The 57,671-nt window shown below is 32.8% G+C and carries 56 protein-coding genes and 1 other annotated feature (1 of these 57 running past the window's edge); of the genes, 25 read left to right on the forward strand and 31 right to left on the reverse strand.

Annotation, left to right across the window (positions count from 1 at the left end):
- Positions 1-128: 128 nt before the first annotated feature.
- Positions 129-1,061 carry a bifunctional biotin--[acetyl-CoA-carboxylase] ligase/biotin operon repressor BirA gene (gene birA / locus EV697_RS04775; protein WP_132023205.1) on the reverse strand — a complete coding sequence of 311 codons (933 nt, stop codon included), beginning with the start codon at positions 1,059-1,061 and terminating at the stop codon, positions 129-131.
- A gap of 164 nt (positions 1,062-1,225) precedes the next feature.
- Here birA and guaB point away from each other — a divergent pair, with 164 nt between their 5' ends.
- From guaB to EV697_RS04820, 9 genes are all read left to right on the forward strand, one after another.
- A complete protein-coding gene (gene guaB, locus EV697_RS04780) occupies positions 1,226-2,689 on the forward strand; it encodes an IMP dehydrogenase (protein WP_132023206.1) in 1,464 nt (487 codons plus the stop codon).
- 12 nt (positions 2,690-2,701) lie between these two features.
- The gene (locus tag EV697_RS04785) at positions 2,702-3,034 is read left to right on the forward strand and encodes a hypothetical protein (RefSeq protein WP_132023208.1); all 333 of its coding nucleotides are present in this window, start codon (positions 2,702-2,704) and stop codon (positions 3,032-3,034) included.
- Positions 3,035-3,145: 111 nt separating this feature from the next.
- Complete coding sequence (gene guaA / locus EV697_RS04790) at positions 3,146-4,717, forward strand: glutamine-hydrolyzing GMP synthase (protein WP_132023210.1); 1,572 nt, start codon at positions 3,146-3,148, stop codon at positions 4,715-4,717.
- Positions 4,718-4,887: 170 nt separating this feature from the next.
- Positions 4,888-5,697 carry an ORF6N domain-containing protein gene (locus EV697_RS04795; RefSeq protein ID WP_165906471.1) on the forward strand — a complete coding sequence of 270 codons (810 nt, stop codon included), beginning with the start codon at positions 4,888-4,890 and terminating at the stop codon, positions 5,695-5,697.
- Positions 5,698-5,788: 91 nt separating this feature from the next.
- Complete coding sequence (locus EV697_RS04800; RefSeq protein WP_132023212.1) at positions 5,789-7,372, forward strand: type I restriction-modification system subunit M; 1,584 nt, start codon at positions 5,789-5,791, stop codon at positions 7,370-7,372.
- Positions 7,365-8,369 (forward strand): virulence RhuM family protein, encoded by a 1,005-nt coding sequence (locus EV697_RS04805; protein ID WP_132023214.1) that lies wholly within the window; start codon positions 7,365-7,367, stop codon positions 8,367-8,369. The genes EV697_RS04800 and EV697_RS04805 overlap by 8 nt, the downstream gene beginning before the upstream one ends.
- On the forward strand, positions 8,362-9,654 hold the full coding sequence (locus tag EV697_RS04810; RefSeq protein WP_207904092.1) for a restriction endonuclease subunit S: 1,293 nt from the start codon (positions 8,362-8,364) through the stop codon (positions 9,652-9,654). Before EV697_RS04805 ends, EV697_RS04810 begins: the two co-directional genes overlap by 8 nt.
- A gap of 50 nt (positions 9,655-9,704) precedes the next feature.
- Positions 9,705-10,295 carry a restriction endonuclease subunit S gene (locus EV697_RS04815; protein ID WP_207904093.1) on the forward strand — a complete coding sequence of 197 codons (591 nt, stop codon included), beginning with the start codon at positions 9,705-9,707 and terminating at the stop codon, positions 10,293-10,295.
- 25 nt (positions 10,296-10,320) lie between these two features.
- Entirely contained in the window at positions 10,321-13,341 is a 3,021-nt protein-coding gene (locus EV697_RS04820) for a type I restriction endonuclease subunit R (protein WP_132023218.1), read from the forward strand.
- 117 nt (positions 13,342-13,458) lie between these two features.
- Here the strand turns inward: EV697_RS04820 and EV697_RS04825 are convergent, their stop codons facing one another.
- The 3 genes from EV697_RS04825 to EV697_RS04835 form a co-directional block, all read right to left on the reverse strand.
- Complete coding sequence (locus EV697_RS04825) at positions 13,459-14,532, reverse strand: Fic family protein (protein WP_176672797.1); 1,074 nt, start codon at positions 14,530-14,532, stop codon at positions 13,459-13,461.
- Positions 14,533-14,760: 228 nt separating this feature from the next.
- On the reverse strand, positions 14,761-15,498 hold the full coding sequence (locus EV697_RS04830) for an ATP-binding cassette domain-containing protein (protein WP_132023220.1): 738 nt from the start codon (positions 15,496-15,498) through the stop codon (positions 14,761-14,763).
- Positions 15,491-17,314, reverse strand: coding sequence for a glycine betaine ABC transporter substrate-binding protein (locus EV697_RS04835; RefSeq protein WP_132023222.1), 1,824 nt, complete (start codon positions 17,312-17,314; stop codon positions 15,491-15,493). Before EV697_RS04835 ends, EV697_RS04830 begins: the two co-directional genes overlap by 8 nt.
- 248 nt (positions 17,315-17,562) lie before the next feature.
- On the opposite strand from EV697_RS04835, the gene EV697_RS04840 reads away from it, so the two are divergent.
- The 6 genes from EV697_RS04840 to EV697_RS04865 all read left to right on the forward strand — a co-directional run bounded on the left by EV697_RS04840 (position 17,563) and on the right by EV697_RS04865 (position 22,992).
- Entirely contained in the window at positions 17,563-17,754 is a 192-nt protein-coding gene (locus EV697_RS04840) for a hypothetical protein (RefSeq protein ID WP_132023224.1), read from the forward strand.
- A gap of 265 nt (positions 17,755-18,019) precedes the next feature.
- Positions 18,020-18,454, forward strand: coding sequence for a MarR family winged helix-turn-helix transcriptional regulator (locus EV697_RS04845; RefSeq protein WP_132023226.1), 435 nt, complete (start codon positions 18,020-18,022; stop codon positions 18,452-18,454).
- Between the two features lie 111 nt (positions 18,455-18,565).
- On the forward strand, positions 18,566-19,192 hold the full coding sequence (locus EV697_RS04850) for a nitroreductase family protein (protein ID WP_132023228.1): 627 nt from the start codon (positions 18,566-18,568) through the stop codon (positions 19,190-19,192).
- Positions 19,193-19,744: 552 nt separating this feature from the next.
- Complete coding sequence (gene rbsK / locus EV697_RS04855) at positions 19,745-20,668, forward strand: ribokinase (protein ID WP_132023230.1); 924 nt, start codon at positions 19,745-19,747, stop codon at positions 20,666-20,668.
- A 12-nt stretch (positions 20,669-20,680) separates the two neighbouring features.
- On the forward strand, positions 20,681-21,967 hold the full coding sequence (fucP, locus tag EV697_RS04860; protein WP_132023231.1) for an L-fucose:H+ symporter permease: 1,287 nt from the start codon (positions 20,681-20,683) through the stop codon (positions 21,965-21,967).
- Between the two features lie 11 nt (positions 21,968-21,978).
- Complete coding sequence (locus EV697_RS04865; RefSeq protein WP_132023233.1) at positions 21,979-22,992, forward strand: aldose 1-epimerase family protein; 1,014 nt, start codon at positions 21,979-21,981, stop codon at positions 22,990-22,992.
- A 115-nt stretch (positions 22,993-23,107) separates the two neighbouring features.
- Here EV697_RS04865 and EV697_RS04870 read toward each other — a convergent pair whose 3' ends face one another.
- The 7 genes from EV697_RS04870 to EV697_RS04900 form a co-directional block, all read right to left on the reverse strand.
- On the reverse strand, positions 23,108-24,133 hold the full coding sequence (locus EV697_RS04870; protein ID WP_132023235.1) for a S1 family peptidase: 1,026 nt from the start codon (positions 24,131-24,133) through the stop codon (positions 23,108-23,110).
- Between the two features lie 131 nt (positions 24,134-24,264).
- Positions 24,265-26,094, reverse strand: a complete 1,830-nt coding sequence (gene uvrC, locus EV697_RS04875; protein WP_132023237.1) for an excinuclease ABC subunit UvrC — start codon at positions 26,092-26,094, stop codon at positions 24,265-24,267.
- A 27-nt stretch (positions 26,095-26,121) separates the two neighbouring features.
- Complete coding sequence (kdsB, locus tag EV697_RS04880; protein WP_132023239.1) at positions 26,122-26,907, reverse strand: 3-deoxy-manno-octulosonate cytidylyltransferase; 786 nt, start codon at positions 26,905-26,907, stop codon at positions 26,122-26,124.
- 7 nt (positions 26,908-26,914) lie between these two features.
- Complete coding sequence (locus EV697_RS04885) at positions 26,915-27,094, reverse strand: Trm112 family protein (protein ID WP_132023241.1); 180 nt, start codon at positions 27,092-27,094, stop codon at positions 26,915-26,917.
- Positions 27,087-28,079: a tetraacyldisaccharide 4'-kinase gene (gene lpxK, locus EV697_RS04890; protein WP_132023243.1), complete on the reverse strand. Its 993-nt coding sequence runs from the start codon at positions 28,077-28,079 to the stop codon at positions 27,087-27,089. Before lpxK ends, EV697_RS04885 begins: the two co-directional genes overlap by 8 nt.
- Before the next feature lie 13 nt (positions 28,080-28,092).
- On the reverse strand, positions 28,093-29,841 hold the full coding sequence (msbA, locus tag EV697_RS04895; RefSeq protein ID WP_132023245.1) for a lipid A ABC transporter ATP-binding protein/permease MsbA: 1,749 nt from the start codon (positions 29,839-29,841) through the stop codon (positions 28,093-28,095).
- Positions 29,842-29,873: 32 nt separating this feature from the next.
- The gene (locus EV697_RS04900) at positions 29,874-32,327 is read right to left on the reverse strand and encodes a DNA internalization-related competence protein ComEC/Rec2 (RefSeq protein ID WP_132023247.1); all 2,454 of its coding nucleotides are present in this window, start codon (positions 32,325-32,327) and stop codon (positions 29,874-29,876) included.
- A 260-nt stretch (positions 32,328-32,587) separates the two neighbouring features.
- On the opposite strand from EV697_RS04900, the gene dksA reads away from it, so the two are divergent.
- From dksA to folK, 3 genes are all read left to right on the forward strand, one after another.
- Positions 32,588-33,025, forward strand: a complete 438-nt coding sequence (gene dksA / locus EV697_RS04905) for an RNA polymerase-binding protein DksA (protein ID WP_132023249.1) — start codon at positions 32,588-32,590, stop codon at positions 33,023-33,025.
- Between the two features lie 256 nt (positions 33,026-33,281).
- Positions 33,282-34,640, forward strand: coding sequence for a polynucleotide adenylyltransferase PcnB (gene pcnB / locus EV697_RS04910; protein ID WP_418883959.1), 1,359 nt, complete (start codon positions 33,282-33,284; stop codon positions 34,638-34,640).
- Positions 34,640-35,119 (forward strand): 2-amino-4-hydroxy-6-hydroxymethyldihydropteridine diphosphokinase, encoded by a 480-nt coding sequence (gene folK / locus EV697_RS04915; RefSeq protein ID WP_132023251.1) that lies wholly within the window; start codon positions 34,640-34,642, stop codon positions 35,117-35,119. Before pcnB ends, folK begins: the two co-directional genes overlap by 1 nt.
- Before the next feature lie 54 nt (positions 35,120-35,173).
- Here folK and metX read toward each other — a convergent pair whose 3' ends face one another.
- Positions 35,174-36,247 (reverse strand): homoserine O-acetyltransferase MetX, encoded by a 1,074-nt coding sequence (gene metX / locus EV697_RS04920; RefSeq protein ID WP_132023253.1) that lies wholly within the window; start codon positions 36,245-36,247, stop codon positions 35,174-35,176.
- Positions 36,248-36,434: 187 nt separating this feature from the next.
- On the opposite strand from metX, the gene EV697_RS04925 reads away from it, so the two are divergent.
- Positions 36,435-37,148 carry a SanA/YdcF family protein gene (locus EV697_RS04925; RefSeq protein WP_132023255.1) on the forward strand — a complete coding sequence of 238 codons (714 nt, stop codon included), beginning with the start codon at positions 36,435-36,437 and terminating at the stop codon, positions 37,146-37,148.
- 27 nt (positions 37,149-37,175) lie between these two features.
- Here the strand turns inward: EV697_RS04925 and cpdA are convergent, their stop codons facing one another.
- The 8 genes from cpdA to thrA all read right to left on the reverse strand — a co-directional run bounded on the left by cpdA (position 37,176) and on the right by thrA (position 45,905).
- On the reverse strand, positions 37,176-38,006 hold the full coding sequence (gene cpdA, locus EV697_RS04930; RefSeq protein ID WP_132023257.1) for a 3',5'-cyclic-AMP phosphodiesterase: 831 nt from the start codon (positions 38,004-38,006) through the stop codon (positions 37,176-37,178).
- Positions 38,007-38,142: 136 nt separating this feature from the next.
- Positions 38,143-38,766, reverse strand: a complete 624-nt coding sequence (gene nudF / locus EV697_RS04935; protein ID WP_132023259.1) for an ADP-ribose diphosphatase — start codon at positions 38,764-38,766, stop codon at positions 38,143-38,145.
- Positions 38,767-38,823: 57 nt separating this feature from the next.
- Positions 38,824-39,513 carry a M15 family metallopeptidase gene (locus tag EV697_RS04940; RefSeq protein ID WP_132023261.1) on the reverse strand — a complete coding sequence of 230 codons (690 nt, stop codon included), beginning with the start codon at positions 39,511-39,513 and terminating at the stop codon, positions 38,824-38,826.
- 1 nt (position 39,514) lies between these two features.
- Positions 39,515-40,648 carry a succinyl-diaminopimelate desuccinylase gene (dapE, locus tag EV697_RS04945; RefSeq protein ID WP_132023686.1) on the reverse strand — a complete coding sequence of 378 codons (1,134 nt, stop codon included), beginning with the start codon at positions 40,646-40,648 and terminating at the stop codon, positions 39,515-39,517.
- A 27-nt stretch (positions 40,649-40,675) separates the two neighbouring features.
- Complete coding sequence (locus tag EV697_RS04950) at positions 40,676-41,029, reverse strand: Spx/MgsR family RNA polymerase-binding regulatory protein (protein ID WP_132023263.1); 354 nt, start codon at positions 41,027-41,029, stop codon at positions 40,676-40,678.
- Positions 41,030-41,206: 177 nt separating this feature from the next.
- Positions 41,207-42,481, reverse strand: coding sequence for a threonine synthase (gene thrC / locus EV697_RS04955; protein ID WP_132023265.1), 1,275 nt, complete (start codon positions 42,479-42,481; stop codon positions 41,207-41,209).
- Between the two features lie 23 nt (positions 42,482-42,504).
- Positions 42,505-43,449, reverse strand: a complete 945-nt coding sequence (thrB, locus tag EV697_RS04960; RefSeq protein ID WP_132023267.1) for a homoserine kinase — start codon at positions 43,447-43,449, stop codon at positions 42,505-42,507.
- A gap of 11 nt (positions 43,450-43,460) precedes the next feature.
- Complete coding sequence (gene thrA, locus EV697_RS04965; protein WP_132023269.1) at positions 43,461-45,905, reverse strand: bifunctional aspartate kinase/homoserine dehydrogenase I; 2,445 nt, start codon at positions 45,903-45,905, stop codon at positions 43,461-43,463.
- A 45-nt stretch (positions 45,906-45,950) separates the two neighbouring features.
- Positions 45,951-46,067, reverse strand: a sequence feature (Thr leader region).
- Between the two features lie 160 nt (positions 46,068-46,227).
- Between thrA and EV697_RS04970 the strand changes: the two genes are divergently transcribed.
- Positions 46,228-46,920 (forward strand): YggS family pyridoxal phosphate-dependent enzyme, encoded by a 693-nt coding sequence (locus tag EV697_RS04970; protein ID WP_132023271.1) that lies wholly within the window; start codon positions 46,228-46,230, stop codon positions 46,918-46,920.
- Between the two features lie 60 nt (positions 46,921-46,980).
- Here the strand turns inward: EV697_RS04970 and murA are convergent, their stop codons facing one another.
- From murA to EV697_RS05005, 7 genes are read right to left on the reverse strand one after another with little or no spacing between them, the layout of a single operon-like run.
- Complete coding sequence (murA, locus tag EV697_RS04975; protein WP_132023273.1) at positions 46,981-48,258, reverse strand: UDP-N-acetylglucosamine 1-carboxyvinyltransferase; 1,278 nt, start codon at positions 48,256-48,258, stop codon at positions 46,981-46,983.
- Between the two features lie 16 nt (positions 48,259-48,274).
- The gene (locus EV697_RS04980) at positions 48,275-48,532 is read right to left on the reverse strand and encodes a BolA family protein (RefSeq protein WP_132023275.1); all 258 of its coding nucleotides are present in this window, start codon (positions 48,530-48,532) and stop codon (positions 48,275-48,277) included.
- Positions 48,513-48,881 carry an STAS domain-containing protein gene (locus EV697_RS04985; RefSeq protein WP_132023277.1) on the reverse strand — a complete coding sequence of 123 codons (369 nt, stop codon included), beginning with the start codon at positions 48,879-48,881 and terminating at the stop codon, positions 48,513-48,515. Before EV697_RS04985 ends, EV697_RS04980 begins: the two co-directional genes overlap by 20 nt.
- Before the next feature lie 14 nt (positions 48,882-48,895).
- A complete protein-coding gene (mlaC, locus tag EV697_RS04990; RefSeq protein WP_132023279.1) occupies positions 48,896-49,534 on the reverse strand; it encodes a phospholipid-binding protein MlaC in 639 nt (212 codons plus the stop codon).
- 37 nt (positions 49,535-49,571) lie between these two features.
- Positions 49,572-50,069, reverse strand: a complete 498-nt coding sequence (gene mlaD, locus EV697_RS04995; protein WP_132023290.1) for an outer membrane lipid asymmetry maintenance protein MlaD — start codon at positions 50,067-50,069, stop codon at positions 49,572-49,574.
- Between the two features lie 33 nt (positions 50,070-50,102).
- The gene (gene mlaE, locus EV697_RS05000) at positions 50,103-50,888 is read right to left on the reverse strand and encodes a lipid asymmetry maintenance ABC transporter permease subunit MlaE (RefSeq protein ID WP_132023292.1); all 786 of its coding nucleotides are present in this window, start codon (positions 50,886-50,888) and stop codon (positions 50,103-50,105) included.
- On the reverse strand, positions 50,885-51,679 hold the full coding sequence (locus tag EV697_RS05005; protein WP_132023294.1) for an ATP-binding cassette domain-containing protein: 795 nt from the start codon (positions 51,677-51,679) through the stop codon (positions 50,885-50,887). Before EV697_RS05005 ends, mlaE begins: the two co-directional genes overlap by 4 nt.
- Before the next feature lie 178 nt (positions 51,680-51,857).
- On the opposite strand from EV697_RS05005, the gene lptC reads away from it, so the two are divergent.
- Genes lptC through rapZ form a run of 5 tightly spaced genes read left to right on the forward strand, consistent with a single transcriptional unit; the run spans position 51,858 to position 55,063 of the window.
- Entirely contained in the window at positions 51,858-52,433 is a 576-nt protein-coding gene (gene lptC / locus EV697_RS05010; RefSeq protein WP_132023296.1) for an LPS export ABC transporter periplasmic protein LptC, read from the forward strand.
- Positions 52,414-52,935 (forward strand): lipopolysaccharide transport periplasmic protein LptA, encoded by a 522-nt coding sequence (lptA, locus tag EV697_RS05015; RefSeq protein ID WP_132023298.1) that lies wholly within the window; start codon positions 52,414-52,416, stop codon positions 52,933-52,935. Before lptC ends, lptA begins: the two co-directional genes overlap by 20 nt.
- A 9-nt stretch (positions 52,936-52,944) precedes the next feature.
- A complete protein-coding gene (lptB, locus tag EV697_RS05020; RefSeq protein WP_132023300.1) occupies positions 52,945-53,670 on the forward strand; it encodes an LPS export ABC transporter ATP-binding protein in 726 nt (241 codons plus the stop codon).
- Positions 53,671-53,675: 5 nt separating this feature from the next.
- Entirely contained in the window at positions 53,676-54,194 is a 519-nt protein-coding gene (gene ptsN, locus EV697_RS05025) for a PTS IIA-like nitrogen regulatory protein PtsN (protein WP_132023302.1), read from the forward strand.
- A gap of 17 nt (positions 54,195-54,211) precedes the next feature.
- Positions 54,212-55,063: an RNase adapter RapZ gene (gene rapZ, locus EV697_RS05030; protein WP_132023304.1), complete on the forward strand. Its 852-nt coding sequence runs from the start codon at positions 54,212-54,214 to the stop codon at positions 55,061-55,063.
- Between the two features lies 1 nt (position 55,064).
- On the opposite strand, the gene ruvB is transcribed toward rapZ, so the two are convergent.
- The 4 genes from ruvB to EV697_RS05050 all read right to left on the reverse strand — a co-directional run.
- Entirely contained in the window at positions 55,065-56,072 is a 1,008-nt protein-coding gene (gene ruvB / locus EV697_RS05035; protein WP_132023306.1) for a Holliday junction branch migration DNA helicase RuvB, read from the reverse strand.
- Positions 56,073-56,083: 11 nt separating this feature from the next.
- Positions 56,084-56,698: a Holliday junction branch migration protein RuvA gene (gene ruvA, locus EV697_RS05040; protein ID WP_132023308.1), complete on the reverse strand. Its 615-nt coding sequence runs from the start codon at positions 56,696-56,698 to the stop codon at positions 56,084-56,086.
- A gap of 75 nt (positions 56,699-56,773) precedes the next feature.
- Positions 56,774-57,346, reverse strand: a complete 573-nt coding sequence (gene ruvC, locus EV697_RS05045) for a crossover junction endodeoxyribonuclease RuvC (RefSeq protein WP_132023310.1) — start codon at positions 57,344-57,346, stop codon at positions 56,774-56,776.
- A gap of 73 nt (positions 57,347-57,419) precedes the next feature.
- Positions 57,420-57,671: the 3' portion of a hypothetical protein gene (locus EV697_RS05050; protein ID WP_132023312.1), read on the reverse strand. It continues 219 nt past the right edge of the window; the window shows 252 of its 471 coding nt (coding positions 220-471); the start codon falls outside the window, past its right edge; its stop codon occupies positions 57,420-57,422.

Below are 57,671 nucleotides of genomic sequence, written 5' to 3' on the forward strand. Positions count from 1 at the left end.
CCACAACATGCTTTTTAAAAGATTGAGTATATTTAGTCATAAAAATCTGCTCCTTAATTTGTTGGTTAGAGTCCAACTTTTGGGGAGCAGATCAATTTAACCGCACTTTTTAATTATGTTATGATGATTTAAACTTTACGCAAAGACACTTCCCCTGCATTGAATTCTAGTTGACTATTATCTGCTTTTTCTAAAATAAGAAAGCCTTCATTATTGATACCTTTTTCAATCCCCATAATCACTTCTTTTTCACTAATAATTTTTACTTCTTGCCCTAAGAAATGATCTAATTCAAACCAGCGTTCCCTAAAAAAAGCTATACCATCTTGTTCAAAAATAAGTAAATATTGATACAGTTTGTTGACTAATTGAATTGTTAATTCTGTTCTATCTATTTTCGGTAATACTTCGATTAATTCCGCCCAAGGTTGATCAATTTTACTATTCTGTTTTGGTATAGATAAATTAATCCCTAAACCAACCACGAGATTAATTAAACCATTTTTATGATTGCTTAATTCAATTAAAATACCAGCTAATTTTCGACCTTTTAATAACACATCATTTGGCCATTTTAATTCAATATCCGATGCTCCAAGTTCGATTAACGTATCCGCTATTGCTAAACCAATAACTAAACTCAATCCATTTATTGAAATAGTAGGCGACAATGTCCAATAAAAACTTAAAATCGCTTGCCCTGCAAAAGGTGAATGCCATTGACGACCTCTACGTCCTCTACCTGAATATTGATATTCTGTTAAACACACATCACCTTTATTTAAGTTTTCGATATTTTCTAAAAGAAATTGATTAGTTGAATTAATAATTGGTTTAAAAATAATTTGATAAGGTAATTTCTGCTTTACACTTTTAATATCAAGCAAGGAAAGTTGTGGAATGAGTTGGCAATATGTTGAAGTAACTCGGATAGCAATACCTTGTGCTTGCAATGTAATTATTTTTTGTTGTATTTCTTTTTCGGTATTATTTAATAAAGACACCAAGGTTGAAATTTGATACTTATTTCCATCGGCTAAAGCTGCTAATAATGCTAACATATTCCAATATACCTAATCTGTGTTAAATTGATTCACATACTACAAGAAAATACTATTTTTTCAAAAAAATAATTCCCTATTTTTAATCTTGCCTGTATAATGCCGTCGCAATATTTTTTATCGTTTTTTTCAATTTTAACCTATAATAAAGAGAGAATATTGCTATGTTAAGAGTAATAAAAGAAGCACTCACCTTTGATGATGTTTTACTTGTTCCAGCTCATTCAACAGTACTACCTAATACAGCCGATCTATCCACTCAATTAACCAAAACTATCCGCTTAAATATCCCTATGTTATCCGCTGCTATGGATACAGTAACCGAAGCCAAACTGGCAATCTCATTAGCTCAAGAAGGCGGTATTGGTTTTATTCATAAAAATATGTCTATCGAACGCCAAGCAGATCGCGTTCGTAAAGTAAAAAAATTCGAAAGTGGTATTGTTACTGATCCGATTACAGTTACGCCTGATTTATCTTTAGGTGAATTGTCTGAATTAGTGAAGAAAAATGGCTTTGCTAGTTTTCCTGTTGTGGATAAAACAGGAACGTTAGTTGGTATTATTACTGGTCGTGATACCCGTTTTATGAAAGATATGAAAAAAACAGTATCAGAATTGATGACACCACAAGACAGATTAGTTACCGTAAAAGAAGGGGCAACTAGCGAAGAAATCTTTAATTTAATGCATATTCACCGTGTTGAAAAAGTATTAGTTGTTGGCGATAACTTCAAACTTGAAGGAATGATTACCTTAAAAGATTTCCAAAAAACTGAACAAAAACCAAATGCTTGTAAAGATGAATTTGGTCGTTTACGTGTCGGTGCAGCCGTTGGTGCTGGTGCTGGCAATGAAGAACGTATTGATGCTCTCGTTAAAGCGGGTGTTGATGTACTATTAATTGATTCATCACACGGCCATTCAGAAGGCGTATTACAGCGTGTTCGTGAAACACGTAAAAAATACCCTGATCTACCAATTATTGCAGGTAATGTTGCGACAGCCGAAGGGGCTATTGCTTTAGCTGACGCTGGTGCAAGTGCGGTCAAAATTGGTATTGGACCAGGTTCAATTTGTACCACTCGTATCGTAACAGGCGTAGGTGTACCACAAATTACTGCCATTTCCGATGCGGCAGAAGCACTTGCTGAACGTGGTATTCCTGTTATTGCTGACGGCGGTATCCGTTATTCTGGTGATATTGCAAAAGCAATCGCCGCTGGTGCCTCTTGCGTAATGGTAGGATCGATGTTTGCGGGAACAGAAGAAGCTCCGGGTGAAATTGAATTATATCAAGGTCGCTCTTTCAAATCTTATCGTGGAATGGGATCATTAGGAGCAATGGCAAAAGGCTCATCAGATCGTTACTTCCAATCAGATAATGCCGCGGATAAACTGGTTCCTGAAGGTATCGAAGGACGTATTCCATACAAAGGTTATTTAAAAGAAATTATCCATCAACAAATGGGGGGGTTACGTTCTTGTATGGGATTAACGGGCTGTGCAACAATTGACGAATTACGTACAAAAGCACAATTCGTAAAAATTAGTGGTGCAGGTATCAAAGAAAGCCACGTGCACGATGTAGCAATCACAAAAGAAGCACCGAATTATCGTATGAGTTAATAAATTAATAAAATGAAAAGATTACTATTTATATCTCTATTTTCATTGACATCTTGCTCTATTTTAGGACCAACTTACACTGGAAAAACCATTACAGATGGAATATTGAAATCTGATGTGGAAAACTCTGTTCGTTTATTTTTTAGGAGTAAAACATCCTGTAATCCTGAAAAAATACATACTGAAATAGTAAATGTAAAAATGACACCTGATCGTTCAAAAATAATTATAGCTGATGAGATTTGGACAACTAGTGGTTGTAACAAAACATTAAAACTCAAAGTAAGAATGAGAGCGAATGAAATGAATGATGGAACAGATTTTGGTATTCTAGAATTGAAATAACACATTTATCATAATTCACTAATATTAAAAACCCCTCCTAGTTTATTCAGTTAGGAGAGGTTTTATTAATATTATTGTAATATTTTCCTTAACTCACCTATAAGGTAACAAATGAACAATATTCATAATCATAAAATTTTAATCTTAGATTTTGGTTCACAATATACTCAACTTATCGCTCGTCGTGTGCGTGAAATTGGAGTTTACTGCGAACTTTGGGCTTGGGACGTTACAGAAGCACAAATCAAAGAATTTAACCCAACAGGGATTATCTTATCTGGCGGACCTGAAAGTACCACTGAAGACAATAGTCCACGAGCCCCCGAATATGTATTTAATGCAGGCGTACCTGTATTAGGAATTTGCTATGGAATGCAAACAATGGCAATGCAATTAGGTGGATTAACAGAGTCTTCCGATCACCGAGAGTTTGGTTATGCTTCCGTTGAATTAACATCAACTGATACACTTTTCGCACAGCTAAATGATGATATTAATGCCTCATCGCCAAAACTTGATGTATGGATGAGTCATGGGGACAAAGTAACACGTTTACCTGAAAATTTTCAAATTACAGGAATAACCCCAACCTGCCCTATCGCAGCAATGTCAGATGAAAAACGCCATTTCTACGGTGTTCAATTCCACCCAGAAGTAACTCATACTAAAAGTGGCTTACAGTTACTAACTAATTTCGTCGTCAATATCTGTGGTTGTGAAACTAAATGGACAGCAGAAAATATTATTGAAGATGCCGTTGCTCGCATCAAAGAACAAGTAGGTGATGATGAAGTAATTTTAGGTTTATCTGGTGGTGTTGACTCTTCCGTTACTGCCCTACTCCTTCATCGTGCAATCGGTAAAAACTTGCACTGTGTTTTTGTAGATAATGGTTTACTACGATTAAATGAAGGCGATCAAGTAATGGAAATGTTTGGCGATAAATTCGGTTTAAATATTATCCGAGTAAATGCCGAAGATCGTTTCTTATCTGCCCTTGCTGGAATTCAAGATCCTGAAGCCAAACGTAAAATGATTGGTAAAGTTTTCGTTGATGTATTTGATGAAGAATCTCACAAACAAACCAACGTAAAATGGTTAGCACAAGGTACGATTTATCCTGATGTGATCGAATCTGCGGCAAGCAAAACAGGCAAAGCCCACGTTATCAAATCACACCACAATGTAGGTGGATTACCTGATTATATGAAACTTGGCTTAGTAGAGCCTTTGCGTGAATTATTTAAAGATGAAGTACGTAAAATTGGTTTAGCCTTAGGTTTACCTGCTGAAATGCTTAACCGCCACCCATTCCCTGGACCAGGTTTAGGCGTACGTGTTTTAGGTGAAATCAAAAAAGAATACTGTGATTTACTACGTAAAGCCGATGCAATCTTTATCGAAGAGTTATACAACTCAGACTGGTACTACAAAGTGAGCCAAGCATTTACGGTATTCTTACCTGTAAAATCCGTTGGTGTAATGGGCGATGGTCGCAAATACGACTGGGTTGTTTCACTCCGTGCCGTAGAAACTATTGATTTTATGACCGCACATTGGGCTCATCTACCTTACGACCTACTCGGTAAAATCTCAAACCGTATTATTAATGAAGTAGATGGAATATCGAGAGTGGTTTATGACGTAAGCGGAAAACCACCAGCGACGATTGAGTGGGAGTAAGATAAATAAAATTAATCTAAAAGACTGATAAAAGAAAATTATCAGTCTTTTTTATGAAAACAACGCTATTTCTAAAGAAAAGGAAAAGAATGATAGGAAATAAAAATCTTGTTATTGCTGAAAATAACGATATAAAACATATGATTTATACTTTATGAGACAAACAAGTAATGCTTGATAGCGATCTAGCAAAACTATATCAAGTCACTACAGGTAATTTGAATAAAGCAATGAAAAGAAATGCAGCTAGATTTCCCGAACGTTTTTGTTTTCAACTAACAGAGGATGAATATAACAACTTGAGATTCCAAAATGGAACCTCAAGTTTAACTAATTATGGTGGCAGACGATATATGCCATACGCCTTTACAGAACAAGGTATTGCAATGCTTTCTGCTGTACTTAAAAGTGATGTTGCAATAGCCGTCAGCATAAAAATTATGGATACTTTTGTTGAAATGCGTAATTTCTTACTTTCTAATAAAGAAATGTTTTCCCGTCTAGATAGAGTAGAGATTAAACAATTAGAAATGGATAAAAAGTTAGAAGCAGTGTTTAACTATATAGGGACAAATACAGAAGTAAAACAGAATATTTTCTTTGATGGTCAAATCTATGATGCTTTTAGCTTTATTATTGGGCTTATTGCTAAGGCTAAAAGAGAGATAATTTTAATTGATAACTATGTTGACATAAATACACTTAATATTTTATGTAAGAAAAATAAAGACGTAGATATTGTTATCGCAACGGCTGGTAAAGGAAGCTTATCAACAAAAGATATAAATAAATTTAATGCTCAATACCCTAAATTATCAGTAAAAACTACTACAGATTTTCACGATAGATTCCTAATTATAGACAAAGCTGAAGTTTATCATATAGGTGCATCGATCAAAGATGCAGGGAAAAAGAGTTTTGGAATCACTAAGATAGAAGATATAAGATTGTGTCAAAGTCTTATAAATAAAATAATGTAATCCCAAGAAAAGTTTTTTACCTACCCTCCTATCTAATATACAATAATCCAATAAAAATATAATAATTTCATAAAACAAGGTAGATAAAAAAATGGATAATACATCGTTAAAAACCACCAATGAAGCAACACAGCGTTCCGAATTACATCGAAAAATCTGGGCGATTGCTGATGATGTACGTGGTGCGGTAGATGGTTGGGATTTTAAACAGTATATATTAGGTATCTTATTCTATCGTTTTATTTCAGAAAATATGACAGAGTTTTTCAATTCTGCAGAACGTGAAGCTGGGGATTTAGAGTTTGATTATACACAGATCAGCGATGAAGAAGCGGAACAAGATTTTCGACCAAATACCGTAGAAGATAAAGGATTTTTTATTCTACCTAGCCAGCTATTCGCTAACGTAGTAAAAACAGCTAAGAAAAATGATAATCTTAATACTGATTTAGCGAATATTTTTAAAGCCATTGAAGCAAGTGCGGTCGGTTTTCCATCAGAAAATGACATAAAAGGGTTATTTGAAGATGTGGATACAACCAGTAATCGATTAGGTGGAACAGTTGCTGAAAAAAATCAACGTCTTGCTGATATTTTAACGGGTATTGCCAATATCAATTTTGGCAATTTTCAAGATAATGATATTGATGCTTTTGGTGATGCCTATGAATATTTAATCTCTAATTATGCCAGTAATGCAGGGAAATCTGGAGGCGAGTTTTTTACGCCACAAACTGTTTCTAAATTATTAGCCAGATTAGTAATGGACGGTAAAACTAATATCAATAAAGTATATGACCCAACTTGTGGTAGTGGTTCATTACTTTTACAAATGAAAAAACAATTTGAAGAGCATATTATTGACGAAGGCTTTTTTGGGCAAGAAATTAATATGACAAACTTCAATCTTGCTCGTATGAATATGTTTCTTCATAACGTTAATTATAATAATTTTTCTATTAAACGTGGGGATACTCTACTCAATCCGTTACACAATGATGAAAAACCTTTTGACGCGATTGTTTCTAATCCGCCTTATTCAATTAAATGGGTAGGCGATGGCGATCCAACTTTAATCAACGATGAACGTTTTGCTCCCGCAGGAAAACTGGCACCGAAATCCTATGCCGACTATGCCTTTATTATGCACGCATTAAGTTATCTCTCTAGTAAAGGGCGAGCGGCGATTGTTTGTTTCCCTGGTATTTTTTATCGTAAAGGAGCAGAAAAAACAATTCGCCAATATTTAGTGGATAACAATTTTGTTGATTGTGTTATTCAACTACCTGAAAACTTATTTTTTGGCACTTCTATTGCGACTTGTATTTTAGTTATGGCAAAGAATAAAACTGAAAATAAAGTTTTATTTATTGATGCAAGTAAAGAATTTAAAAAAGAAACCAATAATAATATTTTAGAAGAAAAAAATATTGATCATATCGTTGAAGAATTTAGAAATCGTTCAAATCAAGAATATTTTTCAAAATATGTCGATAAAGCTGAAATAGAAGAAAATGATTATAACCTTTCTGTTTCTACCTATGTTGAGAAAGAAGATACGAGAGAAATAATTGATATTAAAGTATTAAATAAAGAAATTGAAGAAACCGTTGCTAAAATTGATACATTGCGAGCCGCCATCAATAAAATTGTAATGGAACTTGAAGATGAATAATCAAATGATTATCTACAACACAGAAGATGGCAAAGCGAATATTGAGCTACACCTTCAAGATGGTACTATTTGGCTAAACCAATTAGAAATTGCTGAATTATTTGATACTACAAAACAAAACATCAGCAAACATATTAAAGCTATTTTTAGTGACAATGAGTTAAATAAATTATCAACTGTCAACTATAAGTTGACAGTTCAAAAAGAAGGAAACAGAGAAGTTTCCAGAAGTGTTGCTTTTTATAACCTAGATATGATACTCGCCATAGGCTATCGAGTACGTTCAGCAAGAGGAATACAATTTAGGCATTATGCCACAACAGTACTCAAAGAATATCTTATTAAAGGCTTTTCAATGAATGATGAAAAGCTAAAAAATCTCGGCGGTAGTCACTATTTTAAAGAACTATTGGATCGCATTCGAGATATTCGTTCAAGTGAAAAAGTATTTTATCGACAAGTGTTAGATCTCTTCGCCACAAGTATTGACTATGACCCTAATTCTGATGATGCTAAACATTTTTTTGCGAATGTACAAAATAAAATGCACTACGCTATTCACCATAATACAGCTAGCGAACTCATCTATAACAGGGTTGATGCTGGAAAACCATTTATGGGATTAACCCTATTTAAAGGTGAATTACCCACTAAAAAAGAAGCCGAAATTGCTAAAAATTACCTTTCAGAAATAGAATTGAGAGGCTTAAATCAGCTTGTTTCTGGTTATCTTGATTTTGCTCAACGACAAGCTGAAAAAGAAACACTAATGAAAATGAAAGATTGGGTTGAGCATATTGATAAGATTCTCCAAGCCACTGGTGAAGACTTGCTCACTGATAATGGCTCAATTTCTCGAGAGGAAATGAAAACAAAGGTCAATCAAGAATATAAAGAATTTATGCAAAAAAACCTTACGCAAGTAGAAAAAGATTATTTAAACGAAATTAAAGCTATTGAGAAAAAAGCCAAAACAGGCGGTAAGCATTATGACTAAAATCGAAGAATTATTAAAAAATGAAAAAGTGGAATGGAAGAAATTGGAAAGCCTGTTGGATTATCAACAACCTACAAAATATATTGTTAAAAATACGAATTATAATAACAAATACAATATACCAGTTTTAACTGCGGGACAAACATTTATCTTAGGATTTACGAATGAAGAAGAAGGAATATATCAGGCTAATAAAAGCAATCCTGTGATCATATTTGATGATTTTACAGCTAGTAATCATTGGGTTGATTTTAATTTTAAAGTAAAATCATCAGCAATGAAAATATTAACAGCTAAAGAAAATGTAACTCTTAGATATTGTTACCACTATATACAAACCATTAATATTGATACGACTGAACATAAAAGACTTTGGATCTCTAAATATTCAAAAATAGAAATCCCAATCCCTTCTCTTAAAACCCAAGAGAAAATTGTAAATATTCTTGACAGTTTCACAAATTATGTTACTGAATTACAGTCTGAATTACAGTCTGAATTACAGTCTAGAAATAAACAATATACTTATTATCGAGATATGTTGTTAGGTGAAGATTATTTAAATAAAATTACAAAAGAAATCTATAATATAGAAAATATTGAATGGAATAAAATAAGTGATATTTGCTTAAGACAAAGGGGAATTAATATAACAGCAAATAAAATGAAAGAAATTCATAACATAAATGCTCCAATTAGATTATTTGCTGGTGGAAATACTACTGCGAACGTGAATTATAACGATATAGAAGATAGAAAATATATAATTGATAAACCAAGTATTATTGTAAAATCTCGTGGTAACATTAACTTTGAATTTTATGATAAATTATTTAGCCATAAAAATGAAATGTGGTCTTATTCTTCTATTGATAAGAATAAATTAAATATAAAATTTTTGTTTTATTACTTAGAAAGTAATATTCAATATTTTTTAAATAATGCAACGTCAGGTAAACTACCGCAAATATCAACAGGAATTACTGATAACTATAAAGTTCCAATACCTAATATTTTAGTTCAAAACAAAATCGTAGAAATTTTAGATAAATTTCAACAACTGCTGGAAGATACTCAAGGTCTGTTACCACAAGAAATCGAACAACGACAAAAACAGTATGAATATTATCGAGAAAAATTATTGACATTTGATAATATAGCTGACAACGCAACGCAACGCAACGCAACGCAACGCAACGCAACGCAACGCAACGCAACGCAACGCAACGCAACGCAACGCAACGCAACGCAACGCAACGCAACCAAAATGATAGCGACTTCTTAGCATTATTAAAAGAAGTTTGTGAAATTGTTGGTGTTGAATTATATGAAAAAGTGCGGTGGAAAAAGTTAGAGGAAATATTTGAATTAAGAAATGGGTATACTCCTTCAAAATCAAAGAGTGAATTTTGGGAAAATGGAAATATTCCATGGTTCAAAATGGAAGATATAAGAAAAAATGGAAATATACTGAATAATTCGCTACAAAAAGTATCTAATAAAGCTATAAAAAATGGGAATTTATTTGAAGAAAATTCTATCATTATTTCCACGTCTGCTACAATCGGAGAACATGCATTGATTACGGTGCCTTATTTAGCTAATCAGAGATTTACAAACTTGAGAGTAAAAGAAGAGTTTAAAAATAAAATAGATATTAAATTTATCTATTATTATTGCTATCTACTTGATGAATGGTGCAAAAATAATACAACTAAATCTAATTTTTCATCTGTTGATATGAAGGGTTTTAGAGCTTTTACAATACCACTACCCCCTTTATCTGTTCAAGAATATATCGTATCGATTCTTGATAAATTTGATACATTAGTGAACGATCTTAATACAGGATTACCAAAAGAAATCGAACAACGACAAAAACAATATGAATATTATCGTGAAAAACTATTAAATTTTTCGAAATAGCGTTTAAATAAAAAAGGTGAATGAGATGTCAGAACAAAAGGCAAACTATAACACATCAACCATTGCAGAAATGACAAATGGAATTATCTTAGCCTGTTATGAGAAATTACCCTGTGTGCAAGAAAGCCATCAAACAGAAAAAGAGTTAGAACATCATCTTATTCAAAACCTCATCTCTCAAGGTTATACATTATTTTCTGCATCTTCCGCTGATGAGCTTTATCAAAATCTGAAAACACAGATTGAACGTTTAAATCAAGTAACCTTCACCAATGAAGAATGGCAACGTTTTTTAATGGAATATCTTGATACACCTAATGACGGAATGATCGAAAAAACGAGAAAAATACAGGAAAACCATATTTATGATTTTATCTTTGATGATGGTCATTTAAAAAATATTAAAATTATTGATAAAGACGATATTCATAATAATAGGCTACAAGTTACTCATCAAGTATCACAAAAAGGTGTACATAATAACCGCTATGATGTAACAATTTTGGTAAATGGTCTTCCCCTTGTTCACATTGAACTGAAAAAGCGTGGTGTTAGTCTTCGAGAAGCTTTTAATCAAATTCACCGCTATAAAAAAGAAAGTTTTAATACTGAACATTCTCTCTATAAATATACACAAATTTTTGTCATTTCTAATGGCACGCAAACTCGCTATTTTGCCAATACCACGTTACAAAGTAAAAATAACTATGAATTTACTTGTGAATGGGCTGATGCTAAAAATCGAGTAATTGCAGATTTAGAAGATTTTACAAAAACATTTTTTGAACGCCGTACAGTGCTTGAAGTATTAACTAAATATTGCATCTTTGATACGAATAACACGTTGCTGATTATGCGACCTTATCAAATTGCAGCAACAGAACGAATTTTGTGGAAAATCAAATCAAGCTATGAGAATAAAAAAGCAGGAAAAACGGAAGCTGGGGGATTTATTTGGCATACCACGGGTTCAGGAAAAACCTTAACATCGTTCAAAACTGCAAGACTTTCCACCGCACTTGATTGCATTGATAAAGTATTCTTTGTTGTAGATAGAAAAGATCTTGATTATCAAACAATGAAAGAATATCAACGTTTTCAAAAAGATAGCGTCAATGGCAGTAAAAACACCAAAGAGTTAAAACTCGCTATTGAGAAAGAAGATAATAAAATAGTAGTAACTACTATTCAAAAACTCAATGAGTTTGTTAAGAAAAACCCTAAACACGATATTTATAATAAACATTGTGTACTTATTTATGATGAATGTCATCGTTCACAATTTGGTGAAGCACAAAAAAATATCAAAAAATCTTTTAAATATTATTATCAATTTGGTTTTACAGGAACACCTATTTTTCCAGAAAACTCACTAGGTGGGGAAACTACATCAGCTATTTTTGGTGCACAATTACATAGTTATGTGATAACCGATGCTATTCGTGATGGTAAAGTTTTAAAATTTAAAGTGGATTATAATAATGTTGTTTCCGAGTTTAAATCAGCTGAAATTGAAACTGATGAAAAGGTGTTGAAACAACTTGAACGAAAAATGCTACTCCACCCTGATAGAATTACCAAAATTACCGAGCATATTTTAAATGTATTTAATACAAAGACACATCGTAATGAATATTATGATATAAAACACCGCCGTTTAAATGGATTTAATGCAATGTTTGCGGTACAAAGTGTTGAAGCAGCAAAATTATATTATGATGAATTTCAAAAACAACAAGCTAACTTCCCCGAAGAAAAAAGGTTAAAAGTTGCAACAATATATAGTTTTTCAGCAAATGAAGAACAATTTGCAGTAGGAGAAATCCCAGAAGAAGATTTTGAGCCTACCGCTTTAGAAAGCACCGCAAAAGAATTTTTAGATAAGGTAATTATAGATTATAACGGTTATTTTAAAACAAATTTTTCTACAAATGGTTATGAATTTCAAAATTACTACAAAGACTTATCTTTAAGAGTAAAAAATAAGGAAGTCGATCTTTTAATTATTGTGGGAATGTTTTTAACTGGCTTTGATGCACCGACTTTAAATACATTATTTGTAGATAAGCACTTAAAATATCACGGTTTAATTCAGGCGTTTTCAAGAACAAATCGTATTTTAAATAAAGTAAAAACATTTGGAAATATTGTTTGTTTCCGAGATTTAGAAAAAGCGACACAAGAGGCGATTAAAACCTTTGGAGATGAAAACAGTGTCAATGTTATTTTAGAAAAAAGTTACGATGAATACATAAATGGCTTTAAAGATGAAGTATCTGGTGATCTCATAAAAGGGTATAAAGAAATCTGTACTGAAATTCTTGAGAAGTTCCCTGATCCAACCGAAATTTACCTTGAAAGTGATAAGAAAGAATTTGTAAAACTATTCGGTGAACTCCTTAAATCTGAAAATATTTTAAGAAATTATGATGAATTTGAAACTTTCGATAGTGGTATATCAGATAGACAAATGCAAAATATGAAAAGTGTTTACGTTGATATAAGGGAAGAAATCATCAACGCTAAACATAATGAGGAAAGCGAGAAAATACAGATCGATTTTTCTGATATTGAATTTCAAATTGATTTATTAAAAACCGATGAAATCAATCTTGATTATATTTTAAAATTAATTTTAGAAAAATCGAAAGAAAGTAATGATACAGAGGCTTTAAATACTGAAATTCGCCGAGTTATCCGTTCAAGTCTGGGTACGAGAGCAAAAGAAGAATTAATTATTGAATTTATTAATACAACAAATTTATCAGAATTAAAAAATACTACTGATATTCTTGATACTTTTTATACCTATGCTAAGCAAGAAAAAACACTCAAAATTAATCAACTAATTGATGATGAAAACTTAAAATCCGAAGCTAAAAGATTTATAGAAAAATCAATACATAAAGGCTATGTAGAATATTCTGGTGCTGAACTTGATAGCATACTCCCACCGACTTCCAGACGACAAGGTGCAAGAGAAGCCAAAAAATTAACAGTATTAGAAAAAATGAAAAAGCTAGTTGATATATTTATCGGAATTTAGTTTTAGAATAAAAAAATACACACCAATTTTCCCATTTTTTGGTGTGTATTTTTATAATAGATACTAGATTTCATTATTTTTTATGATATTTAATACCACTTATTTATTTTAATAAAATTATTTAGCTAATAATGCAAACAATTCAGTGTTAACATAAAATGTTTCACGACCAAGTTTAATACGGCGAACAATAGTTAATTGTTCTAATTCGGTTAGTCGGCGAAGTGCGGTATTACGATGTATATCACAATCTTTCGCCACAAAATCTACTTTTGTATAGGGATATTTATACAAATTATTTAATAATTCATGACTATACAATTTAGGAGCTTTTTCTTTCAGAAGTTGTTTATGTTTACCCATCAATCGTTTGATTTCAAGTACTAATAGAATCGTTTCTTTTGCGGTTTGTTCTATACCTGTTAACATAAATACAAGCCAATCTTCCCAATTTTTAGTATCTCTAACGTCTTGTAATAAACGATAATAATCTGCCTTATTGCGATTAATATAACGAGATAAATATAAAATGGGGGTGTCTAACAATCCTTGTTGAATCAAATAAAGAATATTAATGATACGCCCAGTTCTCCCATTACCATCATAAAATGGATGAATACTTTCAAATTGATGATGAATAAGTGCCATTTTAACCAATGGATCATAATCTATTTCATCAGAATCATTAATAAAACGAGTAAGAAGAGACATATGGTATTCTATTTCCATAATATTTTGCGGTGGCGTATAGACATTTTTTCCCGTTCTTTGATTGATTAATTTTGTACCTGATTGGCAACGAAATCCCGCATTATTATTTTCTAAAATTTCTTGAATTGTTTTAATGGTTGTCAATGTAATTAATTGATATTTTTTAATTTCATCAAAAGCATAATGCATAGCATGGGCATAGCGATGTACTTCTTTTGCAGCTAATGAACTAAATTGTTGTGTTTCATAATTGCTACTATACATATCATCTTGAGTAGTAATAATATTTTCAATTTCGGAACTATCTTTTGCCTCTTGTAAGGGTAGTGTTCCCAATAAAATACCTTGATTTGGCATAGTATTCACAATCCCTTTTAACTCACCTAATGCCTGATGAGCTTGATTACAAGCTTTGAAAACCCGTTTCGTTTCAATTTCAGATAAATTAAATAAATCAGGGAGTTGATATTGGATATTCATAATGTTCCTTATAAATATATTCTTTGATAGGAAATGACAAATTTTATATTTTCAATATATATCAAAAATACACACCAATTTTCCCATTTTTTGATGTATATGACAATAATGCACACCAATTTTCCCATTTTTTGGTGTGTATTTTTATAATAGATACTAAAATTTTATATTTTGGGTATCGATATTTAATGAATAAATTGCAAACTGCGGTCAAAATTCCTAAAGTTTTTACTCCGCCTTGCTCTTCATAAACTCCAATACATACGGGGTGGCTGGTGATGTAAGAAAATCATCAAAAGTACCAGTTTGGATCACTTTTCCTTGATCTAATAGCACAACATAATCACTTATTCGTTGTGCTTCATCAAGATCGTGGGTAACAAAAATGACGGTTTTTTGCCATTTTTTTTGTAGATCTAACAACAAGGTTTGTAAGCCAGTACGAGTAATTGGATCAAGGGCGGAGAATGGTTCGTCCATTAGTAAAATGGGCGTTTCACAAGCAAATGCCCTTGCAATGCCAATTCGTTGTTTCATTCCGCCAGAAAGATCTTGGGGAAAGCTGTCAGCATTATCTTTTAAGCCAACTTCATTTAACCAATATAACGCTTTTTTGTACCGCTCTTTTGGTTCAACACCTTGAACTCGTAAACCATATTCAATATTTTTGATCACCGAAAGATGAGGTAATAAGCCGAAATGTTGAAATACCATACTGACACATTTACGACGAAATTGCTGTAATGCTTTGGTATTTAATTCCATTAGATTTTGCCCATTTACCCAAACTTCCCCTGATGTCGGTTCAAGCAAACAATTAATATGTCTCAGTAATGTTGATTTTCCTGAGCCAGATAATCCCATAATACAATTAATTTGGTTACTCGGTAAGTTCAAGGTAATATTATCCAGTGCACGTTTTTTACCATAAGCTTTTGTTACACCTTTAAATTCAATACTACTCACTTTTACCTCCGTAACCTTGGGTAACTCGGTCAACGATAATCGCTAGAATCACAATCGCACCACCTGCTTGTAAACCTTGCCCTACATTTAATGTTTGTATCGCTTGTAAAATAATTTGCCCTAAACCTGATGCACCAATCATAGAGGCTAATACCACCATAGAAAGAGACATCATAACGGTTTGATTAATTCCTGCCATAATTTGTGGTTTTGCTAGCGGTAGAACAATCCAAGCTAACATTTGCCAACGATTGCTCCCAAACGCTTTTCCTGTTTCAATAAGTTCTTTGTCAATTTGTTGAATACCTAATACGGTTAAACGAATTAGTGGTACAATCGCATAAATCATACAAGCAAATACAGCTGGGACTTCCCCTATGCCAAATAGCATTAATACAGGTATCAAATACACAAAACTAGGCATAGTTTGCATAATATCGAGTAGAGGTAAAATAACACGATAAATTCTTGGGTATTTCGCTAATAAGACACCAATAGGAATACCAATAATGACAGTTAAGCCAATGGAAACGAACATTAATGAAATAGTTTGTATAGCGGCTTGCCATAAACCAAAAGATCCAATTAAAAATAACCCTAATGAACCTAACAACGTAAAGCTTAATTGTTTTGTACTATGCCAAATGACCAAACCTACAATACCAATAAATAACCAAGCGGGTACTGTATCAAAAAAATGCGCCACAGGACTTAAAATATAATATTGTAAATTATGGCTGATTTGACGAAACCAATCGCCGTGTTGTTGAACAAAGCCCTTAAGCCATAAATTAAATTTATTTTGCAATGACCATTCAGGGAAAAAATTTGATTGTGTTTTTGGATAAAGTTGTTTCTCTAAGCGTTCCGCTACGTCATTACTCACCCATTGTTTCCAACGATTTGAATTATTTTGTAAAAAGATTATTGCTTGCTCTTCGCCTGTTCGAATATTCTCTGTCATTTCTAAAATTTGTTGATTTAATTCATTAGACTCAAATTGTACTTTTTGAAAAAATGAGACTAAATCAGGATATTGCTGAGCAAAATTTTCAGAAATAGCGATAGACAAATGTGAAACTGGAAACCCCGAAACACAAGGGTTATTAGTTTCAGGTTTTAATAAATCAGTCCAACAATTTGCATCATATTTAGGAAATTCTAATGGGACAAATTTATATTTAGCCATCAAACCTGTTGGTTGCCAATAATAAAATAATAGCGGTTTCTTTTGTTCGTAATGAGAAGATATTTCACTATCTAAGGCAACCCCTGTTCCAGGATGAACATTATTAAAGGTTTGTTCTAATTTAAAATTACGTAATAAATTAGTATTAAAAATTTCACAAGTCCAGCCAGTCGGACAATTTAAAAAACGAGATTTCTTTAAATTTTTAGGATCAGAAAAAAGATGAGAAAAATTACTTAAATCAGAAATAGATTTTAAATTAGGATACTGTTCTTGTAGATAGTCAGGAATATACCAACCTTGTGTAGCACCACCTTTTAAAGTATCCCCCACTACCCTTATTTTTCCTTGTGCTAGCCCCTGATCCATTACCTCTGAGCGTCCCATCCAGACTTCACTGATCACTTGAATATCATTTTGAATTAACGCATTTTCAAGAGCGACGCCTGTTGCAGAAACTTCTTGAGTGGGATAGCCATAACCTTTTTCAACAATATTTCGTAATACCGCCTCAGTGAATTGTCCACTTTCCCAAGTTAAACCACCAAATTTTATCGGTTCTTGATCGGCGTATCCCAAGGGGATAAAGCAAAAGAATAGAAGTATATTACTCAAAAATTTTTTCATTTATATTTCTCATTTAATTTACTACAACATCAATAGCACAAATAAAGATCTATTTTAATTTATAAAATAAGTATTTCCAAATATAGCAAAAGAATAATATAGATCAAATTATCATAAAATTTAAAATACCTAAAATGTTATAAATAAAATGGTTTAATTACTTGATATTTGGTTTGTTTTTATTCAGAATAGGAATTGCATATTGTAGAAATAATATGTAACTATTTATCCATAATGAAGGAGGCTATATGTCTAAAGATAGTATGTTCGTCAATCAAAGCGAAGATCATGAATTAAATTATTTATTAAAAAAATACGGACTTTCTGAAAGTAAAGAGAACCGTAAAAAACTAAAGGATCTATTACCTCCTTATACAAAAACAGAAGATGCAAACGAGTTAATCAAGAAAAATCTTGCTAACTTTGATGCTAAAAAATAAGCATATTAAAATAAATAATTAAAAAGCCTTGTTTAACAAGGCTTGTTGTTTTCCGTATCCAATATCAGCTAACTATAACACTTCACTATATATTTTCCTAAGCGTAGCTCACGCAGTATAAAAAGTTCTTATACGAAAGATAAAGCTAAAATGTGATTAATAAATAGAAAATATCTTTTTCCATAATCCTTGACTTTAATATAATTAAAACACATAATAATTAACAAGGTTAATTATTTACCAAAGTAACTAAATAAAGGTTTCTATGGATAATTCAGAATTATATAAAAATTTATGTGATTTTAGAGAAAAAACATACCGCATATTTTTAAAGAAAAAAGAACAGGCTAATTCAAAAATAACCGAAATAAGTGCCTATGATGAATATTATTTAAAAATAATCGCTAAATTAGAAAAATCAAACTTAGCCCATTTTTCAGATAGTGCAAAGATTTCTAGACCTGCAGGAACTAAAATTATTAAAAAATTTATAGAAAAAGGCTATGTAACTAAAACACTTAATGAAAATGATAACAGGGAATATCTGATTGAGCTTTCTGATTGTGCTAAAGAATATGTCAAAGAAAGTGCGGTATTATTTTCTAACATTTTAGATGAAAAGTTTTCAGTTTTAACCAAACAAGAAACCGAAGAATTGGGAAAAATAATGCAAAAATTAATTAATGAAAATAAATGGTAAGAAATATTACTGTTAGATATACAGACGTTCATTATCAAATGCCTATTTTCTTATTTATAGATATAAAACAATCCAATTTAAACAAAAATAAATTTTTCTTAAGGAGAAAAAATGAAAAACAATGATTTCCAAGACATCGTATTTAACCGAACATCAATTAAAGTATTTGATGAAAATGTAAAAATAGAACGTAAAGAAATGCTGGAAATGATCAATGAAGCAGTAAAAGCCCCCTCTTCTGTTAATATTCAGCCATGGCGATTTGTGGTTGTGGATACGCCAGAAGGTAAAGATATATTAAGACCATTAGTTAAATTTAATACAAGACAAAACGATACATCAGCTGCAATGATCGTGCTCTTCGGTGATATGAAATGCCACGAAAAAGCGGAAGAAATATATTCTAGAATGGTAAATAAAGGACTTATGCCACAAGAAGTTAAAGAGCAACTAATGGCAATGTTTATACCAGAATATGAAAATGCCCCTAAAAATATTATGAATGATCTAGTTCTAATTGATTCAAGCCTTGCAGCAATGCAATTTATGCTTGTTGCCAGAGCTCATGGTTATGATACTAATGCGATTGGCGGTTTTGAAAAAGATAAAATTGCTAATGCGTTAGGTATAGATAAAGAAAGATATGTCCCAGTTATGATTATCGCCATAGGTAAAGCTAACTATCAATCACATGGTAGTATTCGATTAGATGCTGAAGAGATAACGACATTTAAGTAAAAGCATTTAATATCAAATAAAAATTTCTATCTAATTTTTACTTGATCGATAGACTACTACTTTAGGGAATGATATTGACTAAATTCATTCCCTTTACTCTAAAACTAAATATAAAACTATTTTATGAACTACCCCACCTTAACTACATAATAGTTCTCATATTTTATTCCATAAAAATACACAAATATTCATAAATTACGAATACTTTCTTTATATTAATACTTAAAATTAAATCACATTAACTGTTTAAATTATAACATTTAAAAATTGTTATTTTTATTACATTTTTATAAAAAGCTATAAAAAGTAACATATCTATAAATATATATCATAATAAATCAATAACACATTATTTAATAAAAATATTATTAGCATTTACTGAGAATGTTACTAAATTTTCTAATTAAAAGTATTTCATCATTTTATCTTATAATGAAAAAATATTCACAATATGTGATCGCTGTCACTTTATTAACAACTTATTTTATATATACTGATAAATATAAAATTTGTTACCATTTTAACAATAATTAATATTTAAGGAGAATAGTTATGGATATTGCGGTTATCGGTTCAAATATGGTTGATTTAATTACTTATATTAATGATATGCCAAAACCAGGTGAAACTATTGAAGCACCAGATTTTAAATTAGGTTGTGGAGGTAAAGGAGCCAATCAAGCTGTTGCAGCAGCAAAGCTTGGTGCTAAAGTAATGATGTTAACCAAAGTTGGAAGTGATGTTTTTGCTGAAAATACAATAAGAAACCTACAACAATACGGCATAGATACAAATTATGTACAAAAAGTAGATGGAGTTTCCAGTGGTGTCGCACCTATTTTTGTCGATAAATCATCGCAAAATCGAATTTTGATTATAAAAGGTGCAAATGAACATTTAAAACCAATAGATATTGATAATGCGGAAAATGCACTCAAACAATGTAAATTAATTATCCTTCAATTAGAGATACCTTTAGAAACTGTGTATTACGCCATTGATTTTGGAAATAAGCACAATATTCCTGTAATCCTCAACCCAGCACCAGCAAGTAAAGATCTAGACATTAACTATGCTTGTAAATGTGATTTCTTTATGCCGAATGAAACTGAGTTAGAAATACTCACAGGCTTACCAGTACAGACCATAGAACAAATTCAAACTGCCGCAAGTACTTTAATAGAGAAAGGATTAAAGAACGTTATTGTTACACTTGGAGCAAGAGGTTCTATATGGCTAAGAGGTAACGAAATAACATTTATAGAACCTCATAAAGTCAATGCTATTGATACTAGTGGTGCAGGCGATGCATTCATTGGTTGCTTTGCTCATTATTATATATCAACTAATGATGTAATCCATTCCATGAAAATGGCGTCCTTATTTGCTGCATATAGCGTTACGGGACAAGGAACACAAATTTCTTATCCAACAAAAGATCAATTTGATAATTATAAACTTTCAGTTAATAAATAAGGAGTTACACTAATGAAAAATATACAACAAATGCCTGATGGCTATTTAAATAAAACACCAATATTTCAATTTATTTTACTATCTTGCTTGTTTCCGTTATGGGGAGCTGCCGCAAGCTTAAATGATATTTTAATTACTCAATTCAAAAGTGTATTTACATTAAGTGATTTTGCCAGTGCATTAGTTCAAAGTGCTTTCTATGGTGGATACTTCCTAATTGCGATTCCCGCCTCGTTAGTAATTAAAAAAACAAGCTATAAAATTGCCATTTTAATTGGTCTTACTTTGTATATTGTAGGTTGTTCAATGTTCTATCCAGCTTCTCATATGGCTACTTATACAATGTTTTTAGCGGCTATTTTTTCTATTGCAATTGGATTAAGTTTCTTAGAAACCGCAGCAAACACTTATAGCTCAATGATTGGGCATAAAGATTATGCTACATTGAGATTAAATATAAGCCAAACATTCTATCCTATTGGTGCTATTGCAGGTATTTTATTAGGAAAATATCTTATCTTCCAAGAAGGAGCAAGCTTAGGTGAACAAATGGTTGGAATGACACCAGAACAAATGCATGAATTTAAATTATCAATGCTAGAACATACATTACAACCTTATAAATATCTTATCTTCGTTTTAGTTGCTGTAACAGTTCTCTTCCTAATTACTCAATTTCCAAAATGTAAAGCGGTATCCTCTGAGCAACATAAAGAAGTTCACTTTATGGATACATTAAAATATCTTGCAAAAAATAAAGACTTTAAAAAAGGAATCGTAGCACAATTTTTATATGTTGGTATGCAAGTTGCAGTTTGGTCATTTACCATAAGATTAGCTTTAAACCTTAGTGATATGAATGAACGAGATGCTTCTAATTTTATGATTTATAGCTTTATTGGTTTCTTTGTTGGTAAATTTATTGCTAATTTCTTAATGACTAAATTCAAATCCGATGCAGTGCTAATGTGGTATTCCGTAATTGGTGTAATAACACTAGGCTATACCGCTTTTGTTCATGATTTTTCTGCTGTCTATGCAGCCATCTTCGCAAGTGTTTTATTTGGACCTTGTTGGGCAACAATATATGCTTCAGTATTAGGCACAGTAGAACAACAACATAGAGAAGTTGCTGGTGCGGTTGTTGTTATGTCAATTATTGGAGCAGCAGTTGTACCAGCTATTCATGGATACGTTTCTGATTCTTTAGGATCATTGCAAATTGCCTTTATTGTTCCACTTTTATGCTTTGCCTATGTAGGATACTACTTCTTCGGTAAATTAAAAAATAATGCATAGAGGAAATATTTATGAAAACGACAATATCTCTGACTAAAAATCAATTTAGCCAAAAAGAAAATACCATATTGGAAAATGATGAATTTCAAGTTGTAAGTTTTAAATATTCTTCGGGAATAGAAGCCCTTAGAGTAAGTAATAGCAAAGGATTTATTGTTGTACTTCCATTCTATGGTCAAATTATTTGGGACGCCGTATTTGAAGGGCATAACCTAAAAATGAAAAATATGTTTAACGAACCTAAAGTAGGAACATCAATTATTGATACTTATGGTTGTTTTGCTTTTCATTCTGGCATAATCCGTAATGGTTGCCCAAGCCCTGAAGATGATCACCCATTACACGGGGAAATGCCTTGTGCATTAATGGATTCAGCCTGGTTAGTATTAGAAAAAAATTCTATTAGTGTTTCTGGTTCATTTGAATATGTAAAAGGCTTTGGTGATCATTACTTAGCCAAACCAGAAGTTACCTTAAAAAGTGGTAGTAGCCTTTTTGATATAAAAATGCAAGTAACGAACCTAGCTAATGTTGAAATGCCACTACAATATATGTGCCATATGAATTATTGCTATGAACACGGTGCATCATTTAGTCAAAATATACCAAATGAAGTAATTTCATTAAGACAATCCATACCTGCACACGTTAAACCTACGCCAAAATGGCTGGATTTTAATGATAAAATTAAACAAGGAAACTATACTTTAGAATCATTAAATGATGATGAAATGTATGATCCTGAAATTGTATTCTTTATGGATAATTTACAACAATATCAAGAATCTTTAGAATTTAAAATGCACTCACCTAAAGGTCATTCTTATATTACTAAATTCTCATCTAAGGAACTCAATTTTGCAACAAGATGGATATTGTTTAATTCAGATCAGCAAGTAGGTGCTTTTGTTCTTCCTGCAACTTGCAGACCTGAAGGCTTCTTAGCCGCAAAAAATTCAGGTTCATTAATTATGTTAGCACCAAAAGAAACAAGATCATTTACTGTAACAACAGGAATAGAATAAACAATAAAAGCATTTTAAATGCCATATAAGATCATAAAGAGCTGATTATCTCAGCTCTTTATTTTTAATATCTTCAACTAAATGATAGTTAAATATTCAATAAACACTAGATAAACTAACGCCTAATCACCGAGTCAATCCATTGTCTAACATCAGCAATACGAGTGAAAATACTAATATCACCATAGTCACCATCAATAAAATCAAGATAAGGATCGGCAGCCCCCCCAGAAAGTATTCCAGCCACCACCCATTGACCATTTTTCTTAACAAACAACGCACCACCGCTATCACCCTCTACTGTGGTACCTTCAAGAGGTAGTGCTTCAGATTGACTAGTGCCTGTACCTAATAATTGCTCATCTTCACCAATAAAATCATCACCTAAACTGTTGTGAGTCTGATCAGGGCTATCAAAATCAAAAGCGAGTAAGCCACCTGAATATGTTTTTCCGTCTTCTTCTGTGATAATACCAGATACACGTCTATCTAAAATATTATTTATCAAATGCAGTTTACTATAACTATCTTCATCTTGATTCTTTGTCATAGAATAATCACCAAAACCAGCAAACCATACAGGCTTACCAAGAGGCTCAAGATCATTATGGTTGATAACTTTTACAGGCTTGATATTTGTAATTGGCGCAGACAAATGAACCAACGCGACATCATTACCTAGAGTAAAACCATCACCTTGAGTTATCCAAGTCGGATGTAATACAATCTTATCTACTGTATATTCTGCCTCTGGTTCATTAGGATTTTTACCAACTCTAACGATTACCCTATCGGGATTAACTGGGGCACTCTGCTCTTCTGCAACATAAAAATTATGAGCAGCGGTTAATATCCATTCAGAATTAATTAAAATACCTGATGCAATAACTTCTTCATCCTCTGACTTACCATCTACTGAATAAGCAAATTGGATCACTGGCGATAAATCTGGAATATCCAACTGTTTTTTATTTAAAGTAGCTTGCTCGTACTTAGCTAAAGGAACATCATGACGAATGCCAAATGCAACACCTTGTCGAGTTACATCAGCACAACTTATTAGAAAAAAGCCCAATAATAGCGTTGAAATTAAATTCATTAAATAAATTGTACGTTTTGATTGATTATTAAAATTATTCATATAGAGAGCATTATCCTATTTATAATATTATAGTTATTAAAAGTTTTTAACTGTTCTCAGGGCATTGTATCATGTATGTAGAGCTATATTATATAACGAGAAAGGAAATATATTATTAAATAGAGCCCAACTTAAGACCCATTTAAAATATCAAAAATTTTCTCAGCTAAGGCACGAGAAATATTTGGTACAGAGGCAATTTCATCAACTGTGGCATTTTTAACCCCTTGCATTCCCCCTAAATATTTTAACAATGCTTGGCGACGTTTAGCACCAACGCCCTCAATGGTTTCTAAACCACTTTGGGTAAAGACTTTTTGACGTTTTTTGCGGTGTCCTGTAATCGCGTGATTATGGCTTTCATCTCGAATATGTTGAATTAAATGTAAAGCGAGACTATCATCAGGTAAATTCAATTCTTCGCCAGTATTACTAATAATCAAAGTTTCTAACCCTGCTCGGCGATCCACACCTTTTGCTACCCCAATTAATAAGGGTTTGCCTTTATCCCAAGACACATTTAGGCTATCAAACACTTGCAATGCTCGGTTTAGTTGCCCTTTTCCTCCATCAATAAAGATAATATCTGGAATTTTTTCCTCTTCCAATGGACGATCATAGCGTTTTAATAATGCTTGCTCCATTGCGGCATAGTCATCGCCCCCTGTAATCCCCGTAATATTAAAACGGCGATAATCTGCTTTAAAAGGACCTTCGGCATTAAATACCACACAAGAGGCGATAGTTTGCTCCCCCATTGTATGACTAATATCAAAACATTCCATACGCTTAATTTCAGAAATACCTAATAAATTCTGCAAGGCAATATAACGCTCTTCCATTAATGAAGATTGTTTTAACTGGGTCACTAACGCTGCTTTGGCATTCATTTGTGCCAGTTGCAAGTATTTGCTTTTATTACCTTTGGCATTATCTTGAATAATTACTTTACGTCCTGCTCGCTCTGTTAATAAGTTTTCTAAATCATTTTTTTCAATTAACTTATGATCCACAATAATCGTATTAGGGATAGTTCTACCTTTATGCCCTTGTAAATAAAACTGCCCAACAAAAGTTGCTGTTAATTCAGGTAAATCAGTATTAGAGGGGACTTTGGGGAAATAGCTACGATTTCCTAAAATTTTTCCTTGTCGAATGAAAAGCACTTGCACACAGGCTAAACCTAATTGGTAAGCAATAGCAATAATATCAATATCATCAAGTCTTTCATTAGAGACAAACTGTTTCTCAGTTACCGAACGAACCGCTTGTATTTGATCTCGAAAACGTGCCGCCTGTTCAAAATTAAGGGTTTGACTGGCTTGTTCCATTTTTGAAATAAGATGATCTAATACTTGTTGATCCTTACCTTGTAAAAATAAACGTGCAAAATTAACCTGTTGATTATATTCTTCATCGGTTACATAACCAGCGACACAAGGTGCAGAACAACGCTCTATTTGATATTGTAAACAAGGTCGAGAGCGGTTTTTATAAACAGAATTTTCACATTGGCGAATAGGAAATAGTTTTTGCAATAGAGATAAGGTTTCTCGAACCGCACTGGCGTGTGGATAAGGTCCAAAATATTCCCCTTGAATTTTTTTAGTACCTCGATAAGAGGTAATTCTGGGGTGGCGTTCTTTTGTCAGTAAAATATAGGGATAAGACTTATCATCTCGTAATAATACATTATAACGAGGTTGAAATTCTTTAATGTAATTATGTTCAAGGAGCAATGCTTCTGTTTCAGAAGAGGTGATTGTAGTTTCAATATGATGAATTGAGGCAACCAATGCTTCTGTTTTTTTGCTCGTTAAATTAGTACGAAAATAACTGGCAAGTCGCTTTTTAAGATTTTTCGCTTTTCCCACATAAATAACCGTACCTTTATCGTCAAACATTCGATAAACGCCCGGTTGTTCCGTTACAAGTTTTAAAAAGGCTTTGTGGTCAAACATAAAATATATTGAGCTATTTGATAAAAACTAACTTAAAATAGACCGCACTTTTTCAAGATCTGCTTGAGTATCTACCCCAACGGCTGGCACTTCTTTTGCTAATTCTACGTGAATTTTTTCGCCGTACCATAACACTCTAAGTTGTTCTAGACTTTCGATATTTTCTAAAGCACTTGGTTGCCATTGTACATATTGTTTAATAAATCCTGCTCGGTAAGCATAGATACCAATATGGCGTAAATAATGATCTTGTAATTGGATTTGTTCTAAAGTTACTTTTTTCTCTACAAGTGGTGCAAATTGATCTCTATTCCAAGGAATAACCGCTCTAGAAAAATACAATACATAGCCATCTTTATCAGTTAAAACTTTTACTGCATTCGGATTAAATAATTCTTCAGTATCGGTGATTTTTACAGCAAGCGTTGCCATATTGACTTGATATTTTGCTAAATTTTCAGCTACTTGACTAACGATAACTGGTGGAATTAAAGGTTCATCACCTTGAATATTCACAATAATTTCATTGTCCGCAATATTCAATTTTTCCACCACTTCCGCCAAGCGTTCTGTACCAGAATTATGATTGATAGCAGTCATACAAACTTCGCCACCAAAATCCGTTACTACTTTTGCGACTTCTTCATTATCCGTTGCTACGATAACTCGATTTGCACCCGCTTGTTGTGCTTTTTCCCATACGTGTTGAATCATAGGTTTACCAACAATATCAGCAAGGGGTTTACCCGGTAAACGACTTGACGCATAACGAGCAGGAATAATTACCGTAAATGTTGTTTTATTCGTTTTCATATTTCACCTACGACTCGCTAGTTTGATCTAACGTGCTAGCTTTATTGGATAATAACACAGGAATACCATTTTGAATGGAATAAGCTAAGTTATCCTGTTCACAAATTAGTTGATTTTTATCTTCATCATACATTAATTGCCCTTGACACTTCGGACAGGCAATAAGTTTAAGTAAACGATTATTCATTTTTTAGCCCTTGTACTACTTTATCAATAAATATTGGTACATCTTTTCCTGTAATTTCTGCTTCTACTGGAATATACCACCAATTATCTTCTGCAAATTGACCGCACTTTACCGCATCTTTTTCTGTCATAAAGAGCGGTTGTTTTTTATTAAATTTTGATAATAAATCAGCATTAAATTTTTGGTGATCTTGTAACGCTTGAGTTGTATCTAATTTGATCCCTAGTTCTTGTAACATAGTAAAAAAACGCTGTGGATTACCAATTCCAGCAATAGCATTCGCAATTTCTCCACTGAAAGCAAACATTAACCGTTGTTCTGCTGTTACTAAATTAATTGCATATTTTGGTACTAAGGTAATCACGTTATTAGAATATTCGGTAGCTTTACCATTACTTAAAATCAAATCAACAGATTTTAGGCGGTGAGGTAATTCTCTTAATGGACCTGAGGGCATCACAAAGCCATTTCCAATACCACGATCCGCATCAATAACAATAATTTCAAAATCACGTTGTAATTTGTAATGTTGTAACCCATCATCACTAATAATGACATCACAAGCATATTCTTTTAATAATAATTCAATAGCTTCTTTTCGACTGGCAGAAATACAAACTGGTACATTGGTTCTTTTAGCAATTAATACTGGCTCATCGCCACATTGAATAGGCTCATCTTTGCTAGAAACTAGACGAGGATAATAGCCTGATTGACTACCATAACCACGAGAAATTACTCCAACCTTGAAATGTTGTTTTTGTAATTGTTGTACAAGCCAAATAACTACTGGTGTTTTCCCATTGCCACCAACAGAAATATTGCCTACGACAATGACTGGGACTGGACTATGATAACTAGATAGAATATTTTTTTTAAATAACAATAAACGAATTTGGGCAATAAGCCAAAATAAAGCAGAAAAAGGCAACAATAGCCAAGCAATAACTAAAGCGGAGAAATTTTGTTTATACCAAAAGTCCATTATTTCTACCTAATTAATGGTTAAATTGCATTGTATGTAATTGCTTATAAGCACCCTCTTTTGCCAACAGATCTTTATGTGTGCCACGTTCAATAATTTGACCTTGATCCATCACTAAAATTTCATCTGCTTTTTCAATTGTAGATAAGCGGTGTGCTATGACTAATACCGTTCTATTTTTCTGCACTTCTTCTAATGCTGATTGAATAGCCCGTTCTGATGCGGTATCTAATGCAGAAGTTGCCTCATCTAAAATCAGCACAGGAGAATTTCTTAATAAAGCACGAGCAATGGCTAACCGCTGACGTTGACCACCAGATAAACTTGCACCATTTTCGCCAATTATCGTATCTAAACCGTGTTCTAATTTTTCAATAAATTCCATTGCGTGTGCTGCAGTGGCCGCTTTAATAATATCTTCTCTTGTATATTTTTCAGTAGCCGCATAAGCAATATTATTCGCAACAGTATCATTAAATAAATGCACTTGTTGTGAAACAACTGCACAGTTTTCTCGTAAATTAGCTAAGGTATAATCCTTAATATTGATCCCGTCTAATAATATTTCCCCTTGTTCAAGATCATAAAAACGTGTTACTAGGTTAGCGATCGTCGATTTACCCGATCCTGAACGTCCCACCAATGCAAAAGTTTTTCCTTTTGGAATGGTAAATGAAACATTATTTAAAGCTAATTCTTCTCTTCCTTGATAACTAAAGTTCACATTTTTAAAAGATAGCTCCCCTTGAACTTGATTAACTTGGTGACTGCCTTTATCTTTTTCAGTTTCCAAATCAAGAATAGCAAATAACGTTTGACAAGCCGCCATACCACGTTGGAATTGAGCATTAACATTAGTCAATGATTTCAATGGTCGCATCATCGCTAACATTGAAGAAAAGACGACTGTAAATGCACCCGCGGTCAAGTTTTGAGCCATTATCACAGGAAGTGTCGCAAGATACAGTACCGCCGAAAGTGCAAAAGAGGCAATAATTTGCACCACAGGATCTGAAATGGCATCAGCCATCATTACTTTCATTCCTTTACGTCGCATATCATTACTTACGTGATTAAATCGCTCTTCTTCTACTTTCTGTCCCCCAAAAGACAATACAACTTTATGCCCTTTTAGCATTTGTTCCGCAGTCGAGGTCAACTCTCCCATAGAATCCTGCATATTTTTTCCTAAATTACGAAATATTTTAGAAACTGCTCTAATTAAAATGGCAATAATAGGACCGATGATGAAAAGTACGAGAGAAAGACGCCAACTGGTATAGAGCATTACACCTAATAGCGAAATAATATAAGCGCCTTCACGGACAATAGTTACTAAAGCACCAGAAGATGAATTTGCGACTTGTTCACTATCATAAGTGATACGAGAAAGTAACTTTCCTGCTGAGTTTTGATCAAAAAAGGTAACTGGCATATACATTAAATGCTTAAAAATACGACGACGCATTACCATCACTACTTTACCTGATACCCAAGCAAGACAATAGGTAGAGATAAAGCTAGTTATACCTCGTAAAATAATTAGCAATACCACGGCTACCGACATCATTCTCAAAAAAGAGGTATCTGTCTTCCCAAAACCATCATCAAGTAATGGTTTTAACATTTGAATTAGTCCTGCATCAGTAAGTGCATTTAAAACCAATGCGATAGCAGAAACAATTAACCCCAATTTAAAAGGCGCAATAGTCGGCCATAAACGTTTAAAAGTTTGAATAGTAGAAAGATCTTTATCTTGCATAATATCTCTTATTTATAATAATCATACAGTCGTTATTGTAACCTTAAATACCTATCTATGCCAATTAAACCACTGAACCAAGGGCTAAATTTATGCCGAGCTTGCTCAATACTAAAACTTGTTTCATAAAAATGTATATTGATCTGACCTGAATGTGCGGTATTAAATATTAAGGAATTTTGTGTTTGTAAGTTTTTAATCACGCTTTGATGTGGGAAATGCCATAGATTCCAACGACCACTTGAAATTAAAGCCACTTTAGGTTGTATATGCTCTACAAAAAATTGACTTGTTGAGGTTTTACTACCGTGATGGCCCACTTGAAGAATATCAATTTGACCAATAGAAGATAAAATTTTCTTTTCTATCTCAATAGTTACATCACCTGTTAATAAAATTTTATGCTTATTATCAGTAACCAATAAAACACAAGAATCCTCATTTTTTGATCTTTTGACGATTTTTTCTGGTGATAAAGCGATCAATGATAACCCATACCAATGCCATTTTTTCCCTCTTTTACAAAAAGAGCGGTTAAATTTTGGATTATTTTCTGAATATTTTTTCGTTGATGTAGTAATCACTTCAATATTAGGATATTGTTGCAATATGTCTTTTACTCCTCCAGAGTGATCGTTATCATCGTGACTAACAAAGAGTTTTTCTAATTGAATGCCCTCTCGTTGCAAATAAGGAATAATTTCCGCTCTTGCCATACTTCCCGTTTTCCAACCAGCCCCAGTATCATAGAGAATAGCACGCTTATCTTTAACGATTAAAGTCGCTAATCCTTGTCCAATATCCATTGTTTCTAAATGCCACAATGGTTGTAGAAAAAATAGTTTAATCATATAGCCCAAATAAAGAAACAACCCAACACTACCAATATATTTACCTATTTGCCATTCTCGTTTCGGTAAACTTCGTTTTTCATTCAAAGATAGAGGAAAACCCTTGTGATAAAAACTAGGGCGATGTTCATCTAAAATATTATTTTTTGAAAAATAGATCCAATAAATAAACAAGAAAAATAATAAAATTAAGATAAGGGATATAAAATAACTCCATTCATTATTGACCGTAATCCAATTTTCTTTTAGTGAGAAAATAATATTGTTCGTTTTCACTAGTAACCAATCCGCTATTTCCCAAGAATGCCATAATCCATTACTAAACACAGCAAATAAAATAATAGGAACAATACATAAACTAAACAAGGGAACCACAATTAAATTCGCAATAAAGCTGACAGATGATATGCCTTGAAAAAAGAAAAGTTGAACTGGAGTAAATAACCACAATAGACCAATTTGCAGATGAAATAATCCTAAAATATACCGCACTTTATTTCCAAAAACGTAAGTGATGCTTTCATTTTTCCACTGAAATAAAGATAAGGGAATAAATTTATACCAAATGATTAAACAAAATACTGCATTAACGGATAACCAAAAACTACTTGATAACAACATCAATGGATCAATAACACATAATATGGCAATCACACGAAAAAATAGTTGCCATACCGATAAATATAATCGCCACAAATGAAAACAATAGATAAGTATTAACGCTAAAATTCCACGCAAAGTAGGAATACTAAAACCTGCAAGATACGCATAAAAGCTTGCAAAAACCAATCCAGTAATAATGGGTAACAATGGGGTAATTTTATTTGTAGGTAGAAAAAATTGCCCTAACCTCGCTAATGAAAATCCTATTAACATCGCTAAACCAATATGCAATCCTGAAATTGCTATCAAATGGGCGGTATTAGTCTTTTGGTAAGCTTGCCAAGTATTATGGTCTAACCAAGCCCTTTCACCAAAACCTAGTGCCATTAGCAATCCTTGAGAAGATAAATGCGCTGTTTTTTCTAAAGCTAAATTAAGCTGTTTTTCCCGCCAAGAAAAAATATTCTTTTTTTTGACCGCACTTTTTACCTTACCATAAGCAACAATACCTTGCGATAAATACCATTTTTGTTTATCAAATCCACCAAAATTTAAACGTGAGGAAATAGGTCTTAACTTTATTTTTGTCGTCCATATTTCCCCAACTAAAATGCGATGATCATCTTTCCAATTAAGATAAATATTTTGCCCATTTAATATATTATCAGATCTTATTTTAGCTAAGACTGTCTGATATGAAGTTTGCTTAAAAATTTTTATAATTTGAATATCAATAGGTTGAGAACTATCAATTCTATTAACTTGATCGCCTATATTTAGTAAGTTTAGAGCATTAGAATGAAAATAAAATAATGACGTCAAAAGAACTATTAATAAATGGCATAATTTAATTAATCTCAAGTAATGCTTAACATAAGCATAAATAAGAATCAGCAAAAATAATAAACTGACGAATAAAAATACTGTAAATGTCATCAACCCCCAATCAGGTAAATACAATAAACTTAATGCAGCAAAGAAAATTATTTTACTGATTACATCTAAATCTAATGGAAATACTAACTTTTTCATAAATTAAAATCTTTTTCATCACTATCTAAGATTTCAATATTAGTACCTATAAAATTTATCTTTTTTTGGAATCTAGATCGCAAAATTAACATTTTTTTATAAGAAAATTGTCATCTTAAGTAAATTTATTTGCTTATTTGTTTAACTTCTGATATTTATAGCGCCTTTAAAATTTACTGTTCCAAAACTAATGGAATTTTAATGACTACCACCCTGAAATACTAATTTGGTATTTTAAAATTAAATATTAGGAGAGAATAATGTCCAAATCCTCTTTAAGCCTATTAGCTCTAGCAGGTGTCGAGCCTTATAAAGAGAAAAAAGGTGAAGAATATATGAATGAAGACCAAAAGCTTCATTTCAAAAAAATATTACAAGCTTGGCTTGAACAAATTCGCGAAGAGACATCTCGGACAGTTGCTCATATGAAAGATGAAGCATCTAATTTCCCCGATCCATCAGATAGAGCAACACAGGAAGAAGAGTTTAGTTTAGAATTACGTACTCGAGATCGTGAACGTAAGCTAATGAAAAAAATTGAACACACATTAAAAAAACTCGAAACCGATGACTTTGGTTATTGCGATTCTTGTGGGGTTGAAATTGGTATTCGTCGTTTGGAAGCTCGCCCTACAGCAGATCTTTGTATCGACTGTAAAACCTTAGCAGAACTTCGCGAAAAACAAATGATTGGTTAGACACCTTATCATCAATATTAGTTTACAATAAGAATATAGGTGCGAAAATACGCACCTTTCTTGCATAAACTTATATTATGTTTTCTAATCACTATTGAAGAGATAAAATTAGAGTATTACGGAGCTAGCTATTTTAACTTTAATAAAAAATCTGTTGAAAAAAAAATCACAATTAATATCTAAAAAACAACGTTCTAACTCAACAGAACAAAATAAAAAGCATTCATCTGAAAATAAAAAAGAACGTGATGAAGAGATTTTAATAAAAAAAAATAAACCAACAAAATCTCGTTGTTATAACAAATATGTGGTTAAAGCATCAAACAATGGTATTACACCAAAAAATATACATAAAAATGCCTTAACTGTTGTTGAAAAATTACAACGTCAAGGTTATCAAGCTTATATTGTCGGTGGATGCTTACGAGATATCTTACTAGGAAAACAACCAAAAGACTTTGATGTTGCGACAAATGCTAAGCCAGAGCAAATACAAGCAATTTTTCAGCGTCAATGTCGCTTGGTTGGTCGTCGTTTTCGCCTTGCTCATATAATGTTCGGACGTGATATTATTGAAGTTGCCACATTTCGAGCTAATCACGCTAATCCACATAATTCGGAACAAGCGAAACAAAATGATGCGGGTATGTTATTACGAGATAATGTGTACGGCACAATAGAAGAAGATGCACAACGCCGAGATTTTACAATCAACGCATTATATTATAATCCTAAAGATAATACATTAATTGACTACTTTAATGGATTACAGGACTTAAAATCAGGCAAACTACGTTTAATTGGTGATCCTGTTACTCGCTATCAAGAGGATCCCGTTCGAATGCTACGAGCTATACGCTTTATGGCAAAATTAGATATGTTTTTAGAACGAGAAAGTGAAAAACCAATTTATGAGTTAGCACATCTACTTAGCAATATACCTAAGGCTCGTCTATTTGATGAGAGCTTAAAACTCTTGCAAGCAGGTTATGGCTTACAAACTTATCAATTACTTAGAAAATACAAATTATTTGATCAACTTTTCCCAGCATTAATGCCATATTTTACAGAAAATGAGGATAGTTTTACTGAAAAAATGATCTTAACCGCCTTAAAATCTACGGATCAACGAGTTTCAGATAAGTTACGTATTAACCCAGCATTTTTATTTGCTGCATTTTTTTGGTATCCATTACGAGAAGAAGTTGATGTACTTAAAAATGAAGGCGGTCTAAATAATCACGATGCTTACGCACTCGCTAGCTCAGAGGTTTTAGATTTATTTTGCAAAGCACTTGCTGCTCCTCGTCGTCATACGGCTGTAATCAGAGATATTTGGTTCTTGCAATTACAACTATTAAAACGTGCAGGTAATGCACCAGCGAAAACGCTCGAACACCCTAAATTTAGAGCGGCATTTGATTTACTCGCTATGCGAGCAGAAGTAGAAGGTGGCGAAAGTATTGAACTATCGGCTTGGTGGCATGAATATCAATTAAGTAATACCGAACAACGAGAAAGTTTACAAAAAGAACAACAACGCTTAAATCCGAAACCGAAAAAGAAATACTATCGTACAAGAAAGCGTAGAAAACCTAAACCACAACAAGTATGATGAAAACTGTTTATATTGCCTTAGGAAGTAACTTAAATACGCCCACTATGCAGTTAAATGCTGCAATAGAGGCATTATCTAATCTACCTGATACCAAGATAGAAGGCGTTAGCTCTTTTTATCAAAGTAAGCCTCTGGGACCACAAGATCAACCAGATTATGTTAATGCGGTTACTTGTATTAAGACTGAGCTACAACCTTTGGCATTATTAGAGCAACTACAACATATTGAAAATACGCAAGGAAGAGTTCGCTTACGGCACTGGGGAGAAAGAACACTTGATCTTGACATATTGTTGTATGAAGATCTTGTATTAAATTCTGAACAGCTCACTATTCCCCACTATGATATGCAAAATAGAGAATTTGTGATCATTCCTTTATACGAAATTGCCCCAGAATTAATACTTCCCAATGGGGAAAAATTAGCTGAATTAGTGAAAAAATTCACTTCACATAATATGATTAAGATAAAGTAAAAATTAGGGGATACATTCTATCGTATCCCTACAATCAATCAGCTAAAATAAGTCCTATACTAAAGCACTTTTTATTTTATCTTCAAAAAAAGTATAATCCACAAGAAACGCATCATGACCATAATCAGAAGGAAACTCATAATAAGTTAAATTTACCCCATTTTCTTGCAATAAATCACGACTATTTCTTACCTCATTAATTTTAAATAATTGATCATTTGTAATAGCAATGAGAGTATAACGTGCTTTTATTCGAGAAAGTGCGGTCTGAATATTAGTATAATTTATTGCTGGATCATAAAGATCTAAGGCTCGTAGTAAATGTAAATAGCTATTCGCATCAAAACGAGTTAAAAATTTTTCACCTTGATAACTTAAATAAGATTCTACCTGAAAGTAATCTCCCCAATAATGAGATTTTGCTTTCACTGCACGTCCAAATGTTTTCGTTAATTGAATATCCGTACGGTAAGTCAACATACCTAGCATTCTAGCAATAGCAAGTCCCTTTGATGGTGGACTTTTATCATAATAATCACCACAACAAAAATTTGGATCATTAATGATTGCCTGTCTCATTACATGATTAAAACCAATAGCTTCTGCACTTAAGGATAAGCTAGAACAAAGATTAATGATATTATCAACTTGATCAGGGTAATCAACTGCCCATTGTGTCGCTTGCATTCCACCAAATGATCCCCCTATAACAGCTTTTAAATGATCGATGCCAAGATAATCAAGTAATGCTTTTTGTACCTTAATAATATCCTGAACTAAAATAGCAGGAAACTCACTACCATAAGGTTTATTTGTTTTAGGATTAATTGAAGAAGGTCCCGTAGTGCCTTTACAACCACCAAGCACATTGGTACAAATAAAAAAATATTTATCTGTATCTAAAGCTAAACCACTTCCTATAAAACTCTGCCACCAGCCTTTATTGATATTATCATTAATATAAGGCTCAGCATCTCCCGTTAAGGCATGACAAATCAAAATAGCATTACTTTTATCTGCATTTAAATTACCATAAGTTTGATAAGCAATATCAATATTTTCAAGCTCCCCCCCCAATACCAATTTTAAGGGGCTGCTATTAAAAAGTGTTATAATTTTCGCAGACATACAAGATTCTTACTCTACTCTGATAAAATACATAGGTAATAAACTATATTTCAGTTCATTTATTGTCAAGCATTTTTTAGACTTCTAAACATCTAGACGTATCTTGATGTCTATTTTAAATACTTTACTTGAATTATTCTCAAATTTTTATTATGGTGTTCCATAGATTTACTACAAAAGACACACAATGCCACAAGAAGAAAAGAAAAAATCAATACTAGCCATAATAAAGCTTAAAACCTTTAGCTGTCTAAAAAAAATAACATATTATTTTTTAGGGCTTGTTATAGTAACTATCTTGTTGCTTTTTATTATTGACAAAAGCATTTCTTTCTATGTTCAAGACCGAGTCTATGAAAATATAAATACATTACCCAAACGTCCTTATGGAGTTGTTTTAGGAACATCAAAATATTTTTCAGATAATACCTTGAACCTCTATTACTATAATAGGTTATTAGCTGCACAAGAGCTTTTTAAAGCAAAAAAAGTAGATTTTTTATTACTCAGTGGTGATAACAGAACTATCTATTACAATGAACCAATGAGAATGTTCAAAGATCTCAAGAAAATGAATATTCCCGAAGAATTTATGTATATGGATTTTGCAGGCTTTCGTACACTTGATTCAATTATTAGAGCAGATAGAATATTCAAAGCACATACAATGACAATTATTAGCCAGAAATTTCATTGCGAGCGAGCTATTTTCATCGCAAAATATTATGATATTGATGCTATCTGCTTTGTTGCGGAGCTTCCACCAAGAACTGATTTTGTAAAAATAAGAGAATTATTTGCAAGAATGAAAGCGATTATTGACTTATTAACAGAAAAAGAACCGCACTTTTTAGGTAAACCAGAACCATTACCTACACCAATTGCGATTCCTTTTGATTAGCGATTAATGATAAATAAGTGATTAAAACTAATATCCATCACTTAACATATTAGGCAAAAAAACAGCTTTTTGAACTCGCTTTACGCTCGTTTCAATAAAACCATTATCATATAAGGCTATTTCCCGCCATCCTGGCTGTACAGCATCTAAAGCAAAATTATTACTATCGGCTTTAAACTGAATACAAGTAGAGGGGGTCGCCATCATTTTGATACCAAACCACTCTGAATCAACAGCTTGATGAATATGCCCACATAATATTCCCTTTACATTCGGAAATTTAGTTACAATTTGCTTAAATTCTTGGATATTTCTTAAATTATGTTGATCTAACCAAGCTGAATTAGTTAATACAATATGATGATGTAAAACGATCAATGCATATCTTTCAGGATACGCTTGTAATTTTGAATGCAAAAAATCCAACTGATGCTGACTCAATTCACCATAAGATACGCCAAAAACTTGGCTATCTAACATTATTACTTGCCAAAAATCACCTAACAATAAATGTTTTAGAGGGCTAATATTACCTTGATTTTCATTTAGAATTTCAAACATTTTAGGTTGAAAATCATGATTTCCAGGAATCCAAAATACTTTTTTCTGTAATTTATTAATACCTTGGCAAAAACGTAAATATCCTTCTTCACTACTATCTTGGACTAAATCCCCAGTAGCTAAAACAAAATCATAATCAAAAGTACTTTCTTGGATTTCTTGTAATACTTGAGAAAAACTTGCTTGCGTATTAATACCAAGCAACTCCGACATTTCATCTTGGAATAAATGCGGATCGGTTACCTGAACTAATCGAATAATATTATCTGATGATTGATATTTATATGTATTTACCAAAATCGTCACCCTACTGTACTAACAACTTGTATAAGTTACCTTTTTTTATAAAAATTTCATCAAATAAATATTAAAAATGTTATCAATATCATATTTTCAGCTAATAAATTTTAAAAATTCGAACCTATATCACAAATTACAACCATTGTTGTTGTAATTTTTTATAATTTAATTCTAGCCACTGCAATCCCATTACTGCAATTCCATTATCAATAGTTCCATCGCAAACCCATTGGTATGCCTGTTCACGAGAAACTACTTGAACACGAATATCTTCATTTTCATCAGCTAATCCATGTAAACCTGTCGCTTGATCGGTATCCACTTTACCAGCAAATAAATGGATTCTTTCAATTACCCCACCGGGACTATCCCAAACTGAAAGTGCGTGTTGTAAATCCGTTACCGTTACACCAGCTTCTTCTTCACTTTCTCGTAATGCGACTTCCTCAGGATTTTCTCCTTCTTCAACCATACCAGCAATGAGCTCTAATAACCAAGGTGATTTTAGCAATTTAGGATCATAAGCCCCAATTCTCACTTGCTCCACTAAAACTACCGTATCTTTTTGAGGATCATAAGCAATAACAGCTGATGCTGCACCTTTTACTAATAATTCTCGTGTTACTACCTCACTCATTCCACCAGCAAATAATTTATGTTTAAAATGAACTTTCTTAAGCTGAAAAAAACCTTCATAAAGAGTTTCTTCTTTTAAAACTTCAATATCTTTTTGAGTAAATTGCTCTATCGCTTTCATCAAATGATCCTTATTAATAATTCTATTTGAATTGGTTATATTAGAATAGTTAATTTGCTATACCAAATGCTGTTCAAAAATTTCTGGTAATTTTTCTATCAATATTTCCTTGCCATAAATCTCTTCATTTTCCCAAGCTTCTTGTAAAACAGTAATATTGAAATATTGTTTAAATTGCTGTGCAATAGGTAAATAACTGATATGCCAAGGCTCTTTACCTATTTTTATACTTTCAGGTAAAGATAAAAATGGCAAGCAAAAATCAAAATGGTTTAAATTTTCTTGTAACCATTCACTTAATTCAAAAAAATAACCACCCTTTTCATATTCCCAAGGCTCTAATTGTAAAGATTGCTCTTTGGGTATTAAATCGGGATCAAAAATATCAATCTCCGTTCCCCAATGATGACGACTTGCCCCTGGTAATGCTGACCAACGCAGGATAAGTTGGCATTTTTTCCAAGTCGAAAACTGGCTCAAATCAATATTTTTACCTTGATCATCATGTACTTTTCGTTTACCTAAAAATTTTTCATTCCAAATTAATTGTTGTCGTTGAAAATCACGAAATGTACTAGCAGGTTGTAAATTAAAACCATTTCTGACCGCACTTTTTTGCAAAGATTGAAAAGCACTTAATGCTTGTTTATGTAAAAAATGGTTTTGTGAAAAAGGACAAGGCAAATTAACTAAATGTTCCCTTGATTTACCAGTTAACACAACTATACTTGGTAGCAGATTAACCATTCTATTTATCCAATATTCTTTCTAGAATACGTTGATAGACTTGAGCTAATACACCAAGATGTTGACAACTAACGCATTCATTCACTTTATGGATAGTACGATTTAAAGGCCCTAATTCAATCACTTCCGCTCCCATCAATGCAATAAATCGACCATCAGAGGTACCGCCTGAAGTATCTAGCTTGGGGGTAATGTCTGCCACTTCTTGTAAACTGGTTATCGCCGAATTAACTAATTTACCAGGCTTAGTTAGAAATGGCTTACCAGATAAATTCCAATCAATTCGATAACTTAAATGATGTTTCTTTAACATTTTTTCTACGGTTGACTTAATAATCTGGTCGTCAACTTCTGTACAATAACGTAAATTAAATTGAATATATAATTCTCCAGGTATTACATTATTTGCCCCTGTTCCTGCTTGAATATTCGCTATTTGTAAACTTGTAGGAGGGAAAAAATCATTACCATTATCCCATTGATAAGTAGTCAGTTCTAATAAAAAGGGAATAGCTTTATGTACAGGATTATCCGCTAACGCAGGATAAGCAACGTGACCTTGAATACCCTGAATATACAAATTACCAGTAATTGAACCTCGACGTCCATTTTTAATAATATCCCCTAATTCTGCCGTACTTGAAGGCTCACCGACCAAGCAATAATCAATCTTTTCATTGCGAGCCATTAAAGTTTCTACTACTCGTACCGTACCATCTTTAGCTGCAGCCTCTTCATCTGAGGTAATTAAAAAGGCAACTGTCCCCTGATGATTTGGATTATTTTTAATATATTCTTCGGCAGCAATAACCATTGCAGCAAGCGATCCTTTCATATCTGCCGCACCACGTCCATAAAGCATATCATCAATAATTTTCGCAGAAAAGGGAGGATAATCCCATTGGCTTTCATCGCCAACAGGAACAACATCAGTATGTCCAGCAAAAGCAATGACAGGGGAAGTATTCCCGTGTTTTGCCCATAGATTTAAAGTATCATTAAAGGGTAACCATTCAAGAGTAAAACCTAATTTCTCAAGACGTTGAGCAATTAATTGCTGACAACCTTGATCATCTGGGCTAATGGAAGGACGTTGAATTAATTGCTGAGCTAAATTTACGACTTCTTTTTTCATCATTGTTTATTATTTTAGTGGGATAAATTATTTTTTATTGAGCAATGCTGTTGCATATTCAATTTCATTAAAACCAATTAACGCTATATCATCTTGTAGAATAATCGGACGTTTAATTAATGTTGGTTGTTCCATCAATAAATCAAGTGCGGTTGTTTTTGTTAGTGTTTTTTTAGTATTCTCATCAAGATTACGCCAAGTTGTACTTCTTTTATTGACTAAACTTTCCCAACCAAAACGTTGTTCAGCCAAGATCAACCAATCTTTATCTAAACTATTAACACGGTAATCATAAAGTTCTGCTTGTATATTATTATCACCTAACCACTTTAATGTTTTTTTTACTGTATCACAGTTTTTTATTCCATAAACCTTAATCATTTACTATCCTATTATCTTTTTAAAATCATTTTTAAATACTATGCTTTCTAAACTATACTGTCAATAAACACAAAAAGTATCCTCAAAAGTAACCGCACTTTTGCCTGATTATGTCAATAACTAGCCTATATGCAATACATAAAAATGGGCAAAATAAATTGCCCATTATATTTCCTACTATTTTAATAGATAACTTCGTAGTTGATTAAAATCATTTTCCATTACATCAGAAAGTAATGGCAATTCAGCGTGTTTTGCTAAAGCTTCAGGCAACGGCAATTCAAGATTTAGAATTCGTTCTACACTTTCCTTAAATTTTGCGGGATGAGCAGTACATAAGAACAGTCCTGTTTCCCCTTGTTGTAGATCTTGTTTCAATACCCTATAAGCTACTGCTCCGTGTGGTTCGCATAAGTAGCCTTTATTATTCATTTCCACCAAGGTTTCCTCTGTTTCCGCATCTGTGACTGATGAGGAATGTAAATCAGTCAATTTCCATTGATTGCGTTTAAATAATTCTTCAACTCGAGGCCAGTTATTCGGACGACTAACATCCATCGCATTCGATAAAGTTGCAATAGTTGCATTAGGATCCCAATTACCTGTTGCTAAATAACGAGGAACCGTATCGTTAACATTTGTTGAAGCAATAAAACGCTTAATCGGCAATCCTAAAGATTTAGCTATTAATCCAGCGGTTAAATTACCAAAATTGCCACTTGGTACTGAAATAACAAGATTTTCTCGCTCTTGTGAAGATAATTGAGCGGCTGCTTCAAAATAGTAACAAACTTGGGCCAATAAACGGCTAATATTAATGGAATTTGCTGAATTTAGACCAATAGCCTCACGCAATTCAACATCATCAAAAGCTTGCTTAACTAATGCTTGGCAAGCATCAAAATCCCCTTTAATCGCCACAGTACGAATATTACCACCTAAAGTACAAAATAATTTTTCTTGTAATGGGCTAATTTTACCTTGCGGATATAATATCACTACATCAATGTTTTCTAATCCATAAAACGCGTGAGCAACTGCAGCCCCAGTATCACCAGATGTAGCGGTCAAAATAGTGATTTTACCATCACCACGCACTGTTGCTAATGCTTGAGCCATAAAACGTCCACCAAAATCTTTAAATGCTAATGTTGGTCCGTGAAATAATTCTAGAGCATAAACACCATTTTCTACTTGTTTTACTGGAGCTGGGAAAGTAAAGGCATTTTTTACCATTTTATTTAATTGTTCTTCTGATATTTCTTCCCCAATAAGTGCGGTAAGAATTTTTTGACTACGTTCAACTAATGGTAAAGCGAGTAATTCCTCAATATTCGCTAATGTTGGAATAATTTCAGGGAAAAATAACCCTTGATCTTTTCCTAGCCCCTGACGTACGGCTTGTGCAAAACTTACTTGTTCTTCATTATGTTTTATGTTGTATAAATTCATCTAATATGTCCTTAAAAATTAACTTAATCTAAGTTTCTTGCACCTTGATTATCGACCTTACAAATATGCACAAAGCCCTCATTATTTTGTAAATAATGGTTTTCTAAATAACTAGAAATCTTCATTGCTATCGATAAATCAGAAGCTATGGCAAACATTGTAGGACCTGATCCTGAAATACCAGAAGCAACTGCACCTAAGTCACGGACAGCTTGTTTTACTTCTGAAAAATTAGGTAATAATTTTTCACGATAAGGTTCAGCAATTACATCTTTCATCATATAAGCGGCTAGTGCTTCTTGTTGTGTATGACAGGCGTGTACAAAACTTCCTAAATGACGACCATGAGAAATAACATCTTGTCGAGTATAAGTTTTAGGTAAAATAGCTCTTGCTTCTGCGGTTGAAACTTCAATACCAGGATAAGCTAGAACCCAGTACCAATTATCAAAAAATGGTAATTTTTGACAAATATTACCCAATGATTGAACCATTAACTGTACTCCCCCTAAATAACAAGGAGCAACATTATCATAATGAACAGATCCAGAAATACGCCCTTCAAGTTCCCCCATCATTTCTAATAGTTCCATTTTTGAAAAAGGAGCATCATGAAATTGATTTAATGCCACCAAAGCAGCGACTATCGAACAAGCACTTGATCCTAAACCAGAACCAATCGGCATATTTTTTTCTAAGGTTAGCCTTAAGGCTTTAACCTTAGATCCTTTTAGCTTTAAACGCTCACTAAATAAAACATAAGCTTGATAGACAATATTTTTATTGGCTTCTTTCGGTAATTTACGAACAAAGTAGCCAGCTGTTTCTAATTCAAAGCCACTATTAATAGCTTCTATCTGGACAACATCCCCTAATAATGATCCATCAATGGGAGATACCGCAGCCCCTAAAGTATCAAAACCGACACTAATATTTGCACTTGAAGCTGGTGCATAAATTCTTAACATGAACGTTATCCTTAATTATTTAATGTTCTTAAAATATCCGCAAAAATACCAGCTGCTGTTACTTCATTACCAGCCCCATACCCTCTTAACAATAGTGGTATAGGTTGATAATAACGAGTATAAAATGCTAACGCATTCTCACCATTTTTAACTTTAAATAATGGATCATCACTATCAACAGCTACAACGGCAACCTTACATTTACCTTCCTCTATTTGTCCTACATAACGCAATACTTTACCTTCTGATTTTGCTTTATTAACACGTTCAGAAAATTCACTATCAAGCGTTGGTAACATAGACATAAATTCCTCTACCGATTTTCCTTCAGAAAAACCTTTTGGTAAAACACCTTCCACATCAATATCAGATAACTCTAATGGTAACCCAATTTCACGAGCTAAGATTAATAGTTTACGGGCAATATCTTGTCCTGAGAGATCATCTCGAGGATCGGGTTCTGTAAATCCTTTTTCTCGTGCAAACTTAGTGGCTTCAGATAAATTTAGTCCTTCCTCAAGTTTTCCAAAAATAAAAGATAATGAACCAGATAAAATTCCATTAAAGCGTACGAGTTCATCACCTGCAGCTAATAAATTTTGTAAGTTTTCGATTACAGGTAACCCTGCACCAACATTAGTGTCATACAAGAATTTACGTTGATTTTGACGTGCATTTTCACGCAATAAATTATAATACGCTATTTCTCTTGTATTTGCTTTTTTATTTGGCGTTACAACATGAAAACCTTCACTTAATGCTCTTGCATACAATCCAGAAACACGTTCAGAAGAAGTACAATCAACAAATACAGGATTAACAACATGGTGTAATTTAATGAATGAAAGTAAAACATCAAAATCAGAAGGTTGAGTGGCATTTTCTAAATCAGACTGCCAATTATCTAAACTTAATCCATTTTCATTCAATAACATTTTATGAGAATTAGCTAATGCACAAACTCGTATTTCAATATCTTTATTTTCTAAATACCGTTTTTGAGTTTGTATTTGTTCAATTAGTGCATTACCTACACCACCAACACCAACTAAAAATATATCCACAATTTTCTTATTGTTAAATAATGCTTGATGTGTTGCTTTTACAGCCTCAATTGCTTGATTTTGTGAAACCACAGCAGAAATAGAACGCTCAGAAGATCCTTGAGCAATAGCCACAATATTGATATTTGCTTTTGATAATGCAGAGAAAAATCTTGCCGCTATTCCTTTAGCTTGTGCCATTCCATCGCCAACAACAGAAACAATAGATAAATCTCTTATTACATCAATAGGTTCAAGAGCTTGTGATTGTAATTCTTCTGAAAATTCAGCTTCTAATACAGCTTTAGCTTTTTCTGCAACCTTAATGGGTACACAGAAACTAATACTATATTCTGATGAAGATTGAGTAATTAAAATAACCGAAATACCTGCTTTAGAGAGAGCTTCAAAAATACGAGCAGCCATACCAACCATTCCCTGCATACCAGGACCTGAAACATTAAACATCGCAAGATTATCTAAATTTGTAATACCTTTTACTTGTAAATTGCTACTTTGTAGGCTATTAATGACCGTTCCTAAAGCATCAGGATTACCTGTATTCTTAATTAAGCAAGGAATATTTGTTTGTACCAAAGGCCCTATTGTTCTAGGATGAATAACTTTTGCACCAAAATAAGAAAGTTCCATCGCTTCACGATAAGATAAATTTGGTAATAAACGTGCATCAGGCACTAATCTCGGATCACAAGTATAAACACCGTCTACATCAGTCCAGATCTCACATACATTCGCACCCAAACAAGCAGCCAAACAAGCAGCAGAATAATCAGAACCGTTACGACCAAGTAAAACTAATTCTCCCTTATCATTTCCAGCTGTAAAACCAGCCATTAAAACAACATTCTTTTTAGGAATAGCAAGTGAGCCAATACGTTTAGTCGATTCCTCAATATCTACTGAAGATTCCAAATAATGTCCGTGTGCTAGCAATTTTTCTACTGGATTAATAAGCGTAACCTCATAACCTCGAGCTTCAAACCAAGCTTTCATCATTGCAATAGAAAGCTTCTCACCTCTTGAATCAATAGTGGCTTTAACCTCATCAGATACATAACCTAATTGATGAATATCCACTAATAATTCTTTAATTTGATTAAATTCACCATCAATAAATGATTTTGTTCCTTGTAAATCAAAATTATTATTTTCAGCATACAATCCATCAATGATATTATAAAAAATATCCAGAGCTGCCTTAAAATCTGTATCTATTGGTTGTCTAAGGCTTGCTTTTTCTGATAATGCAACTAGATAATTAGTAATTTTTGCTGGTGCGGATAACACAGCCCCCGCTTGATCTGCTAAATGTGCTTTTTCTATAATTTGTGCTGCTTGAGAAAAACGCTCGGGATTAGCTAGGGAAGTTCCCCCAAATTTAAGAACACGCATAATAATTCTCCTAAGATGTTGTGATTTTTAATAGTTAAATTTTAATATAAAAAAACCCGCACTTTTTATAATGCGGGTTTTATGAATTTCTATTTTAAACGCACTAGCCCGCCCCACTAATCACAGTAATGGTAATAATAATTGTGGTGATAGTTAAAACAGCTTTTTTCATTGCGTTATTTTTCAAAAATAAAAGATGTGATAGAAATACCTAATTTTTGATAAATTGTCAAATAAAAAATAAATAAAATCAGTAAAATTCCCAAAAATTGACAAGTATTATAGAATACCCTAATAAATTAATAAAAACAGGAATAATAATATGTCTATTCAAGAAAACTTACTCAAAATACAACAAGAAATACACCAAGTTTGTAAATGTGCAAATAGAGAATGCTCTTCTGTTAAATTACTTGCAGTAAGTAAAACAAAACCTATGGAAGATATTTTCTCTGCCTACAAAGCAGGCCAAGTAGCATTTGGAGAAAATTATGTTCAAGAAGGTATCGAAAAAATAACTTATTTTCAACAACAAAATATCAATCTAGAGTGGCATTTTATAGGTCCATTACAATCAAATAAAACTCGTTTGGTTGCTGAATATTTTGACTGGATACAAACATTAGATAGAGAAAAAATAGCATTTCGTCTTAATGAACAACGACCGATAAACCAATTACCTCTTAATGTACTGATACAGATTAATATCAGTGATGAAACGACTAAATCCGGTATTCAGCCTAATGAAATGTTAGCTTTTGCAGAATATATTCAGAATCTTCCGCAACTAAAATTACGGGGACTAATGGTTATTCCAGCCCCATTAAAAGATAGATTAGAGCAACAAAATATATTTTTAAAAGTGAATAAATTATTTACAGATTTACAAAAACACTATCCTAATGAGCAGATAGACACACTTTCAATGGGAATGTCAGATGATATGGATTTAGCAATAAATGCAGGATCTACAATGGTAAGAATTGGTACAGCAATTTTCGGAAAAAGGAATTAACCCATAATAACTTATTATCCAAAAGGGTAATCCAAACCAAATTACCCTTTTAGATTGTCGTTATTCTTCCTCTGATATTTCAGAAAAACGCTCTATTCTGGCACCCAACGATCTTAATTTATCCTCTATATGTTCATAACCACGATCAATATGATAAATACGATCAACTATTGTTTCTCCATTAGCAATACATCCTGCCAATACTAAACTTATAGAGGCTCTCAAATCCGTTGCCATTACTTCTGCACCAGACAAATGTTCAACGCCATGACAAATAGCCGTATTTCCTTCTATTTCAGCTTTTCCGCCCATACGAATCAATTCTGGTATGTGCATAAAACGGTTTTCAAAAATAGTTTCTGTAATTTTACTTGTTCCTTCTGCAACCATATTTAATAAAGTAAATTGTGCTTGCATATCTGTCGGAAATCCAGGATAAGGCATCGTTCTAATATTAACAGCCTTTGGACGATTACCTTTCATATCTAAAATAATTCTATCCTCAGTAACATCAACATCAGCACCAGCCTCTCGTAATTTATCAATAACTGCATCAAGGGTATCAGGCTTGGTATTATGACATTCTATACGTCCACCAGAAATTGCGGCAGCCACAAGAAATGTTCCAGTTTCAATACGATCAGGAACAATACTATGTTCACAACCTGATAAACGAGAAACACCTTCAATGGTAATGCTGTCTGTACCCGCTCCAGATATTTTAGCCCCCATTTTATTAAGAAAAATGGCAGTATCAGTAATCTCAGGCTCTCTAGCAGCATTTTCAATAACAGTTGTTCCTTTTGCTAAAGTGGCAGCTATCATAATAGACAAAGTCGCCCCCACACTCACTTTCTCTATTACTATTCTCGTACCAATCAAACTATTATTAACTTGAGCCTTTACATAGCCATCTTCAAGTATAACTTGTGCACCTAATTTTTCTAAGCCCTTTATATGCAGATCGACAGGTCTCGCTCCAATAGAACATCCACCAGGCAATGAAACTTGTCCTTGATGAAAACGAGCAACTAGCGGTGCTAATGCCCATATAGATGCACGCATCGTTTTTACAAGCTCATAAGGCGCAATAAAATTATTCACAGCCGACGCATCTAAATTCAAAGAACCATCAGAATCTTTAGTAACCACCACACCCAGCTTTTTCAATATTTTAATTGTTGTATCAATATCTTTTAACTCTGGGACATTGGTTAGCTTAACGGGATCTTCTGCTAAAATAGAAGCAAATAAGATAGGTAATGCAGCATTTTTTGCACCTGATATATTGACTGTTCCATTCAATCTTGATTGACCATAAACTCTAAATTTTTGCATAAATACTTTCCAAAATTTAATTTAAAGGGTTAAATAAACGTTCTCGCTTCCACTTTTCTCTACTAAATGTTTTTATTGTAAGAGCATGTATAGCGCCAGAAGAAAAATGATTCATTAAAGGAGCATAAATTAACTGTTGCTGTTTAACACGAGATAATTTTGCTAATTCATCATCAACAACAATTACCCCAAAATGAGAGTTTTCACCCTGAACATAAATATCATTAATATTTAAAGCATCTTTCAAAATTTGTTCAATTTCTTGAGTTTCCATTAAAATTTCCATTAGATTGTAAAAAAGGCTTAATCCAACTACTTAAACCAAAAAGATCGGCTAGTATCATAAGTTGATCAGGATAAGAAATTATTTCTAACGATTTTACATTGCTATTAATTTTATTAATTAATTCACAGATAAAAGCAAAACCCGCACTATCGATGCGGGTAACAGCACTTAAATCTAATAACAAATGTTTATCATTAAATCTTAATAATGATAAAGGAGAAGAATATTCTTGCCATACAGCAAGTAATGAATCTCTAGATAATATCCCTGTCAATTGGATCGTTATGTTATCATTATTTTGACTTAATTCCCAATGTAAACTTTCTTTATTTTGCATTGAATATAGTCCAATTATCGTCCTAAATTAACCGGAGCAGCAGCGGCTTTTTTAACTTGTAAAGTTAATGCTTCGATTCCTTCTTTACGCAGAATAGGAGACCATTCTTGTTTTTTAGTATCAATCATACTTACCCCTTCCGCAGCCATATCGTAAACTTGCCATTTACCAGATTTACTGTTTTTTCTCCAAAAGAAAGTCAAATTAATTGGAGCCGTATTAGTATTTTGTAGTACTTTAACACGGATACTCACTTGATTATCAGAAACGTTTTTAGGATTCTCTATTTCAATTTTTTGATTAGTATATAAAGCTAATGCTTGTGCATAAGACTGTTCAATAAATTTATCAAATTCAACAAAAAAAGCCGCGCGTTGCTCTGGTGTTGTCGCTCTAAAAAATTGACCTAAAACAAGCGATCCCGCATAATTAACGTGAACATAAGGCATTAAATTCTTACGTACTATCAACTTTAATAAATTCGGATCTTGCTTAATCTTTGCTTGATTCTCCGTAATATCCGTAAATAATTCATCTGAGGCCTGTTTCATCAACACATAAGGACTGTCTTCTGCAATAGCTTGCAATGAAAAAAGTGCGGTTAAAATTACTAATATTTTTGAAAAATAATGTTTAAATTGAGTTCTTAACATAAATTGTTACTCCTAGGTTATAAAAAATAAATTAGCATTATTCTGCTGTATTAGGGGATGATTCTTTCTTATTCTTATCACCATATAAAAACTGCCCAACTAGATCTTCTAGTACCATCGCCGACTTAGTATTAGAAACTTTACTACCTTCTTTTAGCATAGTCGTTTCACCATCATCAAATCCTACACTCAAAGAAACATATTGCTCACCTAATAAACCCGATGTTTTTATAGAAAACGAGCTATTATCTGGAATCATATTATATTCCTGCTTTATAGCAATTTTAACTACAGGTAAATAATTTTGTGGATCTAACCCAATGTCTGTCACTCGTCCAATGACAACTCCACCAATTTTTAATGGAGAACGGACTTTCAGGCCACCAATATTATCAAAAGTTGCACTTATTTGATATGATTTTTCTTGACTAAATCCTTGAAGATTGGCGACCTTTAGCCCTAAAAAAACAAAAGCTAAAACACCCAATAATAGAAATAATCCAACCCAAAATTCATACTTAACTGTTCGTGTCATAGTCTATCCTATATTTTATTCTTTCTTTTCTAATTAATCCGCACCAAACATTAATGCGGTTAATATAAAATCTAAACCTAATATAACTAGTGATGCATTAACAACTGTCTTTGTTGTAGCCTTACTAATTCCTTCTGAAGTCGGCATACTATCGTATCCATTAAATAATGCAATCCATACCACTGCAATAGCAAAGAAAATACTTTTTATAATCCCATTAAATATATCATATTGCCAACTCACTGCATTTTGCATTACCGACCAAAAACTACCATAATCAACCCCTTTCCAATCAACACCAACAAGAGAGCCTCCCCAAATACCAATAGCGGTAAAGATAATTGCAAGAATAGGCATCGAAACAACCCCCGCCCAAAAACGAACAGAAATAACCCGTCTTAATGGATCAATAGCCATCATTTCTAAACTAGATAATTGCTCCGTAGCTTTCATTAGTCCAATCTCTGCGGTTAATGCAGAACCAGCTCGACCTGCAAATAACAAAGCAGTTACTACTGGTCCTAATTCGCGTAGTAATGAAAGTGCAACTAACTGGCCTAAACTTGTTTCCGCAGAGAAATCGACTAGTACAACATATCCTTGTAAACCGAGAACCATACCAATAAATAATCCAGAAAGCATAATTATTAGTAATGATTGCACACCTAAGATATGCAACTGTTTAACAAATAAAGGAAAGTGCTTACGAATTTGCGGTTTTCCAACCAATGCACCAAAAAGCATAAAACCAGAACGACCTAGAGCACGACAGAAATTGATTGCACTCAATCCTACATAAGAAATAAAATTAACTATCATAGGAAAAGTTCCTTCTCATAATTGTCTGCTGGATAATGAAAACGTACTGGCCCATCAGCTTCACCATTGATAAATTGCAGTACTTTTGGATCTTTGCTTTGTAATAATACTTCTGAAGTACCTTCAGCGATTACTTTTTTATCTGCAATAATATAAGCATAATCAGCAATACTTAATACTTCTTGAACATCATGAGAAACAATAATTGAAGTAAGCTGTAATGCCTCATTCAAACGTTTAATTAAACTAATAATAACGCCCATACTAATAGGATCTTGCCCTGCAAAAGGTTCATCATACATAATTAATTCGGGATCAAGAGCAATAGTTCTTGCTAATGCAGCCCTTCTTGCCATTCCACCAGAGAGTTCTGAAGGCATTAAATTTGCAGCACCTCTCAAACCAACAGCCTCTAATTTCATTAATACTATTTTACGAATCAGTTCCTCTGGTAAACGAGTATGCTCTCGAATAGGAAAGGCAACATTATCAAAAGTGGACATATCTGTAAATAAAGCCCCTGATTGAAACAACATTCCCATTCTCTGTCTAGCGTTATACAGTTCAGAATTTGACATTCTAGAAATACTCTGTCCTTCAAACAAAACACTACCTTCATTAGGCACTAATTGTCCACCTATTAATTTTAATAATGTTGTTTTACCAATTCCCGAAGGCCCCATAATCGCAGTTATTTTTCCTTTTTGGAATTGTAAATTAAGATCATTAAAAATTGTTCTATTACCTCTTTTAAATACGAGATGTTTTACTTCAACGAAAGGTTGTATCATAAACCGCCACTACATATTTTATATACTGTTATTTAAATTTATGGGGAATATTCTATTAATATCTAATATTTGTCAAATATAAATCATCAGACTTAAATGAAGGAAAGATTTATATTTATATAAAATATGCTATTATTAAAAAATATTTTATTTATGATACTAGGGGCTTTTTACATTTATGAACCTTCGTTGGGTTATTGTTTTATCAATCATTGCCTTTTTATCCTTTGCTTGGTTTTATAGTTTACAAGCATCGAATGATGAACTTACACAACTGATAAAAGATAAAAAAAGTCCTGAATATATTGGACATAAAATGGAAACCACCGTGTTTTCCTTGACAGGAGAAAAACAATATGTGGCAAATGCAAAAACTGTGGAATATTATGATAGTGAAGGGTATAGTATTTTTGAAGAACCAATAGTCCACCTATTTGATATTAAAAATAAACAATTTGAACAACAAAATTGGAAATTAAGTGCAAAGCAAGCTAAATTAACAAAAGATAATATGCTATATCTAGAGGGAGAAGTAATCGCTCAAAATCTTGTTAATAATTCTAAATTACAACAAATTACAGCAGAAGAAGCTACTATAAACTTAAAAAACCAAGATATAACATCTAATACAACGGTAAATATAATAGGACAAAATATTGTATCGACAGGCAGTAAATTAGTTGGTAATTTAAACCAACAAATTGCGACATTAAAAGAACAGGTAAAAACACGCTATGAAATTAGTAATAAATAAACTTTTGGTCATAACAACTTGTTTAAGCATCTCAACCCTTGCTTATTCGTTAAAAAATGATACAAGTCAACCTATTGATATTATTTCAGATAATCAAGCACTGGATATGGATAGCTCAACGGTTACCTTTATGGATAATGTTATTATCACGCAGGGCTCTATCTTAATTAAAGCAAACAAAGTTGTTATCACTCGCCCACCTGAAAATTCAGGTAAAAAAGAAACTATAAATGCTACAGGTAACCCAGTAATTTTTCATCAAACCTTAGAGAATGGAAAGCCTGTTGATGGAAAAGCAAACACGGTACATTATGATTTAGGTAGTGAATTTTTAACACTAACAGGAAATGCGGAACTGAAACAATTAGATAGTAAAATTTCGAGTAGCCACATTACATACGATGTCAAAAAGCAACAACTGAAAGCTAATGGTTCAGGAAAAAATAGAGTACATACTGTACTTATCCCTACACAACTAAATAATCAAAAAAATAAAAACTAGGATCTTGATATGTCTATTCTTTGTGTAGAAAACTTAGCGAAAAGTTACAAACAACGACAAGTTGTTTCAGATGTTGGACTTACAGTAAATTCAGGTGAAATTGTCGGGTTGCTTGGACCAAATGGTGCGGGTAAAACAACAACTTTCTATATGGTTGTCGGCTTGGTTCGCCACGACAAAGGCAAAATCACCATTGATGGTGAAGATATTAGTTTATTACCGATGAACAATCGAGCTCAAAGAGGTATCGGTTATTTGCCTCAAGAAGCATCCATTTTTCGTCATTTAAGCGTTTATAACAATTTAATGGCTATTCTAGAAATTCGTAAAAATCTTAATAAAGAACAAAGAGAAGAAATAGCAGAAAAATTACTAGAAGAATTCAATATTACACATATTCGAGATAATTTAGGACAGTCACTTTCTGGTGGAGAACGCCGTCGGGTTGAAATAGCTAGAGCTTTAGCCGCCGATCCTAAGTTTATTCTACTTGATGAGCCTTTTGCTGGGGTAGATCCTATCTCTGTTATAGATATAAAGAAAATAATCATCGACTTACGAAACAGAGGTTTAGGTGTACTCATTACTGATCATAACGTTAGAGAAACATTGGATGTGTGTGAAAGAGCTTATATTGTCAGTTCTGGAAAGATGATTGCAACTGGCAGCCCAAATGAAATAATGGCAGATGAACAAGTAAAACGAGTTTATCTTGGCGAAGAATTTAAACTATAATAATTATGGCAAAATTAACTGAATTACTTATCCCTGATAATATTCGACAAGGACTTGTTTGTTCGAGTAAAAAACGTGTTTTTGAAATTATAGGTAAAATTGTTGCTTCTCAATTTAATGATGAGAATAACCAAGAAAATGAACACACCTGTTTTGAATGTTTATATGAGCGTGAAAAGTTAGGTAATTCTAGCTTGGGAAATGGCGTAGCATTCCCTAAAGGACGACTTCCTGATGGAGATAAACCTATTGCTGTTTTCTTACAATTAAAAACTGGTATAGATTACAATGCTTTAGATCACCGAGATATAGATCTCATCTTTGCATTACTTATTCCTACAAATATTTGTTCTCAATATTCTGAAGATTTAGCGAAAATTACAACATTATTAACCGATAAATCAATTTGTAAACAGCTAAGAGCGGCACAGAATAAAGAAGAAATTTGGCAAATTTTTGAAAACATAGACAGTCAACAAGAAATATTATCTAATAATCAAGAAAATATTGAAGAATTGAATTAATCAGGAAATGCATTCATATGGATATAATCATTATTAGTGGTCGTTCTGGTGCTGGAAAATCCGTAGCATTGCGTGCGTTGGAAGATATTGGCTATTATTGTGTTGATAACCTACCCTTAGGTTTACTTCCTCAATTAATCAATATTTTATCTTCAACACAAACTTTAGTTGCAATTAGTCTGGATATTCGTAATCTTCCTAACTCATCAGAATCGCTAGAAAAAATTCTATTACAAATAGAAGGCACCAATAATGTTAAAATCATTTTTCTTGATACTGATGTAAATACACTGATTCGCCGATACAGTGATTCTCGACGACTTCACCCTCTTTCTAATCAAAATTTATCCTTAGAAAATGCAATTAACCAAGAGTTTCAATATTTAGAACCTTTAGTACAACATGCTAACCTAATCATTGATACTTCAACACTTTCTACCCATGAGCTAGCAGAAAAACTACGATTCTTTCTCAATGCAGAAAAAGAAAAAGTTTTAAATATAATTATTCAATCTTTTGGCTTTAAATATGGTATACCACAAGATGCTGATTATGTTTTTGATGTACGTTTTCTTCCTAACCCTCATTGGGATCCAGAATTACGTCCTATGACAGGACTAGATAAACCCGTAGCTGAATTTTTAAATAAACATAGCATGGTCAATCAATTTATCTACGAAACACGTAATTATATTGAAACTTGGCTACCGATGTTAGAAAAAAATAATCGTAGTTATCTTACTATTGCTATTGGCTGTACAGGAGGGAAACACCGTTCTGTCTATATTGCACAACAAATTGGCGAATATTTTCAAGCAAAAAGAGATAATGTACAAATTCAACATAAATCACTCGCTAAAAATAAGTAAATTATTTTGTTAATTTTTCAATACCGAAATGCTGGTAAGTTCTTAAAGTTGCAATCCGCCCTCTTGGCGTTCTTTGCAAAAAACCTTGCTGAATTAAAAAGGGTTCTAAAACGTCTTCGATAGTATCTTTTTCTTCGCCTATTGCCGCAGCTAAATTATCTAAACCAACAGGACCACCATCAAAACGCTCAATAATAGCTGTTAGTAATTTACGGTCCATAAAGTCAAATCCTACTTGATCCACATCAAGCATAGATAAGGCTAATCTTGCGATTTCAGAAGAAACAATACCGCCATTTTTTACATCAGCATAATCTCTCACTCGACGTAATAAACGATTTGCTATTCGTGGTGTACCTCTAGAACGACAAGCAATTTCTCTCGCAGCTTCACCTTGAAGATCCAGATTCAAGCAGTTCGCACTACGAGTGACGATTGAAGTTAAATCTTCTACTGAATAGAACTCTAGACGCTGAACTATCCCAAAACGATCTCTAAGTGGTGAAGTAAGAGAACCTGCTCTTGTTGTAGCGCCAATTAATGTAAAAGGTGGTAAATCAAGTTTAATTGAACGAGCAGCAGGTCCCTCTCCAATCATAATATCTAATTGATAATCTTCCATTGCAGGATAAAGCACTTCTTCAATCGCAGGAGAAAGCCGATGAATTTCATCAATAAATAATACATCATGAGGTTCAAGATTAGTTAACATTGCCGCTAAGTCCCCTGCTTTTTCAAGTACGGGCCCCGAAGTTGTACGAATATTGACACCCATTTCATTAGCAACAATATTTGCTAATGTTGTTTTACCTAATCCTGGAGGACCAAAAATAAGCAAATGATCTAAAGCATCTTTACGCATTCTTGCTGCTTTGATAAATATTTCCATTTGCTCACAAACTTGGGGCTGACCGACATAATCAGTCAGTAACTTAGGTCTGATAGCTCTATCAATATAGTCATCATCTAATTTGATAGTAGCGCTAATAATTCTATCTGCTTCAATCATAATCTAATTTCTTATAAAGAAGCTTTTAAAGCTTCACGAATCAATTGCTCACTTGTTAATTCAGGTTTAGCTACTTTATTCACCATTTTTTCAGCATCCGTTGCTTTATAACCTAACGCAATTAATGCTGATACCGCATCATCTATCATTATATTTACATTACTAGAAACTCGTTGTTCTATTGGTAAATGAGAGCTTTCAATAAAGAAATTATCTTGTTTAATTGACTTAAACTTACCTTTTAATTCAACAAGTAAACGCTCCGCTGTTTTTTTACCAACACCTGGAATTTTAACCAGTTTAGAAAGTTCTTCATGCTCTATCGCATAAGCAAAATCAACAACTGACATAGCGGACAATATAGCTAAAGCTAACTTAGGACCAACACCATTAGTTTTAATTAATTCACGAAATAAAGTGCGGTCTTGTTTATGAGAAAAACCAAATAATAAATGTGCATCTTCTCGCACCACAAGATGAGTAAAAACTTCAGTCGGCTGACCAATATCTGGTAAATCATAAAAACTAGTCATCGGTAACATTAATTCATACCCCACCCCTTGTACATCTAACAAAATTTCTGGTGGTTGTTTTTCAACTAAAATACCTTTCAAATGACCAATCATAAGCACTGCCTTTCATAACAAAATTGAAACATAGAATAAAATAAAACTGGATAAATATCCAGTCTTATTTTACTACTATCCTTTTAATCTAAAACGTCCACGACTATATCTTGGTTGTAAAAGTGCGGTTGTTTTTTCGTGAGTTTTATTAAGTATCAAATTTTTAGAAATTTGCAAAGAATGTTGCATAGTATGAGAATGAGTAATGGCAATAGCTAATGCATCTGCTGCATCAGCTTGTGGATAATCAGATAATTTTAGTATTCTTGTAACCATATCTTGTACTTGAATTTTATCAGCTGCGCCACTTCCAGTTACCGTTTGTTTAACTAGCCTCGCCGCATATTCAAACACAGGCAAATCATAATTTACTGCGGCAACTATTGCAGTACCGCGAGCTTGTCCTAACTTTAATGCTGAATTAGCATTTTTCGAAAGAAATACTTCTTCAATAGCAAAAAAATTAGGGTGAAATTGAGTAATAATCTCAGCTACCCCTGCATAAATACGTTTTAAACGAGTAGGTAAATCCTCCACTTTCGTACGAATAGCACCACTCCCTAAGTATTCTAATTTTGAACCCGTCTGTTTAATAACACCGTAACCCGTTACTCTAGAACCAGGATCTATTCCCAAAATAATACTCATAATTTCCTTTCGCTAAAAAATAGGCGAATTATAGTATTCGCCTATTTTATTCAATATGATTTAGCAAAATAAATTACTTATTTAATTTTGCTGTTGCTTTTTTATTTAAACCACAATATTTAATGATAATGTTATCAGTATCTTTACCTTCTTGGTAAAGCATATTACCATCAACCTTATCAAAATTAGCTAAATTTAAATGCTCATCAGCAATCCATACTAATCTTTCAGGACTAATGAATCTTGCACTATCTTTGTCTTCTACACGATTAAAACTGTTTTTAGATACAGCTTTACCTCTATAAATAACCTCAGCAGAAACTGC

The sequence above is a fragment of the Bisgaardia hudsonensis genome (assembly GCF_004345785.1).
In the GTDB taxonomy this organism is placed as follows: domain Bacteria; phylum Pseudomonadota; class Gammaproteobacteria; order Enterobacterales; family Pasteurellaceae; genus Bisgaardia; species Bisgaardia hudsonensis.

Coding starts and splice junctions, on each gene's coding strand:
- birA (WP_132023205.1), bottom strand. CDS start 1,061: ATGTTAGCATTATTAGCAGCTTTAGCCGATGGAAATAAGTATCAAATT.
- EV697_RS04805 (WP_132023214.1), top strand. CDS start 7,365: ATGAATAATCAAATGATTATCTACAACACAGAAGATGGCAAAGCGAAT.
- EV697_RS04885 (WP_132023241.1), bottom strand. CDS start 27,094: ATGAATAATCGTTTACTTAAACTTATTGCCTGTCCGAAGTGTCAAGGG.
- folK (WP_132023251.1), top strand. CDS start 34,640: ATGAAAACTGTTTATATTGCCTTAGGAAGTAACTTAAATACGCCCACT.
- thrA (WP_132023269.1), bottom strand. CDS start 45,905: ATGCGTGTTCTTAAATTTGGGGGAACTTCCCTAGCTAATCCCGAGCGT.
- EV697_RS04795 (WP_165906471.1), top strand. CDS start 4,888: ATGCTTGATAGCGATCTAGCAAAACTATATCAAGTCACTACAGGTAAT.
- ruvB (WP_132023306.1), bottom strand. CDS start 56,072: ATGATTGAAGCAGATAGAATTATTAGCGCTACTATCAAATTAGATGAT.
- EV697_RS04820 (WP_132023218.1), top strand. CDS start 10,321: ATGTCAGAACAAAAGGCAAACTATAACACATCAACCATTGCAGAAATG.
- thrC (WP_132023265.1), bottom strand. CDS start 42,481: ATGAATTTATACAACATAAAACATAATGAAGAACAAGTAAGTTTTGCA.
- dksA (WP_132023249.1), top strand. CDS start 32,588: ATGTCCAAATCCTCTTTAAGCCTATTAGCTCTAGCAGGTGTCGAGCCT.
- ptsN (WP_132023302.1), top strand. CDS start 53,676: ATGGCAAAATTAACTGAATTACTTATCCCTGATAATATTCGACAAGGA.
- EV697_RS04940 (WP_132023261.1), bottom strand. CDS start 39,513: ATGGTTAATCTGCTACCAAGTATAGTTGTGTTAACTGGTAAATCAAGG.
- EV697_RS04870 (WP_132023235.1), bottom strand. CDS start 24,133: ATGAATAATTTTAATAATCAATCAAAACGTACAATTTATTTAATGAAT.
- ruvC (WP_132023310.1), bottom strand. CDS start 57,346: ATGAGTATTATTTTGGGAATAGATCCTGGTTCTAGAGTAACGGGTTAC.
- EV697_RS04800 (WP_132023212.1), top strand. CDS start 5,789: ATGGATAATACATCGTTAAAAACCACCAATGAAGCAACACAGCGTTCC.
- uvrC (WP_132023237.1), bottom strand. CDS start 26,094: ATGTTTGACCACAAAGCCTTTTTAAAACTTGTAACGGAACAACCGGGC.
- mlaE (WP_132023292.1), bottom strand. CDS start 50,888: ATGATAGTTAATTTTATTTCTTATGTAGGATTGAGTGCAATCAATTTC.
- guaA (WP_132023210.1), top strand. CDS start 3,146: ATGAACAATATTCATAATCATAAAATTTTAATCTTAGATTTTGGTTCA.
- thrB (WP_132023267.1), bottom strand. CDS start 43,449: ATGTTAAGAATTTATGCACCAGCTTCAAGTGCAAATATTAGTGTCGGT.
- mlaD (WP_132023290.1), bottom strand. CDS start 50,069: ATGACACGAACAGTTAAGTATGAATTTTGGGTTGGATTATTTCTATTA.
- EV697_RS04950 (WP_132023263.1), bottom strand. CDS start 41,029: ATGATTAAGGTTTATGGAATAAAAAACTGTGATACAGTAAAAAAAACA.
- mlaC (WP_132023279.1), bottom strand. CDS start 49,534: ATGTTAAGAACTCAATTTAAACATTATTTTTCAAAAATATTAGTAATT.
- rapZ (WP_132023304.1), top strand. CDS start 54,212: ATGGATATAATCATTATTAGTGGTCGTTCTGGTGCTGGAAAATCCGTA.
- lptB (WP_132023300.1), top strand. CDS start 52,945: ATGTCTATTCTTTGTGTAGAAAACTTAGCGAAAAGTTACAAACAACGA.
- fucP (WP_132023231.1), top strand. CDS start 20,681: ATGAAAAATATACAACAAATGCCTGATGGCTATTTAAATAAAACACCA.
- EV697_RS04980 (WP_132023275.1), bottom strand. CDS start 48,532: ATGGAAACTCAAGAAATTGAACAAATTTTGAAAGATGCTTTAAATATT.
- EV697_RS04985 (WP_132023277.1), bottom strand. CDS start 48,881: ATGCAAAATAAAGAAAGTTTACATTGGGAATTAAGTCAAAATAATGAT.
- EV697_RS04970 (WP_132023271.1), top strand. CDS start 46,228: ATGTCTATTCAAGAAAACTTACTCAAAATACAACAAGAAATACACCAA.
- nudF (WP_132023259.1), bottom strand. CDS start 38,766: ATGAAAGCGATAGAGCAATTTACTCAAAAAGATATTGAAGTTTTAAAA.
- guaB (WP_132023206.1), top strand. CDS start 1,226: ATGTTAAGAGTAATAAAAGAAGCACTCACCTTTGATGATGTTTTACTT.
- EV697_RS04865 (WP_132023233.1), top strand. CDS start 21,979: ATGAAAACGACAATATCTCTGACTAAAAATCAATTTAGCCAAAAAGAA.
- EV697_RS04785 (WP_132023208.1), top strand. CDS start 2,702: ATGAAAAGATTACTATTTATATCTCTATTTTCATTGACATCTTGCTCT.
- murA (WP_132023273.1), bottom strand. CDS start 48,258: ATGCAAAAATTTAGAGTTTATGGTCAATCAAGATTGAATGGAACAGTC.
- ruvA (WP_132023308.1), bottom strand. CDS start 56,698: ATGATTGGTCATTTGAAAGGTATTTTAGTTGAAAAACAACCACCAGAA.
- metX (WP_132023253.1), bottom strand. CDS start 36,247: ATGTCTGCGAAAATTATAACACTTTTTAATAGCAGCCCCTTAAAATTG.
- kdsB (WP_132023239.1), bottom strand. CDS start 26,907: ATGAAAACGAATAAAACAACATTTACGGTAATTATTCCTGCTCGTTAT.
- EV697_RS04825 (WP_176672797.1), bottom strand. CDS start 14,532: ATGAATATCCAATATCAACTCCCTGATTTATTTAATTTATCTGAAATT.
- lptC (WP_132023296.1), top strand. CDS start 51,858: ATGAACCTTCGTTGGGTTATTGTTTTATCAATCATTGCCTTTTTATCC.
- rbsK (WP_132023230.1), top strand. CDS start 19,745: ATGGATATTGCGGTTATCGGTTCAAATATGGTTGATTTAATTACTTAT.
- dapE (WP_132023686.1), bottom strand. CDS start 40,648: ATGAAAAAAGAAGTCGTAAATTTAGCTCAGCAATTAATTCAACGTCCT.
- EV697_RS04835 (WP_132023222.1), bottom strand. CDS start 17,314: ATGAAAAAATTTTTGAGTAATATACTTCTATTCTTTTGCTTTATCCCC.
- EV697_RS04845 (WP_132023226.1), top strand. CDS start 18,020: ATGGATAATTCAGAATTATATAAAAATTTATGTGATTTTAGAGAAAAA.
- msbA (WP_132023245.1), bottom strand. CDS start 29,841: ATGCAAGATAAAGATCTTTCTACTATTCAAACTTTTAAACGTTTATGG.
- lptA (WP_132023298.1), top strand. CDS start 52,414: ATGAAATTAGTAATAAATAAACTTTTGGTCATAACAACTTGTTTAAGC.
- EV697_RS04900 (WP_132023247.1), bottom strand. CDS start 32,327: ATGAAAAAGTTAGTATTTCCATTAGATTTAGATGTAATCAGTAAAATA.
- EV697_RS04810 (WP_207904092.1), top strand. CDS start 8,362: ATGACTAAAATCGAAGAATTATTAAAAAATGAAAAAGTGGAATGGAAG.
- EV697_RS04840 (WP_132023224.1), top strand. CDS start 17,563: ATGTCTAAAGATAGTATGTTCGTCAATCAAAGCGAAGATCATGAATTA.
- EV697_RS05005 (WP_132023294.1), bottom strand. CDS start 51,679: ATGATACAACCTTTCGTTGAAGTAAAACATCTCGTATTTAAAAGAGGT.
- lpxK (WP_132023243.1), bottom strand. CDS start 28,079: ATGGACTTTTGGTATAAACAAAATTTCTCCGCTTTAGTTATTGCTTGG.
- EV697_RS04850 (WP_132023228.1), top strand. CDS start 18,566: ATGAAAAACAATGATTTCCAAGACATCGTATTTAACCGAACATCAATT.
- EV697_RS04925 (WP_132023255.1), top strand. CDS start 36,435: ATGCCACAAGAAGAAAAGAAAAAATCAATACTAGCCATAATAAAGCTT.